Annotated in this window: 54 protein-coding genes and 3 pseudogenes (1 of these 57 running past the window's edge); 22 read left to right on the top strand and 35 right to left on the bottom strand. The window is 35.6% G+C overall.

Annotated elements, in window-relative coordinates; translation table 11 throughout:
• Positions 1 to 266: the 5' end (the start) of a diheme cytochrome c-553 gene (locus AC3RVF_RS10795; RefSeq protein ID WP_489692002.1), read on the bottom strand. Its footprint begins 319 nt before the window's first position; only the first 266 of its 585 coding nucleotides appear in the window; its start codon is at positions 264 to 266; its stop codon lies off the left edge, out of view.
• A 196-nt stretch (positions 267 to 462) separates the two neighbouring features.
• On the opposite strand from AC3RVF_RS10795, the gene AC3RVF_RS10790 reads away from it, so the two are divergent.
• Complete coding sequence (locus AC3RVF_RS10790; protein WP_489693364.1) at positions 463 to 1,623, top strand: GNAT family protein; 1,161 nt, start codon at positions 463 to 465, stop codon at positions 1,621 to 1,623.
• Positions 1,624 to 1,666: 43 nt separating this feature from the next.
• On the opposite strand, the gene AC3RVF_RS10785 is transcribed toward AC3RVF_RS10790, so the two are convergent.
• The 4 genes from AC3RVF_RS10785 to AC3RVF_RS10770 all read right to left on the bottom strand — a co-directional run bounded on the left by AC3RVF_RS10785 (position 1,667) and on the right by AC3RVF_RS10770 (position 4,533).
• Positions 1,667 to 1,966, bottom strand: a complete 300-nt coding sequence (locus AC3RVF_RS10785) for a type II toxin-antitoxin system RelE/ParE family toxin (RefSeq protein WP_489693363.1) — start codon at positions 1,964 to 1,966, stop codon at positions 1,667 to 1,669.
• A 147-nt stretch (positions 1,967 to 2,113) separates the two neighbouring features.
• A complete protein-coding gene (locus AC3RVF_RS10780; RefSeq protein WP_489693362.1) occupies positions 2,114 to 2,779 on the bottom strand; it encodes a hypothetical protein in 666 nt (221 codons plus the stop codon).
• 111 nt (positions 2,780 to 2,890) lie between these two features.
• Complete coding sequence (locus AC3RVF_RS10775; protein WP_489693361.1) at positions 2,891 to 3,334, bottom strand: toxin-antitoxin system YwqK family antitoxin; 444 nt, start codon at positions 3,332 to 3,334, stop codon at positions 2,891 to 2,893.
• Positions 3,335 to 3,660: 326 nt separating this feature from the next.
• Positions 3,661 to 4,533, bottom strand: coding sequence for an AraC family transcriptional regulator (locus tag AC3RVF_RS10770; RefSeq protein WP_489691998.1), 873 nt, complete (start codon positions 4,531 to 4,533; stop codon positions 3,661 to 3,663).
• 92 nt (positions 4,534 to 4,625) lie between these two features.
• On the opposite strand from AC3RVF_RS10770, the gene AC3RVF_RS10765 reads away from it, so the two are divergent.
• Positions 4,626 to 4,970 (top strand): DUF983 domain-containing protein, encoded by a 345-nt coding sequence (locus AC3RVF_RS10765; protein ID WP_489693360.1) that lies wholly within the window; start codon positions 4,626 to 4,628, stop codon positions 4,968 to 4,970.
• Between the two features lie 197 nt (positions 4,971 to 5,167).
• On the opposite strand, the gene AC3RVF_RS10760 is transcribed toward AC3RVF_RS10765, so the two are convergent.
• From AC3RVF_RS10760 to AC3RVF_RS10735, 6 genes and pseudogenes are all read right to left on the bottom strand, one after another.
• Positions 5,168 to 5,686, bottom strand: coding sequence for a restriction endonuclease subunit S (locus AC3RVF_RS10760; protein ID WP_489693502.1), 519 nt, complete (start codon positions 5,684 to 5,686; stop codon positions 5,168 to 5,170).
• Between the two features lie 126 nt (positions 5,687 to 5,812).
• Positions 5,813 to 6,283 (bottom strand): annotated as a pseudogene (locus AC3RVF_RS10755) (restriction endonuclease subunit S); the annotation flags it as partial.
• A gap of 41 nt (positions 6,284 to 6,324) precedes the next feature.
• On the bottom strand, positions 6,325 to 8,352 hold the full coding sequence (locus AC3RVF_RS10750; protein ID WP_489693359.1) for an HsdM family class I SAM-dependent methyltransferase: 2,028 nt from the start codon (positions 8,350 to 8,352) through the stop codon (positions 6,325 to 6,327).
• 690 nt (positions 8,353 to 9,042) lie between these two features.
• Positions 9,043 to 10,275, bottom strand: a complete 1,233-nt coding sequence (bamG, locus tag AC3RVF_RS10745; protein ID WP_489693358.1) for a BamG family beta-barrel-assembly machinery protein — start codon at positions 10,273 to 10,275, stop codon at positions 9,043 to 9,045.
• Entirely contained in the window at positions 10,265 to 11,077 is an 813-nt protein-coding gene (locus tag AC3RVF_RS10740; protein ID WP_489693357.1) for a hypothetical protein, read from the bottom strand. Before AC3RVF_RS10740 ends, bamG begins: the two co-directional genes overlap by 11 nt.
• A gap of 39 nt (positions 11,078 to 11,116) precedes the next feature.
• Positions 11,117 to 11,557: a DUF4270 family protein gene (locus AC3RVF_RS10735; RefSeq protein WP_489693356.1), complete on the bottom strand. Its 441-nt coding sequence runs from the start codon at positions 11,555 to 11,557 to the stop codon at positions 11,117 to 11,119.
• Positions 11,558 to 11,792: 235 nt separating this feature from the next.
• Between AC3RVF_RS10735 and AC3RVF_RS10730 the strand changes: the two genes are divergently transcribed.
• The 4 genes from AC3RVF_RS10730 to AC3RVF_RS10715 all read left to right on the top strand — a co-directional run bounded on the left by AC3RVF_RS10730 (position 11,793) and on the right by AC3RVF_RS10715 (position 15,026).
• Entirely contained in the window at positions 11,793 to 12,797 is a 1,005-nt protein-coding gene (locus AC3RVF_RS10730; protein WP_489691993.1) for a Kelch repeat-containing protein, read from the top strand.
• 113 nt (positions 12,798 to 12,910) lie between these two features.
• Positions 12,911 to 13,288 (top strand): DUF4907 domain-containing protein, encoded by a 378-nt coding sequence (locus tag AC3RVF_RS10725; RefSeq protein WP_489691992.1) that lies wholly within the window; start codon positions 12,911 to 12,913, stop codon positions 13,286 to 13,288.
• A gap of 241 nt (positions 13,289 to 13,529) precedes the next feature.
• On the top strand, positions 13,530 to 14,291 hold the full coding sequence (locus AC3RVF_RS10720) for a sensor histidine kinase (protein ID WP_489691991.1): 762 nt from the start codon (positions 13,530 to 13,532) through the stop codon (positions 14,289 to 14,291).
• Complete coding sequence (locus AC3RVF_RS10715; RefSeq protein WP_489693355.1) at positions 14,292 to 15,026, top strand: LytR/AlgR family response regulator transcription factor; 735 nt, start codon at positions 14,292 to 14,294, stop codon at positions 15,024 to 15,026.
• 442 nt (positions 15,027 to 15,468) lie between these two features.
• On the opposite strand, the gene AC3RVF_RS10710 is transcribed toward AC3RVF_RS10715, so the two are convergent.
• Positions 15,469 to 15,789, bottom strand: coding sequence for a hypothetical protein (locus AC3RVF_RS10710; RefSeq protein WP_489691989.1), 321 nt, complete (start codon positions 15,787 to 15,789; stop codon positions 15,469 to 15,471).
• A 169-nt stretch (positions 15,790 to 15,958) separates the two neighbouring features.
• Here AC3RVF_RS10710 and AC3RVF_RS10705 point away from each other — a divergent pair, with 169 nt between their 5' ends.
• Positions 15,959 to 16,429: a GtrA family protein gene (locus AC3RVF_RS10705; RefSeq protein WP_489691988.1), complete on the top strand. Its 471-nt coding sequence runs from the start codon at positions 15,959 to 15,961 to the stop codon at positions 16,427 to 16,429.
• A gap of 3 nt (positions 16,430 to 16,432) precedes the next feature.
• Here the strand turns inward: AC3RVF_RS10705 and AC3RVF_RS10700 are convergent, their stop codons facing one another.
• The 7 genes from AC3RVF_RS10700 to AC3RVF_RS10670 all read right to left on the bottom strand — a co-directional run bounded on the left by AC3RVF_RS10700 (position 16,433) and on the right by AC3RVF_RS10670 (position 22,298).
• Positions 16,433 to 17,230: a carboxypeptidase-like regulatory domain-containing protein gene (locus AC3RVF_RS10700; protein WP_489693354.1), complete on the bottom strand. Its 798-nt coding sequence runs from the start codon at positions 17,228 to 17,230 to the stop codon at positions 16,433 to 16,435.
• 228 nt (positions 17,231 to 17,458) lie between these two features.
• Positions 17,459 to 18,091, bottom strand: a complete 633-nt coding sequence (locus AC3RVF_RS10695; protein WP_489693353.1) for an arsenate-mycothiol transferase ArsC — start codon at positions 18,089 to 18,091, stop codon at positions 17,459 to 17,461.
• Positions 18,091 to 18,981: an arsenite methyltransferase gene (locus AC3RVF_RS10690; protein WP_489693352.1), complete on the bottom strand. Its 891-nt coding sequence runs from the start codon at positions 18,979 to 18,981 to the stop codon at positions 18,091 to 18,093. The genes AC3RVF_RS10695 and AC3RVF_RS10690 overlap by 1 nt, the downstream gene beginning before the upstream one ends.
• A 39-nt stretch (positions 18,982 to 19,020) precedes the next feature.
• Positions 19,021 to 19,350: an ArsR/SmtB family transcription factor gene (locus tag AC3RVF_RS10685; protein ID WP_489691984.1), complete on the bottom strand. Its 330-nt coding sequence runs from the start codon at positions 19,348 to 19,350 to the stop codon at positions 19,021 to 19,023.
• Positions 19,351 to 19,436: 86 nt separating this feature from the next.
• A complete protein-coding gene (locus tag AC3RVF_RS10680) occupies positions 19,437 to 19,997 on the bottom strand; it encodes a hypothetical protein (RefSeq protein WP_489693351.1) in 561 nt (186 codons plus the stop codon).
• On the bottom strand, positions 19,997 to 20,458 hold the full coding sequence (locus AC3RVF_RS10675; RefSeq protein ID WP_489693350.1) for a GNAT family N-acetyltransferase: 462 nt from the start codon (positions 20,456 to 20,458) through the stop codon (positions 19,997 to 19,999). The genes AC3RVF_RS10680 and AC3RVF_RS10675 overlap by 1 nt, the downstream gene beginning before the upstream one ends.
• A 97-nt stretch (positions 20,459 to 20,555) precedes the next feature.
• Positions 20,556 to 22,298, bottom strand: a complete 1,743-nt coding sequence (locus tag AC3RVF_RS10670) for a T9SS type A sorting domain-containing protein (RefSeq protein WP_489693349.1) — start codon at positions 22,296 to 22,298, stop codon at positions 20,556 to 20,558.
• A gap of 354 nt (positions 22,299 to 22,652) precedes the next feature.
• Here AC3RVF_RS10670 and AC3RVF_RS10665 point away from each other — a divergent pair, with 354 nt between their 5' ends.
• Positions 22,653 to 23,432 carry a LytR/AlgR family response regulator transcription factor gene (locus tag AC3RVF_RS10665; protein ID WP_489691980.1) on the top strand — a complete coding sequence of 260 codons (780 nt, stop codon included), beginning with the start codon at positions 22,653 to 22,655 and terminating at the stop codon, positions 23,430 to 23,432.
• Positions 23,433 to 23,435: 3 nt separating this feature from the next.
• On the top strand, positions 23,436 to 24,542 hold the full coding sequence (locus AC3RVF_RS10660) for a sensor histidine kinase (protein WP_489691979.1): 1,107 nt from the start codon (positions 23,436 to 23,438) through the stop codon (positions 24,540 to 24,542).
• Here AC3RVF_RS10660 and nhaA read toward each other — a convergent pair.
• On the bottom strand, positions 24,539 to 25,876 hold the full coding sequence (gene nhaA, locus AC3RVF_RS10655) for a Na+/H+ antiporter NhaA (protein ID WP_489691978.1): 1,338 nt from the start codon (positions 25,874 to 25,876) through the stop codon (positions 24,539 to 24,541). The genes AC3RVF_RS10660 and nhaA overlap by 4 nt on opposite strands.
• Positions 25,877 to 26,140: 264 nt before the next feature.
• Between nhaA and ffh the strand changes: the two genes are divergently transcribed.
• From ffh to AC3RVF_RS10640, 3 genes and pseudogenes are all read left to right on the top strand, one after another.
• Positions 26,141 to 27,469 (top strand): signal recognition particle protein, encoded by a 1,329-nt coding sequence (ffh, locus tag AC3RVF_RS10650; protein WP_489691977.1) that lies wholly within the window; start codon positions 26,141 to 26,143, stop codon positions 27,467 to 27,469.
• A gap of 59 nt (positions 27,470 to 27,528) precedes the next feature.
• Positions 27,529 to 27,891 (top strand): annotated as a pseudogene (locus AC3RVF_RS10645) (four helix bundle protein).
• A gap of 39 nt (positions 27,892 to 27,930) precedes the next feature.
• Entirely contained in the window at positions 27,931 to 28,812 is an 882-nt protein-coding gene (locus AC3RVF_RS10640) for a bifunctional 5,10-methylenetetrahydrofolate dehydrogenase/5,10-methenyltetrahydrofolate cyclohydrolase (protein ID WP_489691976.1), read from the top strand.
• A gap of 25 nt (positions 28,813 to 28,837) precedes the next feature.
• Here AC3RVF_RS10640 and AC3RVF_RS10635 read toward each other — a convergent pair whose 3' ends face one another.
• The 7 genes from AC3RVF_RS10635 to AC3RVF_RS10605 all read right to left on the bottom strand — a co-directional run bounded on the left by AC3RVF_RS10635 (position 28,838) and on the right by AC3RVF_RS10605 (position 33,845).
• Positions 28,838 to 29,284, bottom strand: coding sequence for a YkvA family protein (locus AC3RVF_RS10635; protein WP_489691975.1), 447 nt, complete (start codon positions 29,282 to 29,284; stop codon positions 28,838 to 28,840).
• Between the two features lie 59 nt (positions 29,285 to 29,343).
• Entirely contained in the window at positions 29,344 to 29,829 is a 486-nt protein-coding gene (locus AC3RVF_RS10630) for a DCC1-like thiol-disulfide oxidoreductase family protein (protein WP_489693348.1), read from the bottom strand.
• 14 nt (positions 29,830 to 29,843) lie between these two features.
• Positions 29,844 to 30,884, bottom strand: coding sequence for an AI-2E family transporter (locus AC3RVF_RS10625; RefSeq protein WP_489691973.1), 1,041 nt, complete (start codon positions 30,882 to 30,884; stop codon positions 29,844 to 29,846).
• Positions 30,881 to 31,309, bottom strand: coding sequence for a VOC family protein (locus AC3RVF_RS10620; RefSeq protein WP_489693347.1), 429 nt, complete (start codon positions 31,307 to 31,309; stop codon positions 30,881 to 30,883). Before AC3RVF_RS10620 ends, AC3RVF_RS10625 begins: the two co-directional genes overlap by 4 nt.
• Before the next feature lie 112 nt (positions 31,310 to 31,421).
• Positions 31,422 to 31,607, bottom strand: coding sequence for a hypothetical protein (locus AC3RVF_RS10615; protein ID WP_489691971.1), 186 nt, complete (start codon positions 31,605 to 31,607; stop codon positions 31,422 to 31,424).
• A gap of 90 nt (positions 31,608 to 31,697) precedes the next feature.
• A complete protein-coding gene (locus AC3RVF_RS10610; protein WP_489691970.1) occupies positions 31,698 to 32,264 on the bottom strand; it encodes a hypothetical protein in 567 nt (188 codons plus the stop codon).
• Positions 32,265 to 32,315: 51 nt separating this feature from the next.
• Positions 32,316 to 33,845 (bottom strand): helicase HerA-like domain-containing protein, encoded by a 1,530-nt coding sequence (locus tag AC3RVF_RS10605; RefSeq protein WP_489693346.1) that lies wholly within the window; start codon positions 33,843 to 33,845, stop codon positions 32,316 to 32,318.
• 143 nt (positions 33,846 to 33,988) lie between these two features.
• Here AC3RVF_RS10605 and AC3RVF_RS10600 point away from each other — a divergent pair, with 143 nt between their 5' ends.
• Positions 33,989 to 34,618 (top strand): 7-carboxy-7-deazaguanine synthase QueE, encoded by a 630-nt coding sequence (locus AC3RVF_RS10600; protein ID WP_489693345.1) that lies wholly within the window; start codon positions 33,989 to 33,991, stop codon positions 34,616 to 34,618.
• A 79-nt stretch (positions 34,619 to 34,697) separates the two neighbouring features.
• Here AC3RVF_RS10600 and AC3RVF_RS10595 read toward each other — a convergent pair whose 3' ends face one another.
• On the bottom strand, positions 34,698 to 35,237 hold the full coding sequence (locus tag AC3RVF_RS10595; RefSeq protein WP_489691967.1) for a DUF2911 domain-containing protein: 540 nt from the start codon (positions 35,235 to 35,237) through the stop codon (positions 34,698 to 34,700).
• 300 nt (positions 35,238 to 35,537) lie between these two features.
• Between AC3RVF_RS10595 and gyrB the strand changes: the two genes are divergently transcribed.
• The 3 genes from gyrB to mdh all read left to right on the top strand — a co-directional run bounded on the left by gyrB (position 35,538) and on the right by mdh (position 39,633).
• Positions 35,538 to 37,478, top strand: a complete 1,941-nt coding sequence (gyrB, locus tag AC3RVF_RS10590; protein WP_489691966.1) for a DNA topoisomerase (ATP-hydrolyzing) subunit B — start codon at positions 35,538 to 35,540, stop codon at positions 37,476 to 37,478.
• 81 nt (positions 37,479 to 37,559) lie between these two features.
• Positions 37,560 to 38,576 (top strand): DUF6588 family protein, encoded by a 1,017-nt coding sequence (locus tag AC3RVF_RS10585; protein WP_489691965.1) that lies wholly within the window; start codon positions 37,560 to 37,562, stop codon positions 38,574 to 38,576.
• A gap of 130 nt (positions 38,577 to 38,706) precedes the next feature.
• Positions 38,707 to 39,633 (top strand): malate dehydrogenase, encoded by a 927-nt coding sequence (gene mdh / locus AC3RVF_RS10580; RefSeq protein ID WP_489691964.1) that lies wholly within the window; start codon positions 38,707 to 38,709, stop codon positions 39,631 to 39,633.
• Positions 39,634 to 39,843: 210 nt separating this feature from the next.
• Here the strand turns inward: mdh and AC3RVF_RS10575 are convergent, their stop codons facing one another.
• Positions 39,844 to 42,396 carry an adenosylcobalamin-dependent ribonucleoside-diphosphate reductase gene (locus AC3RVF_RS10575; protein WP_489692239.1) on the bottom strand — a complete coding sequence of 851 codons (2,553 nt, stop codon included), beginning with the start codon at positions 42,394 to 42,396 and terminating at the stop codon, positions 39,844 to 39,846.
• 324 nt (positions 42,397 to 42,720) lie between these two features.
• Between AC3RVF_RS10575 and AC3RVF_RS10570 the strand changes: the two genes are divergently transcribed.
• The 5 genes from AC3RVF_RS10570 to secDF all read left to right on the top strand — a co-directional run bounded on the left by AC3RVF_RS10570 (position 42,721) and on the right by secDF (position 50,097).
• Positions 42,721 to 43,062 (top strand): hypothetical protein, encoded by a 342-nt coding sequence (locus AC3RVF_RS10570; protein WP_489691963.1) that lies wholly within the window; start codon positions 42,721 to 42,723, stop codon positions 43,060 to 43,062.
• Positions 43,063 to 43,146: 84 nt separating this feature from the next.
• Entirely contained in the window at positions 43,147 to 45,186 is a 2,040-nt protein-coding gene (locus AC3RVF_RS10565; protein WP_489693344.1) for a TonB-dependent receptor plug domain-containing protein, read from the top strand.
• Positions 45,187 to 45,208: 22 nt separating this feature from the next.
• The gene (locus AC3RVF_RS10560) at positions 45,209 to 46,063 is read left to right on the top strand and encodes a hypothetical protein (protein ID WP_489693343.1); all 855 of its coding nucleotides are present in this window, start codon (positions 45,209 to 45,211) and stop codon (positions 46,061 to 46,063) included.
• A gap of 167 nt (positions 46,064 to 46,230) precedes the next feature.
• The gene (locus tag AC3RVF_RS10555; RefSeq protein WP_489691960.1) at positions 46,231 to 46,845 is read left to right on the top strand and encodes a hypothetical protein; all 615 of its coding nucleotides are present in this window, start codon (positions 46,231 to 46,233) and stop codon (positions 46,843 to 46,845) included.
• Positions 46,846 to 47,046: 201 nt separating this feature from the next.
• On the top strand, positions 47,047 to 50,097 hold the full coding sequence (gene secDF, locus AC3RVF_RS10550) for a protein translocase subunit SecDF (RefSeq protein WP_489691959.1): 3,051 nt from the start codon (positions 47,047 to 47,049) through the stop codon (positions 50,095 to 50,097).
• Between the two features lie 81 nt (positions 50,098 to 50,178).
• On the opposite strand, the gene AC3RVF_RS10545 is transcribed toward secDF, so the two are convergent.
• From AC3RVF_RS10545 to folE, 6 genes are all read right to left on the bottom strand, one after another.
• Positions 50,179 to 50,841 (bottom strand): hypothetical protein, encoded by a 663-nt coding sequence (locus AC3RVF_RS10545; protein ID WP_489693342.1) that lies wholly within the window; start codon positions 50,839 to 50,841, stop codon positions 50,179 to 50,181.
• A gap of 476 nt (positions 50,842 to 51,317) precedes the next feature.
• Complete coding sequence (locus AC3RVF_RS10540; RefSeq protein WP_489691957.1) at positions 51,318 to 51,815, bottom strand: DUF192 domain-containing protein; 498 nt, start codon at positions 51,813 to 51,815, stop codon at positions 51,318 to 51,320.
• Positions 51,816 to 51,891: 76 nt separating this feature from the next.
• Positions 51,892 to 52,821 carry a prolipoprotein diacylglyceryl transferase gene (lgt, locus tag AC3RVF_RS10535; protein WP_489691956.1) on the bottom strand — a complete coding sequence of 310 codons (930 nt, stop codon included), beginning with the start codon at positions 52,819 to 52,821 and terminating at the stop codon, positions 51,892 to 51,894.
• Between the two features lie 120 nt (positions 52,822 to 52,941).
• Positions 52,942 to 53,175 (bottom strand): membrane protein insertion efficiency factor YidD, encoded by a 234-nt coding sequence (yidD, locus tag AC3RVF_RS10530; protein ID WP_489691955.1) that lies wholly within the window; start codon positions 53,173 to 53,175, stop codon positions 52,942 to 52,944.
• 23 nt (positions 53,176 to 53,198) lie between these two features.
• Positions 53,199 to 54,668: a cysteine--tRNA ligase gene (gene cysS / locus AC3RVF_RS10525; protein ID WP_489691954.1), complete on the bottom strand. Its 1,470-nt coding sequence runs from the start codon at positions 54,666 to 54,668 to the stop codon at positions 53,199 to 53,201.
• 67 nt (positions 54,669 to 54,735) lie between these two features.
• On the bottom strand, positions 54,736 to 55,413 hold the full coding sequence (folE, locus tag AC3RVF_RS10520; protein WP_489691953.1) for a GTP cyclohydrolase I FolE: 678 nt from the start codon (positions 55,411 to 55,413) through the stop codon (positions 54,736 to 54,738).
• 142 nt (positions 55,414 to 55,555) lie between these two features.
• Here folE and AC3RVF_RS10515 point away from each other — a divergent pair.
• Positions 55,556 to 57,671, top strand: a pseudogene (locus tag AC3RVF_RS10515) (hypothetical protein); the annotation flags it as partial.

Raw genomic sequence — 57,671 nt, 5'->3', positions numbered from 1 at the left:
TAGGTAGGCAACTTCTCATTAGCGGGATGGCCAGAAAGTAAACGGTCGAGATCGAGAATTGGTCCTGTACTAGTCATCTTTTTCGGGGAATGGCAATCATTACAACCAGCAGCATTTACGAGCATCTCTCCGCGTTTAATTGGAGATATTTCCGTTTCGGCCGTTTTGCCTTCGTACATTGCAGGTGTAGAGTTTTTCTTTTTTTCCGAATCGCAAGCCGTCAATGAAATACAAAGAGCAGCCAGCACTAAAAGTTGTTTTTTCATGATTTTGTTGATTTTAATTGTATTATTAAATGTAAGAAATAAAACGATTTGTTTGAAAAAACAATACTTCTTTTTAACTGAAAACTAGTAAGTTACGTTTTCTTAAAAAATAGGTTCAAACAAATTATATCCACAATAATTTGAATATTCATTTCCCTTTTAGAGTTGCTATCTTTATACCGAAGCAAATTGTAATATGCAAAACCGCAATTCAGAAAATTTATATTTTTTTCAATCCGTAAATGATATTCCAACAACACATTGGAATTTGCTTGTGGCAGATACTAATATTTATTTGTCCATTCCGTATTTATTGGCTTTGGAACAAACAATTGCTTCTAGTGTAAAACCAATTTACCTTTTAGCTTACAATGAAAAAGAACAACCTATTATTGCGGGATTGTTTCAAATATCTGTTTTCACCTATAAAAAGGAAGCGCAAAAACGCGTATTACTTAGGCTATTTCAAAATTGCCGAACCGAAGATGAAGGGGTGTGTATTAAAGGTTTAGTTTCTGGAAATATTTTCGCAACGGGAGAACACGGATTTGTGCACTCGCAGCAAACATCAAAAGAAACCGCACTGCAGATTCTGAATAAAGCTGCAAAACAAATCCGAAAAGATGTGCGTTGGAAGGATATGTTTGAAGTAATTCTGTTTAAGGAATTCTGGCCAACCACTCAAAACGGTTCTATTTTAGAAAATTATAAATATCGCGCCTTTCAGGCAGATGTAAATATGGCGTTCAAGCTTCAACCGTCTTGGAAAACTTTTGCCGACTACCTGCATAGTATGAAAGCAAAATATCGTACCAAAGCAAATAGTGCCTATAAAAAGTCAGAAACTCTTGCCATTCGTTCCCTTTCTTCGGATGAAATTGACAAAGAGCAGAACAATATTCAGCAAATGTTTAGTAACGTCCTCAATAGGTCTGAATACCGTTATGGCGAAAATTATCCTGCTTCCTTTTCAGCTTTAAAAGCAAATTTGGGCAATTTGTTTATTTGCAAAGGCGTGTTTTTGGATGATAATTTAATAGCATTTAGCACCGCCTTTGTAAATGGAGATACTTTGGAAGCCAATTATGTGGGCATTGATTATAATTATAATACCAAATATGCAGTTTACGAACGACTGTTGTACGATTATGTGGAAGAGGCCATTGCGTTAAAAGTTTCGCAATTGCATTTGGGCCGTACCAGCGAACTTATTAAAAGTGCTGTTGGCGCTGTGCCGGTTAATATGACTTTATATGCACGCCACACTTCCAAGCTTAAAAATGTACTTTTAAAACCGTTTTTGGAAAATATACAACCAAGTGCGTTTGAGTTGCGGAGACCTTTTGGTGAGCGTTGAAAGATTCTTCAGCAGATTTAAAATTAGTTAAACGTTATAGTTTTTATTCCGTTATTCTTTTCTTTAAATCCATACTTTCGTGTAATATTCTCGTAATTTCAACATAATTTTCGTTTAAAGTTCTGTAGAATATTATATGTCGATTTGGTTTTATTCCGAAAAGTTGCTTTGCTATTCCTTCATAGTTTTTTCCTAAATCTGGATTTTTCGCAATTTCTTGAAAATTAGAAATTAGCGAATCGTAATATTTGTCAGCTTGTTGTTCTGACCCAACTTCAATAGTATAATTCCAAATCTTCGATAAATCCTCAACAGCTTTGTTCGTTAATTTATACTCAGCCATTCGAGTGTTTTTTTGCCTTTAGAGATTCAAGGTGTTTTTGCTCATTTGATTAAAATTTTTCTCGAATTGTACACAATGGTCTTAACTGATAATTTGACGGAGGGTATCAAAAGTACCCTTGTACAAGCAATTGCTTATAGTATTTAATTAATAATAAACCGAAGTTTCAGAATCTGGAAAGGTAAATTTATTATTTCCAGGATAAAAATTATCTATGGTAGGTAAAGTTTTCCGTTTACTTATCATTTCTTTTTTCTGAATTTTTGAACCTTCATTCTCACAATCTCCAATTTCTTCTTGGTAAATAATCTTACCGTTTGAAAGATTATAATCAAAATTATAAAAATAGTCACAAGGTGCGCCAAAATTTACTGTAGCTCCGATTAACTGAAATGCGCCACTTTGATACCTAAACCTATGAGTATAATACCATCTTTGGCGACCTCCTCCTGAATGATTAATTACAAGACAGTTTCTATCAATCGAAATCCCTTCAAATGGATCACCCATCATTCCACCGTGTTTACTTGGTAATATTGCTCCAACAGATTTTTTCCACAATTCCCATTTGGAATGGTTCTTTTTGTAAATGTATATTTGTCTTTCTGTTCCTAGATCAGTTTCTTTTTGAGTATCGTAAACTATAACTTTTTCAAAGATTCCATCTTTGTCTAAATCTCCTACTTTTTCATCAAGAATTTTAAAATATTTTGGTGTTTCGATTATATCTGTTTTTTTATTCTCCTGACTTTCACAAAACATAAACGAAAATAGAAATAGAACTAAAATATATGTAGGTATAGGGTTTTTCATATTGTTGGGAATGTGTTTTTAAGCAAATACAAACTGAATAGAAAATCGGCGAAGATTTTTGTGAGTAGGCTAAAACTAAGCAATTAATTATATGCGTCTTAAGTTTAATTTTTAATAATTGTATACTTTTTTTACATTTCCATTTTCAAAATACTCAATTGATTCTCCTTTCAATTCACCGTTTTTATATTTCCATTCAATTTTCTTTTTTCCACTTTCGTAATATTCTGTCGAAATTCCTTCTGCTATTCCATTTTTATAGCTAAAGTCAGTCTTTTTTTCTCCAGTTGGATAATATGCGATTCCACTTATTAGAATATCATTTTTGAATTCCCAAATTGATTCTTTTTCTCCAGTTTCGTAAAATCTGGTGGCCGTACCTTCTTTTTTGCCATTTTTGAAAGTATATTCTTGAAGAAGCTTCCCACTTTTGAAATAGGATTTTCCCTCAATAAGTTGCCCGTTTTCATAATTCCATTCAGAGTAATTTCCGTCTTTGTGATATTCTTTTGGAATTCCATATTCCCTTTGGTTTAAGTTGAAATTTATTTCCACCGGATAACATAATTACTGCATTAGAAGCATACCACTTCTCATAGATTAATTCTCCAATTTTTTCATTGTCACAGGTAAGATAAAAAGCTAGAGAGTCTGTTGAGCTTGCTGTGTAATTAGCCATAAAATATATTTATTTATTAAATTATAAAAGTTCGGTCGTAGCCTAACCGTTAACGTGTTCGTATATGGCAGGTTGTTTTGGTTTAGCAACTAATTTAGCAAATAAAAACTGAATAGATTATCCGCGAGAATAAGTAGGCAAGAACCAAGTCATTAAATATACAATGTAATGTGCATCGTACTTTTAAATAATCAAAATTTCATCAAAAATACTTTTTACGAAAATCCAAAGGCGTCATACCTGTCTTTAATTTGAAAAATTTTGAAAAATACGCGTAATCCGAGAATTCCAGTGTATAAGCAATATTGGCTAAATTCTCGTGTGAATGAACAATCAATCTTTTTGCTTCTAAAATGATTCTTTCAGAAATTAATTGGCTTGTCGTTTTATTAATTGTTTGTTTTACTACTCTATTCAAATGCTTGGTTGAAATGCTTAATTTATCAGCATAAAATTTAGGGAATTTTTGACTATGAAAATGGGCGTTAATTAAATTCTCTAAAGTTTCAAGTATATTGAAATAGTTTGGCGACTTAAACTTTTCAATATTGACGTCAATTGTATACGCCCTTGTTAATTCTATATAAATGTTGTTTAGTGAATTTACTATTTTTAATTCTCTTAAAAGATTGGTTTGTAAATATTCAGCATAAGCTTCTTTAAACTTAAGATTTAATTCATAAAGTTTTTTAGGAGCTAAATCTAAAAAAGGAGGATTTTGATTCGAATAAAAAAATGGAAATGAATGGAGCTTATGTTCTAAAAACTTTAGTTCATAAAATTCTTGAGAGTGAAAAAAAATAAATCCTTGGGGTTGTGTCTCAAATTTCCAAAAATGTGTTTGTCCTGGTTTTAGAAAAAACACCTTGCCTGGTTTTATACTATAAGAATTAAAATCAATTTCGTGCGTACCTGTACCTTCGGTAAATAGCACACATAGATAGAAATTATGACTATGTGGTTTATTAATTAAATCCTTATTACGCTGTAAGTGATTCGAAATAGAATTTATATACACATCATTTAGAGGTGCGGATTCTTTAAATTGACTAATATTTAAAACAGGTATTTTCATATTATATGTCCTAAAAGTACAAAAAGTTGCGAACATTTTATAAGACTATTAATTATTTACAGTCTTAATTTTGCGCTATAAAACATATTGTGATGAGCAAAGTTATAGATGCATTGAATTGTAAGTGTCCGAATTGTCAAAAAGGAAAGATTTTTATGAATGGTGGGAGCATTTTAATGTTTAACATTCCGAAAATGAATGATAGATGTCCAGAGTGTGATTATAAATTTGAAAGAGAAACTGGTTTCTTTATTGGGGCTATGTTTGTGAGTTATGCGCTCGCTGCCGCTCAAATGATAACAAGTCTTGTGGTATTTTGGTATTTTATTGATTTGTCGCCTTTAAGAGTTTTCGCCATTATTGCTGTAATTGCATTTCTATTAAGTACCACCAATTTTAAATTGTCAAGGTCTATTTGGATATATTTATTTTATTAAGATGAGCTTTGAAGTTCGTTGTTTGTATTATGCCAACGGTTAGTATATGAAAAGTAGGCGATTTCGAAGCACGAAACTTTCGGTTAAGCGCAAAGTTTGATACGAGCCAAAACCTTGAATTTATTACTGCTTCGCCTATTTTTTATATACATTGTTACAAGCTGGTGTTCTTTTTTTCGTGATTTAACTTCCCGTTTTTAATGAATTAGAACACTCTTTGTTGCTTCTATTTTTCTATCGGCAAACAAAACAACCTCTTTTATAACTAATTTTTGAATGGCAGAAATAAAAGTTTCCATTACAAAATAATTTGGTTGTTTGTTTAATGATGGAAGCATCATTTCAAAATTTAAACTTTTAGAACTTCTTAATTTATATGAATAATCAAATTTGCCAAACAACAATTTTTCCATTGTAGAGGCAAGGAATAGCATAGTTCCTTTAGAATATTTGTTTTCACTGTGCCAGAATACTCCTGTATCATCTCCTGCTCCAAATTTATAATCTCTATAAAATGTATTACCAAAAATATCAATTGTAATAGCGTTTTTTGGAAAACTGGCTATAGGATTTGAAATGTATTTTACAATTCCAGTGTTTGTAACACCTGCCATAACAAAAGGAATGTAGCCAGAAATTTGCTCGACTTTTTTGAGTCTCCGACCTTGTGCTATTTCGTTAAATATACTTTTGAATTTAAAAGCACTAAATTCAATCTTACCATTTTCAAAATCTTGTAAAATATTATGTTCTTCGTCATTTAAATTATAATCACTTAACCCTGTTACTTTTAAATAGGCATTAATTGTAGATACACGTTCTATATCTAATTTCGTGATATGAGCCTTTTCAAGGTCAGCAATAAAACTCTCTATAAAGTCAAAATCAATTTTACCATTTTTTGTGGGAAGATTTATTATGGTATTTTTTAATTTAATTTTCGTTGCTTTATTATTATAAGAATATTTAAATCTAACTACTTTATCAATAGCAGCGATAATAAACTGTTGATTGATTTTATTTAATTTTTCACTTTGTAAAACACTTGTTGCTCCGTGTCCATCTTTAAGATAAAACGGCGTTTCTAAATAGACGATGTTTTGATTGTTTGAATGTATTAAAATAGTCGGTTTTCCATTGGGATTATTTAATACATTATTATTTAATTGATTATAAGAAATTATTCCATTACTTGTGGTTGCTTGGCCGTAAAAAGGATATAAGTTTTGTGTTTTATCTTTTAATTCTTCAAGTTTTAACGGGTCAATTTCTTTTTGTGCTTGCCATTGTAATACTGTTTCAATTTTAAATTCTCCCCACTTAACTTTTTGTAATTTTGCGTTAAGTAGGGCATCTACTTTCCCAAGCTTTCGTTTTCTGTGTTTTGTTTTAAAATATTAGATACTTCAAAAGCCAAGTAAGCACTTACAGTTTTTTTGAAGTCTTCTAATTTTGGCATTGAATCAATTATTTGATGTTGTTCGAAGTTCCAATCATTCCCTTTCTCTGAAACAACACCCATAGCCACTTCTTGTTTCAAATCCCAGAGGTCAGAAGAAACTGTTGCTGTTACTCCATTTTTATAAATTTCTACTATGTCTTTATAGCGTTGCACAGGATTATTTATTTCTAAAAGCCCACGCTTTGTGCGTTTGTAACCATCGTTTCTAAAATCAATGAACTTAACCTGTTTTTTATGGTCGTGTTTTTTACCTGTATGTTCTACAACATATATGGAGGTTTGAACACCAGCCATTGGTTGAAACAAATCGACAGGCATTTTTATACTTGCCAATAATTGGTTTTGTTTTAAAATAGCTTTGCAGCTTTGAACACCTCGACCACTACCAGCAGAATCCTGTATAATTATTGCCGCTTTTCCACCAATCTGCATATTGTCTAAACCAAATTTTATAAATGGCATACCATTTTCTTTGTAACTAAATGGTGGGTTAAGTAGTAATTTATCTGCATTGAATTTTTTATATAGGTCTAATGGTTCTTTAAAAGAAGAACCTTTGCGAATATTGGCTGAACCATCTCCACGCAAAATCATATTAGTAGAGGCAAGAGTAAACATTTGAGCATCAAGTTCAACACCGAGTAATTGGTTCTTTTTTATTTCTTTGATTTTTTCAATTGCTTTTTTGGTTCTTTTACCATATTTCTGTTCGGTATAATCTATCATTAACTCCATAGACGAAATTAGAAAACCTGCTGAACCCGTTGCTAAATCCATTACTTTAGAGTTTTCGTCAACTTCTAAAATTTGTGTCATCATTTTGGTAACATAAGGTGGAGTTAACACAATCCCAATTTCTTTTCCATCTCCAAGAGCATATTTTAAAAATTCGGAATACATTTCTCCCATAATATCTAAATGCCCACTCATTGAGTCGATAGATAAAAAGATGTTTTCGTAGATGTAAGTAAAAATTTGTTTGTTGACACTAGCCATATCAGGCAATAATTTACCGATAATTGTGTCTAAATCTATTTTTTTGTCACGGTCGGTATCTTTGTTAATTTCTCTAAAAGACGCCATCATTAGATTTTTTTTATCTTGAGGTATCTCTTTTAAAGTAAGGTAATTTTCTATTTGGTTAACGATAGTGTCTCCATCTCTTTGATTATCGAGATTAATACCTTTTAGATCGTCTGGCACCAATCCTTTTTTAATATCTGCAAGGTCTTGCATTGCCAAAAGCATACCTGAAACATATAATACACGCTGTGGAGCAGTAATAGCGTGGTTGTGCATTAGCTTGTTTAGTTTTTTCGCATACTCTTGTAGCTTTGCTTGAGAGTCGATTAAGATTTTATGTTTCTCGTCTTCTGTAAGTGTTGCTACTTTATAAAACTCTTCAAATGATTTTTTGGATTCCAAAAAATCTAAAGTTGAGTAACTTTCAACTAGTTTATAGGTTTCATTGGTTGCACCAAAAACATAATAGACTTTGATAGTTACGTTGCTTGCATTATTACCAGATATTCCGATTGTAATTGCTTCGGTATACTTTTTACTCATTATAGCACATTGAGCATAATGAATTGCACCGTTTACAGCAAAGTTTTTAACGGATTTTATATCGTTCTTGAGTTTAGTGCCATTGGTTGCCGATAACTTATTAATTCCTAATTTGTTTTCAATTAGTACTGGAATATCAAAAGTTTCTAAATGAAAATCGGGTTTCCAAGATTTGCCTTTTTCGGTTTCGCCTGCTTCTTCAAGTTCAAGTCGCTTTAAAAGTACGCCTTGTTGAATGGCATTTTTTAAATAATCAGACATTGCCGATTCTACAGTATATTTAGTTTGTTTAATTCTAGCAAACTCTGACTTTACCCAGTCATTTACATTATCTTCTAAACTCCAGTCTTTCATTAATTTTTATCTATTTATTTTGGATGTTAAGTTACAACTTTAGATTCTCTAATTTTGACGGTTTATTGTTGATTTGTTAGTTTTCCCACACTTGCTTGTAACATGTAAATATACGAATATACCTATGGCGTATATATTACATATCTATCTCTTCTCAATTTGTTAATCCAATTAAATATAAAATAAATCTACCACCAAATTTTACGGAAATCCGCAATCGATCAAAAAAAGTAGAAAACAAAAAAATGCTTCTTATTCCAAACGTGAAATAAAAAGCATTTGTGTAAACTTATTAGTACTAAAACGAAAAGTCCTCTACCCTTTTTTAGGCTTCGGCATTTGTTTCGGTGGTTGTGGTAAAATGATTGTGTAGCAAATAATAAAAATAGCTTACCTAGCTATTTTATTTAATCTGTAGTGAGTCCATCTGGATAAACACATAATTTAACCCCTTTTTTCTCAATTTAAAAATCCGCAACAGTCAATACTTCTTTAAAATTATTTTGCAGAAATTCCACGAAAAATACTATGAATACTATAAACGTTGCGCTAGCCCCGGTCCTACCTCCATCTGGCAGGTGTGGGACGCTCGCACATTTAATATGTTATTACTTTATTTAAAGTATAAAAAACCTTCTAAGCGATTTTTTAAAAATGCAAAGAAGGTTGAAATACAAACAAAAAATATATTTAATCGTAAAGTCTTTTTTGGAACCAAATATTTTCTAAACTGAGATTGATGGAAATTAAATGAAATTTTTCTTGAATAATGCTATTTGATAGAATGCCCTGTTGGCCATAGGTATACCCTATGTTTAGCATAGAGTTGGTATGTTTATTAAAAGGTAGGCCAAGCCCCAAAGTAATTTGGGAATTTTTTATACGGTTGTTGTTTATTTCTAAATTCCCATTGTCATAATTTACACCACCTCGGTACATAACGCGTTTCCAATATTCTGTGCCATTTTTGTTAGGGATATATTCCATGCCCAATCCCACAAAGTCGTTGTTTACAAAATTTCCACCGTTATCAGTTTGGTCTGTGGCGTTCCAAAAACTTTTCTTGTAATCTACATTTATTAAAAGATTTTCACTCATTCTTGTTTGCAGTCCCATCCCCACTTCTATGGGCAGTTTAAAATTATCCAGGGTTTTAGATAGTGTTTCTGAAGTGTCGCTATCTGCCTGAAATATTGTTAAATCCTGTTCTCCCTTTAAGCTTGTTGGAACATTTATCGTAGCTCCAATGGAAAAATTTTCATTTATATCATATTGCATCCCAGCGGTAAATTGGATACCCCTATAAAAATTTTCTTCACTAATATAGAGCGCATCTCCACCGATATAATTTGTTTCTTCTTCCGTAATTTTTCCAAATAGAAAGGAGGTAGTAAAACCTACACGAAATTTATTGTTAAGGGAATAACCAAAATTTGCTTTTAGGCTATTGAGACCTCCTGAGCCATAAATATCTGAGAAATAGGTGTCTGTAGATCCCTCAATTTCGTTCCTTACGCCTTTAACAAAATAGCCAACATTTGTATATGGCAAAAGGGTTAAACCCATTCCCAATTTTTCTGTAATGGGAAAAGCAAATGCTAGTCCTGAAAAGTTTGCATTGTTTCTCGGTTCGTTTATCCCATCTTCAACAAGTGTCTCGCGCTGAACTTTTATATCTATTTCATATAAAAAGCTATTAGGTGTAATACCACCAAAACTCGCTGGGTTTATAGTATTGATAGCTCCATCAAACGGCGCGGCAATGCCTGTTTTACCCATAGTATTTGATTTTCCTGTATTTAGATTATTAAGCAATCCCAATCCGTACAACGAATATGGCGAGCTTGATAAATCATTAGTTTGGCTAGATGCTTTTAAAGCTATTAAAAAACATATTAAAATAAGAAAGCTTTTATTCGTCATTATAGAGGGCATATGTTATTTCGAGTTTAACGCTACGTTTATTTGAACTTTCGTCACCATAAAAAATATATCTATCCATAGAAGAATTGAATTCGTTTGAGTAAATAGCCAAGTAGTAATTATCATTATTGTTGTCTGTGTCTAATTTAATATTGAGAAATGTTTTTATTGGAATGTTATAATATGCAATTCCGAATTCAGAATTTTGTTCGTCGTAAATACCATAAACCTTATCACCATTTACTGTATAAAGATCTTGAACAAAATCGAAGTTATTATCTACAATCATTACATTCAAGGAATCTCGTGGTGTTATTTGTTGAGATAATGTTGTGAGCGCAATTGCAAGGTTCGCACTAATAATAGTTCCTTCTCCCTCAATTTCATAAAGCGTTTTGAGATATGGAATATCTATATGGGTTAATACCCCTACCCCAGATTGAACAAAGGTTTGATTGTCGGCTTGGTCACTTGGCAACAAAATTTCATTATCGTTTAATGTTTCAAGTATGGTGCCCCCTCTGTCGCTATAAATATGATTAAAGCTATTTACTTCAGATCCAGGAATATCATAATACGCTTCCGTAGCTCCATCCTCATCACTAATCTTGTAATAGAGACGCACCCTACTCTGCTTTCCAAAACCAAGGATTGCAGTATTATTTTCATCAGCCTTTATGGCTAACCCTTTATAATTTAATAGAAATTCATCTAAAGTGTTTATCTCGTTGGTTTGAATAGCTGTGAATAGATTTTGCCCAAAGTCTTGTTGCAATCGTATTTGCAGCGTATCCTTTCCCAAAGGCCTGGGGTAGAAAGTTAAAGTTCCCAGCGCCGCCGCCTATGTAGTAATGGTGGTAGTATTATAATAACTATCATCCTTCGGTTTAATATTTGCCAAAACTCTTTTTACATTAAAAGTTTGCATTGGAATGGTATCATTATAATAATACCCATCGTAATTTAATATCAACGCAATTGAATCGAAAACAGCTTCTGAAGGAATGTCATACCCGGTTGGAACAAATTGTACAAAACTTTCACTTGCAGAATTTCCAAATATGGGATCATTATATGAACCAACAAGAAGTCTTGCGGGGCTGCCATCTGAAACTATAAGTGAATCGAATTTAAAAGTTCCTGCCTTAATTGTTAAAGTATCAATAAACAGTAAACGGGTATCACTGTTAATCAAGCTTCCACCAACCACCAATGATTCGTCTTCATTACTGCAGGATATAATAGCAAACAATAGAAAGCAAATACCCAGAACATATTTCATAGACTTTTTTTGGCAAACCTATTTTTTAAATCCCCCAACGAGAAATTAATTATACCAAGCCCTTAATTTGAATGTAGTAGAGGCGAAAAGTATCTATGAAACCGTATCTAAAGTGTTGGTAGATAGAATTTGTCTCTATGTAGAGAGATAAGCTCTATCCGTCCAATATTTTTTTTAGAATTGAAGAGAGATTCTACATTCGCCAATAAAATTGTTAGGAAAATATAAAATAACTATGGCAAAATTTAAGAACAAAAAAATAAATTATCAATACGCTTTAATACCACTACTGCTATTTATTATGTCCAGCTGTTCATCTGATGATGATACAACTCGAGGAAACTGGATAGTACGTTCTGTATTTGACGGCGCTCCACGAAGCAGCGCAACCTCGTTTGTTATTGATAATAAAGGGTATATGGGTACAGGCTATGATGGCGATGATTATCTTCAGGATTTCTGGGAGTATAATATGGATGGAGACTATTGGGCTCAAAAAGCCGATTTTCCCGGAATTGCCCGCAGTTCTGCCTCCAGTTTCAGCATTGGCTCAATAGGTTATTTAGGAATAGGTTACGACGGAGATACAGCGAGTGAATTATCCGACTTTTATGAATACAATCCTGCAACCAATACGTGGACGCAAAAAAATGATGTTGCAGGTGGCGCTAGAAGAGGAGCAGTTTCCTTTTCAATTGGCGATGCTGGTTTCCTTGGCACTGGTACTGACGGGGATAACGACAAAAAGGATTTTTGGAAATACACCCCCGCAACCGATGAATGGTCGGAAGTAATAGGCTATGGAGGTTCAAAACGTCGCGATGCCACGGTTATAGTAATCAACAATAAAGCTTACATAGGTACTGGTGTAAGTAATGGAATATACCTCGACGATTTTTGGGAATATGATCCCACAAATGAATCTTGGACTCGAAAAAACGATTTGGATGTAGATGATAACTATGCAATAATGAGGTCTAATGCGGTTTCATTTACAATAAATGGTTATGGATATCTTTCGTGTGGGTATAATTTAGGGGTTACTTCCACAACCTGGGAGTATAATCCTTCTTCAGATTTATGGGAATCAATTACCGGATTGGAAGCTAGTAATCGTCAAGATCCAATAAGTTTTTCAACAGGTACTAGAGGATTTGTTTCACTTGGCAGATCGGGAACCCTTTATTTAGATGATGTTTATGAATTATTCCCACAACAATATTATAACGAAGACGACTAATAAATTTTTATAACAAGTATTCCTTTGATTAATATCCCAAGGATTTCTCGATGTTTTACAGTAGATGGTTCACAAAGAGATTTTCTTGGGTTTTTTAACAATACTCACTTCAAATGAAAACAAGAAAATATATTATAGTTTCTTTAATGGCTATTGCAGTTGCACTAACCTATTTTGGCCTTAAGAACCCAGAAGCAGCTATAATAGATAAAGACAGTACTATTAGTATTAAAACCATTGTACTTAAAAATGGTTTTGGATACCAACTAATGAGAAATGACAAAATTCTTATAAAGCAGGAAAATATTCCTGCTGTAAAAGGAAAACAACTTTTTTGTTCTGAAAAGGATGCCAGGACAATTGCTGAAATAATTAAAAATAAAATTGAAAATAAAGAATCGCCAAGTATCTCTAATTTAGAGATAGCAGCGAGCAATATTTCTTTAAAATGTCCACAAAACATCAAAGATGATATCGTTCCTCAAACGTAACCGCACTTTACTACTACATATTATCACGTGGCTTTTATTTATTGCCATATTTATTTTACAAGAATATTATGGCAGAGGTAAAATTTCCGTCATATTTTTTATCAATATTTTCCTAAATATCCTGTTCTTTTACATAAACTACCTCATATTTATTCCTAAGCTCTTAATTAAAAAAAAAATCCTAATTTACTTAATTAGCATCACGGTTTTGTTAGTGATCTCTGGTATTATATTTAATATTTTGACATATTATTTTCCGCCAGATTTTATAGTCGATAAAGGATTTATCAACGATAACAGACCCAAACCAAGATTAATAGGATTTCCAATTATAATTAATCTTTCATTCTTAATTATTGGTACCGCAATTAGAATGTATGTTGAATGGAACCGAAATGAAAACAAAAAAGAGGAAATTGAGAAATTAAGTACAACAAGTCAATTACATTTTTTGAAGAATCAGATAAATCCACACTTTTTTTTTAATTCCCTAAATACCATTTATTCCTTAGCTACAAAAAAATCTCCCGATGCGCAAGAGGCCATAATTACGCTCTCGGACCTTATGAGATATATGCTATACAGAACTAATAAACACTTTGTTCCCCTACAGGAAGAACTCGATTATATTAATAATTATATGGTACTGCAGCGATTAAGAATAGCCGATAACAGTAATGTTTCCATAAATATTTTTGGCAGTGTTGCCAATCAAAAAATATGTCCATTAATTTTAATTTCATTTATTGAAAATGCGTTTAAATATGGTACTGACTATAAAGGGAACACTGAAATTAAAATAATCATTAATATTGAATTAAGCCAGTTGCACTTCTCCTGTGTAAATCTAGTGGGCTCTGGTAGAAAAGAAGATGTAAATTCAGGAATCGGACTTAAAAACACAATGGAAAGATTGAACTTGCTTTATCCAGAAAAGCACGAATTAACTACCAATGAAGAAAATGGTAAATTTATTGTTGACCTAACTTTAAAACTCAATTAAATGAAATGTTTAATAATCGATGATGAGCCTTTGGCAATTGAAGTCATTGAAAATTACATAACTAAGATTGGGGGTTTAACAATCGTAGACAAATGTACCAACCCCTTTCAGGCTATTGATGTTTTAAGTAAACATAAAATAGACTTAATTTTTCTTGATATTGAAATGCCAAACATATCTGGTATAGATCTCGTAAAGTCAGTTGAAAATCTTCCATTATTTATTTTTACCACTGCTTATCCCGAATACGCCTTAGAGGGTTTTGATCTTAATGCAGTAGATTATCTAGTTAAGCCCATCCCCTTTCATCGTTTTATAAAAGCGGTATCCCGTGCAAAAGAAAAATTTGAGACCGAAAACCAGTCCACACTAAAAAACTTAATTTCTGCAAAAAATAGTGACCCTAAAAGAGAAAATGAGAGGGATTTTATTTTTGTAAAAGCAGAGTATGAAAACCAAAAAATCAATTTAAATGATATAAAGTATATTCAGGGGCTTAAAGACTATTTAAAAATTCATCTTACAACTTCCACAAAACCATTAATACTTTTATCAAACTTCAACGATATTTTAAATAAGTTACCCGAAAATACATTTATCAGGGTTCATCGCTCCTACATCGTGAATATTTTTCATATAAATGCGCTGCAAAAAACTAAAATTATCATCGAGGACTACAAAATTCCTATAGGAGATACTTATAAAAAAGGAGTAATAGAAAGATTGGGGATTTAAACAAAGATGGATGTTGCATCTTCATTTTTGTAGCTGCGAAAATGGAAATTCCAAATTATGGCAATAGATTTGTGCAGGAAAATTGGCGCTTGGCGCAGCGTGCGGCTTGAAGCGGCGAAAGCAACCAACATCTTTTTTGTTCCAAATTAATTGAGCCGCGTGCGAATCAGCAAGGCTAGCGAGTTCGTATCTTTCGGAAGTATAATTTATTAATATTTATTGGAAATTTTCAATTATTACAGAGGAGTGCTATAAATTCGTATACGCTGTTGGCAATAGTTTTTATTCCGTTTTATTTTTTTGTTCAGTTAATTCGTCGTCAATCATTTTCTTTTCAGCAAGACGTTCACCTTTCCAAAAAAATCGTTTTCCAAATTCCCTTAAATGTTTATGCCATTCAGAATCGGTTGTCAATTAACCTTTTCCTTTATTTCCCATTTCTCTATTCTATTGGGTTTTCTACTTGACTTATTTCTCTCAAAACACTTGCTAGTCTATCGAAGTCAACAAATGTGGCAACTCTGTCTTTATCAGTTGTCAATTTTTTTAATTCCATTACATCGTCTTGTAAGTCACCTTGGTCAATTTCAGATGCAGAAAACCAATCTTCAGGTTTCTCAAACTTATTCCACTTTTCGGTTGGAATCAGTCTGTAAATTGTTGTTTTTAATTCCATTTCAGCATCAGAACTGTATTCCGTTTCGAGTTTCTCAATAACTCTTTCGAATAATGTTTTTAGTTCTGAAACTTTAATTGTCCTCATTTGTTTTAATTGTTGCCAACATGTGGATAAAGGCCATTATTGCGTTTATTCCCCTTATATGGTTATATTGTTCAATTCCAAATATAAGTTTTTTAAATACATATTCTATAGCCGCACCAAAAGCCTAAATCCAAAAAGTTTATCCTTAAATTTGCCCGCAATTCAGAATATGAAAAACAGTATCATTAAATTAATTGACGCCTTTTACTTTTTATTTCGGCGATTTCTTCCGTTAAAAACATATCGTTATGCGGTGTGTGGCGGCGGCAATTTGGTTTTTGATATTATTCTCTACTTTATAGTTTACAATTTCGTCTTTGTAAAACAGAATGTCGATGTGTATTTTGTAGTGCTAAGTCCGCATATTGCTTCCTTGTTTTTTGTTTTCCCAATAACTTTTGTCACAGGATTTTTACTTCAAAAATTCATCACTTTTGAAGCTTCAAATTTGCCGTGGAAAGTTCAGTTTTTTAGATATATTATTGTGGGAATGGGAGCTTTGGTGCTAAATTATATTTGCTTGAAAGTATTTGTAGATGGTCTAGGGTTTTACCCAACGCCGTCTAAAATATTAGCCACTTTTATTGTCGTGGCATACAGTTATTTACTTCAGAATAAGTTTAGTTTTAAAACTGTTTGATAATTACTGCTTGCTCAATTGCAACCGATATTCTTCGCTTTTTGCCTCTAGAAATTCAATAATTTCGATGCTGCTTTGCTTCATTACCGTTTGATAATCGGGATCGTCTTCGCAGAAAAATATAAAGGAATATACCTTTAACCTGTCTATTCGTAGTCCATCTGTAAAATAGCTTTCAGGAAATTTATCGAGAAGCGTTAGTGTAAGTGCCGCTGTTTTCTCGAATTCTAAATGCTTTTTCAACATTTTTGTTCTGCCCGAAAGCATATTTACAAGCGCATCAACGGGGCCAGAATTTGCGGCATATAATTGCCTTCGGATTTTAGTTAGTTGCGGTAAATCTGCGTTGGGCAAGCCAATGGAAGTGGCGGTAATTGGTTTCTGAATAGGAATTATATTAGCATCTGTTCCTAAATAGCCAGTAAGTGCCCGCCGTAAAGTTACCGTGCTTAATTCATTCATTTTCTCGCTGAGGTTGATAACAATTTTTTTGTTTTTTAGCTGTTCTTCGCCAATAATTAGTGTTGTGCTCTTAATTTGAATAGCAGAAATAGAAAGGGTGTCGTTTACAGCAACCGCAATCTGAAACTCTCCATTTGCAGCGGTTACAGTGCCTTTATTAGTAGAAAGGTTAAAAATATTTATGCCTTCAATCTCAATATCGTCTGCGGTATTTACTTTTCCTTCTAAGTTTGCCCTTTGCGAAAACATACTGTTTGAAGCGAAAATTAGCAATATAATAAGTATCCTTAAAATTGTAGCTTGCTTTCGGAATAGGTTTGTTGAGTCGTTTTGCACCATTTAAAACTATGATTAGTTGTAGCCTTTAAAAGGTAAAAATGCGGGAAGTTTATTTTATAAAATCTATTTTTTCTAATATTTAACTTAAAGTGAATAACAGCAGTCAATTTCCCAATTCGTATTCCGCTTGAGATTTTGATAATTCGAAATTATAAGAGGGGTTTTGCTTATATAAATGTAAAACTTCACCGCAGTTTTATAATAATATATTATGTGCAATTGTGAAGATTAATTTGAAGCCAGACTTTCAAAAACATATTTCATTTCAGTCGCAATCTGCTCGCTACGTTCCATATAAATTTGTTTTTGTAACGATGTGCCGTCAGAACTTTTGGGGTCTTCATAGGTTACAGGAATCCGTTTTTCTGAACCTGTAACAAATGGACAGCCTTGATCGGCTTCGGAGCATGTCATTATTGCCGCAAAACCACTTTGCGGATTCGACTCGTCGTCATATTTTTTTGAAAAGCAAGGAATAGCCGGTAAACTTTCTGAGTAACTAATTTTATATACGGGATTGCTAGCTTCATTTTCTTTGGAAATTTTAAAGCCAACGTTTTCCAAAGTAGAAACCACCATTGGGAAAAGGGCAGTGGCCTCCGTTCCGCTAGAAAAGCATTCAATATTTTGAAAATTAAAATAGGCCGCCGCAGTTTGCGCCCAAATTTGCGCAAAATGACTTCGCCGTGAATTGTGGGTACAGATAAAATTGAGAAGAATGGGTTCGCTTTGCGATGCTTTACTATTTATATAATCAATCAAAGGTTTTAGCAACCCTTTCCGTTCTTCCGAAAGGGTTGCCGCATCCAATTTTTCAATATAATATTTTAGATCTTCGTACAAACCTGGATTGCTTTTCATTAACAGCACCCGGAATTTGGAGCACAGCTAGAACCTTCTTCCTGTAATTCCACCATTTTTAGTTTCGGCTTGTCTGCTTTTGTTCCAGGCTTTTCAGCATAAACAGTGATGCTGAAAATACCCGTTTCTGCATTGTTGAAAGTTTTAACTTCTTCCGAAGAAAGATACTTTTCAAGAATGTCATTTGGGATTACGATAGGTTTCTCTTTTTGAATTTGAATATTTTGAAAACCTGCGTCTTTTATAAATTGTAAGTACTCCGTTTTTTGAACGGCACCTGCAACGCATCCTGCGTACATTTCTGCATCTTCTTTTAAAGCTTCGGGTAAGTTTCCTTCTAAAACAATATCGGAAATGCTAAAATGCCCGCCCGGTTTTAAAACTCTGCTAATTTCAGCAATTACTTTTTGCTTGTTCGGCACCAAATTTAAAACACAGTTGCTCACTATTACGTCTGCAACGTCATTGCTTACTGGCATTGCGTCTATATCTCCTTCGCGGAATTCTACGTTATTAAAACCTAATTTTTCTGCGTTTGCACGGGCTTTTTCTATCATTATTGGCGTAAAATCTACACCTATAACTTTTCCTTCGGCACCTGTTTCGTGTCTTGCTACAAAGCAATCGTTACCAGCGCCCGAACCCAAATCGATTACGGTATTGCCTTTTTCAATTTTCGCAAATTGCGTAGGAAGACCACAGCCCAATCCTAAGTCTGCATCTTCTACATAACCGCCCGTTTCAGAGTAGTCGTCCATCATAATATTGTACACTTTATTTGAAGGCGTTGTTGCACCACAACATGAAGCAGCGTTTTCAGCTTTGCCCTGTTCGGCAATTTTAGCGTAACGGTCTTTAACAATGTCTTTTAATTCTTGTTCGTTTTTCATTTTTTGAAATTTTTGGGTTGTATTTCAGTTTAAACTTTTTTAACAACAGGTTTCTTTCGAAATATCTTGGTCTAAAAACTGCATAATTACTTTCTTCATTTTGGTCCAATTTTCTGTATCTATACAATAACAAATGCTAGTGCCATCAATACTTCCCTTAATCAAGCCAAGGTTTTTAAGTTCCTTTAAGTGTTGACTAATTGTAGGTTGAGCCAAGCCAATTTCTAGAACCAAATCGCCACAAATACAAGTGTCTATTTTGTATAAATGCTGAAGAATTGCGACTCTCGCGGGATGCCCAAAGGCTTTAGCAAAAGTTGCAATCTGGTTCTGTTGGTCTGTAAATATTTCAGTTTTAGTGATTCCCATAATTGTTATATATGTTCATTGCAATATTACGATTAAAGAATGATTTTATTGCAGTAGTTGAAGTTTTTTTTTCAAGGATTAGTGAATTAAATCTTCAGCAAATTTTCAAATGTTTCAAAATGATGCGCTTCAGTTCTAAGTGAAATGGTTAAAACGTCATCCTTCAGAATAATAGAATAAACTTCGCCAGACTGAAAAAGATGTTCCAAAATAGGGTGTAGTTTGTTTAAAAGAGTCGCTTTATTTTCCGTGCCACGGATAACGTACTGTTTCAATCCGTAGAATGGTTTTGAATCATTAAATAGCTTCTTTATAAATTCAAAGTTTCCTTTTTTAGTAATAGCAAATTCTGAATTAAAAGAGCCCGCCATTGGAGTTGACCACTCAACAAGGGTAAGCAGGTTTTGTTTTTTGGAAGAAGGAATCAAGTTTCCTGTGGAAGTGTATGTGGCTTTTTTATATTTTAACTTCCAAGGCATTGGAGCCAATATTTTACCTTGAATAAAATAAGACCAAGCATTGTAATTGCCTTTTACACTACCATTTTTACTAGCTATGTAGTTTTCAAATTCTCTACAGAAATCTTGGTTTATTTTATAAAAAGGAGAGGTAAGTTCGGAAGAAGCAGCGTTAGATTTCAGCTTCATTAGATAATCTTTTTTAGTAATTTCTCAAAACAAATACTTTTTTCAACCCCTTTATATTGCCCGTAGTTTTTAGAAATTTGATAGTCACATTTTTTATAAAGCGCAATTGCTTCGGGTTGCTTAATGCCTGTTTCTAAAATACATTTAGTATTGCCTAATTCGGTAGCCCAAGTCTCTAGTTCTTTTAAAATTGCAACCGCAACTCCCTTTCCACGCTGCTCTAGTGGCACAAACATCCTTTTCACTTCCATGGTTCCAGCTGCAAACTGTTTAATGGCGCCGCAGCCAATAGGTGTGTTGTTTTCATCAAAAGCAACGATTACATGTTTTATGGAATCTAACTTATTGAATTGGTCGTAAAAAGCATGGTCGTCGCCATCACGAATGGCGAGCTCAACATCAAGGTGCTTCACCAAAGCAATAAAATCTTGATTTTTAGAATCTGTACGTAAAAGCTTCATTGGAGTTCTCTTTCGATGCAGTGAAGATAAAAAAACGCGTCTAATTTTCACTTAGAAAATCGAACGCGTTCATCTAAAATATAGAAATAGTAGATTTTTATTGAATGATTATTTTTTGAGATGTTGTATTGTTATTGTTTGTTATGTTGAGAACATATTCACCAGCACTTAGATTGCTCACATCTATTGTAATTGAATTTTCAGAATTATTGATTTGCTCTTTTACTTTACGAGCATTTAAATCGAAAATTTCCACTGTAGAATTAATTTGAGATATTGGAAAATTGATTACCAAAATATCTTTGGTTGGCACAGGATAAACTATGTAACCTTGTTTAACTGGAGAATTTGTGCCCAATTGTATTCCGTTGCCTTCAACTACCAAGTAAGTATTATTTTCCTCGATATCAGTAAAAGTTTCCACTGCTCCCGAAGGCCATTCAATTATTACTTCAGAAACAGTTGTAGCATCGCCCAATCCAAAATGGTTAGTAAAACTGTTTTGGCTACAATAACCGCTTGCGGCCTCAATTTGGCGGGTTTGCCAAACCTCATTCCCGTTTATAGAGGCTTTTATTTTAACCTTTGCGCCAACCGCAGAGCCATTTGATGGATTTCCAGCACAGCGAATTTTTATCCAATTATTTCCACTTCCTGTATTTTTAAATAACGAATTGTTCTGGTTTTCGTTAAGTGTATTAGCCAAAATAACATCCATCCAGCCATCATTGTTATAATCGCCAAAGGCACAACCGAAGGTGTTTCCTTGATGGTTTGCCAAGGCACCGTTTGTGATTTTGGTAAAATTGCCGTTTCCGTCATTTATAAAGAGTGAATTTGTAACCTGCCCTGGGAAATATGCGTTACAAACCAACAAATCTAAATCGCCGTCGTTATCAACATCGGCAAAAGCAGAGCCAAAAGAGCTTCCGGTTTCTAGCGCAATTGCAGAATTTGTTTGTTCTATAAAAATCCCGTTTTCATTTATAAAAAGCTGATTGTTTTGTCCGTCCCAATTCGCCACAAAAAGATCGAAATCTCCGTCGTTGTCAACATCTGCCCACGAGCTGCCAGCAGAATTCTTCCCGTTTTGTGTAATAGAAAGATTTGTAATTTGGGTGAAATTATCTGGGCCATCATTTTTGAAAAGTGAATTCTTGGCATTGTTTTCATTCGCAATAAACAAATCACTGTCGCCATCGCCATCGTAATCTATCCAGTTAATAGAGCGCGAAGCTAGAGTTTCACTAGTAATAGACAAGCCAGTTACCGCTTCAAATGAGCCATCACCTTGGTTCTCAAAATAAAGATTTCGGGTTGAAACTACGCTGTTTGTAACGTAAGCATCTAATAATTGGTCGTTGTTGAGATCGATCCAATTTGCCATTTCGGAATACGTTAACGGAATTCCAATGGCGTTATCGGATTCGTATGTAAAAGTGCCGTTGCCATTGTTTCGGTAGAAATAATTTTTTTTCCCTGTGCCATTTCTTCCGTAGGTTACAACTACAGCGTCTAAATCGCCGTCGTTGTCAACATCTGCAAAGCTCGCGCCATCTGAGCGGTCATTGTCCAGAACAATATCGTCGTCATTTACAGTAGTAAAAGTACCGTCGCCGTTATTAATATAAAGCATGTTGTTCTGGCCAGAGGAAGGGCCATTAGTAAAGAATATATCGTCCCATCCATCGCCATTTACATCAATAAAATTTGCACTTCGCGAGGCAGAGGGTGTTGTTGTAATGTCTTGAAAATTTTTTTCTTCAAATGATTGTGCCCTTGTTTTTGGGATGAAAAATAAAGAGGCGCCAAGGATAAAAAGCAGTAATGATCGTGTCATAATTAATGGTTTTTGAATTTGTTTTAAACGGTTACAAGCGTTTTGTAAATGTGAAATTAACACGAAATCTCACTGAAGTATGGGGTTATGTTGTGAACGGAAGAATATTGTTTTGAATCACCTTTTAATTGTTGTAAAAATTAATTCGATATTTAAGTTTTCAAATCGCAAAGCTGAAAACCAACAGTTAAATAAAATGATACAAACAGCTCAATCTTTGATGTGAATCTCCTAAATAAGGGTTTGAAAGATGGTAATTTTGAAATGGATAATTACAAATTCATTAAAATGATTGCTAGGTTTGCTACATTTACTTTTAAATATCTTTAAAATCTAAATTGATTACTCCTTACAATGAATATTAGTTGCCTAATAATTGATGATGAACCTTTAGCAAGAAAACGTTTGCTCACTTTGGTTGACGAAATAGAAGATTTGCAATTGCTCGGGCAATGTAAAACAGGAAAGGAAGCAATTTCGGCTATAGAAAGCTATAGGCCAGACCTTATATTTTTAGATATTCAGATGAAGGATATGAGCGGTTTTGATGTTTTGCAAGAGTTGCATATTTCTAAAAAGCCAATGGTGATTTTTGTTACTGCTTTTGACACTTACGCTGTAAAAGCTTTTGACACCTTGGCACTTGATTATTTGTTGAAACCCTATAAAAAAGAACGTTTTCGACAAGCCGTTGAAAGAGCAAGACAACAATTTAAATCTAAATCTGAAAACACTTTAGAAACTAATTTTCAGAAGTTATTGCAATATATTGAAGATGGAAAAACTAACCATAGAACTGACGATTTAAATAGTAAACTTCCTGTAAAGACTGGCAATACCGTTTCATTTTTAGAATATTCGGATATACAATACATTCTGGCCTCTGGGAGTTATGTTGAAATCTGTACACTCGATAAAAAACATGTGCTTCGCGATTCGCTTCAAAATCTTATGGATCATATGAAAAGCAAAAAAATGCTCAGAATTCACCGCTCCACTATAATAAATACCAATTTTTTAGAGAAAGTAATTCATTCAAATTTTGGTGAAATTGATGCACAAATGAAAGATGGTTCACTTTTCAGAGTAAGTAAAAGTTATCGAAAAGATTTCCAAAAAATTATTGGAGTTTAAACAATGCTGAAAAAATACATAGATATAAAGCTTCTTAAATACTTAGCTATTTTTTACACCATTGTGGTGATATTGGTGCAAATAAAAAAGAGTTATTGGAAAGTTAAGGGCACGAGCAGTTACGGCCCTTTAAGTTGGGGGGAGTTGTTTAGTTATGGCGTTTTTGTAGATTGGATAGTAGTGATTGTTTTTATGGCTTTTATAAGCTACATCACAAAATTAATGTTTGAAAAATGGGGCGCAAAAGGGTGGAAAAAAATTATTTGGGTACATCTTTTCTTCTCCTTTTTTATTGGCTATTTTATTTTTGCAGTAACTGCTCTCATTTCAATAATTGTAGGTGACATAGCTTTGTCTCAGGCTTCGCGATATCTTTCTTTCAATCAATTTATAGCAGTGGTGGAGCTTAATTTCTTGGTGTATTTTGCAATGATAGGTATAATAAATGTCTATTACTACATAAAAAAAGTGCAGAATATTGAGCTTCAAAAGGCTCAAATTGAAATTCAGTTAGCGACATCTAAACTAAATATACTCAAGGCGCAACTGCATCCACATTTTATTTTTAATACGCTAAATAGTATTTCGGCCTTAATTGAGATCGATAAGGAAAAGTCGCAAAATTTAATTGCAGATTTTGGTGATTTGTTTCGTGATATCTTAGATTTTAAAGACGAGAATTTAATAGCACTTCATAAAGAAATAGCGCTTCTCGATAAATATATTTCAATAATATCTGTTAGATTTTCAGACCATCTGTCTATTGAAAAGGATATTAAAAGCGATGTAGAAAATGAATTAGTACCACATATGCTTTTACAGCCAATAGTTGAGAATGCTATAAAACACGGGTATGGATATAATACCACGGAACTAAATATAAATCTGAAAATTTATAAATCGTCTAACTACCTAAATATCGAAATTTATAATGACGGAGAGCTATTAAACGCTTCCTTTAAAAAGTTACTTCAAGCAGGAACGGGTTTAAAAAACACACAAGACAGATTAAATTCGCTTTACGGAAACGATGTTTATTTTACAATTGAAAACGCCGAAGGTAAAGGCGTTTTCACTGTAATAAAAATTCCTTTGAAAAAAGTGATTTAATCTTCTACTTGTTTGCGATTAGGATTGTGATTAAATCCTCCCTTAACAGTATTAAAACGAAGAATACTAAAACCAATTATAGCAGAAAGAGTAGACCCAATAAGGATTCCAATTTTAGCAGAATCTATATACTCTGGACTGCTATTAAAGGCGAGGCTAGCAATAAATATAGCCATCGTAAAACCTATACCTGCCAAGAATGAAACACCCACGATCTGTTTGTTGGAAATGTCTGACGGCACATCTATAATTTTTAGTTTACGGGCGGTAAATATAATTGCCGAAATACCAATACTCTTTCCTAAAATAAGACAGATTATAATGTTTACAATTAAAGCATTTTCCAATCCGCCGTCACTAGTAAGGGCTACCCCAGCATTGGCCAAAGCAAAAACAGGGATTACCAAATACGCCACCCAATTGTGCAGCTTATGCTCTAAATGTTGCAAGGGTGAGCGGTATTTATTTCCCCAACCTTCCAAGTCGTCAATTAGGTGCAATTGTTCAGAAGAAAGTAGCGGTTTTTGAAGGACGGTACTTTGTTTAATGTTACCAACGATTATTTCTAAATGATCTGTAAACTCGTGTGTACTTATTTTTTGACGAACGGGAATTGCAAAAGCCATTAATACTCCGGCTAGAGTAGGGTGTAAGCCAGCTTTTAAAAATAAAAGCCACACAATAATACCAGCAATAATGGTTATAAATTCTGAATAAAGCCCTTTATAACTCATTAAGTAGATTACAGCTAAAAGTCCTAAAGCGGCTGCTAAAAGTACCAGATTTAAGCTACTACTATAAAATACTGCAATAACGAGCACGGCGCCTAAATCGTCAACAATTGCAAATGCTGTTAAGAATATTTTTAAACTTAAGGGCACTCTATTGCCAAGCACTTTTAAAATTGCCAAAGAAAAAGCAATGTCAGTGGCCATTGGTATTCCCCAGCCTTTTAAGGTGTCTGGATTTTCGTTTAAAACAATGTAAAGAATTACTGGCAAGGCAATTCCGCCTAGTGCTCCAAATAGCGGGAACATTACCTTTTTGGTTGTGTTTAGCTCGCCAATTAGAAACTCTCTTTTAATTTCAAGTCCAATTAAAAAGAAGAAAATAGCCATCAACCCATCATTCACCCAAAGTAGCAGCGATTTTTTGAGTTCAAAACTATCAGTAATCACGCCTATTTCATATTGCCAAAAAGATTGATAACTATCGGCGAAGGCAGAATTTGCCCACACTAAAGCAATAATTGTAGTTGCCAACAGCAATATTCCGGTAGAGCTTTGGAGGTTGACGAATTTTTGAAAAGGAGAGAGTACTTTTTGTTTTATCATATTATATTTTCGAAAGTGCAATATACCAAAATCGGCAGAATTTATTTAGAACATACAGCCGTGAATTCATTTCAGAAAAATTTTAAAATTCTTCAAATATTGTTGGTGAAAGCTTCTAAACCGAAGCATAAATGATGAATAATGAAAAAAACCCAATGCTCAACCAAGTCGAAGCACTGAATACTGCCTACTTTTTTTTATCTTTGCACCGCGAACTCCGAAGCATTTATAAAGGGGGTCAACTATTAAATAGAAAGTAAGAATATGTTCGATAATTTAAGCGATAAGCTAGACAAAGCGTTGCACGTACTGAAAGGTCACGGCAGCATTACCGAAGTAAACGTAGCCGAAACTTTAAAGGAAGTACGCCGCGCCCTTTTGGATGCCGATGTTAACTTTAAAACTGCTAAGGAATTTACCAATACAGTGAAAGAAAAGGCTTTGGGTCAAAACGTATTAACTACGTTGCAGCCAGGTCAGTTGATGGTGAAGTTGGTAAAAGATGAGCTTACTGAATTGATGGGTGGCGAAACTGCCGGAATCAATTTAAGCGGCACGCCAACGGTAATTTTAATGTCTGGTCTTCAGGGTAGTGGTAAAACTACTTTCTCTGGAAAACTTGCCAATTATCTAAAAACAAAAAAAACAAAAAAACCACTTTTGGTTGCCTGCGATATTTATCGTCCAGCGGCAATAAACCAATTGCACGTGGTTGGTGATCAAATAGGCGTTGAAGTTTATAGTGAACCAGAAAATAAAAATCCGGTTAAAATTGCACAAAACGCCATAGCATACGCTAAAGAAAACGGCTTTAATGTTGTAATTGTCGATACTGCTGGTCGTCTTGCCATAGATGAGGCAATGATGACTGAAATTGCTGACGTTCATAAAGCAATTGCTCCGCATGAAACACTTTTTGTAGTTGATGCAATGACAGGGCAAGATGCTGTAAACACTGCAAAAACCTTTAATGAAAGACTTAATTTTGACGGGGTTGTACTTACAAAACTAGATGGTGATACTCGCGGGGGTGCTGCAATATCTATTAAAAGTGTAGTAGACAAGCCGATTAAATTTATTGGTACAGGCGAAAAAATGGACGCCATAGACGTGTTTCACCCAGCCCGTATGGCCGATCGTATTTTGGGGATGGGAGATGTTGTGTCTTTGGTTGAAAGAGCACACGAACAATTTGACGAAGAGGAAGCCAGAAAACTTCAAAAGAAAATTGCGAAGAACCAATTTGGCTTTGACGATTTCCTTACCCAGATTCAGCAAGTTAAGAAAATGGGAAGCATGAAAGATTTGGTGGGAATGATTCCCGGCGCCGGAAAAGCGTTAAAAGATGTAGATATTGATGACGATGCTTTTAAAGGCATTGAAGCAATAATTCACTCTATGACCCCAGCCGAAAGAACCCAGCCTACTGTAATAAACGGAAGTCGAAAAAAACGAATTGCTTCAGGAAGCGGAACCAGCGTTCAACAGGTAAATCAGCTGTTAAAACAATTCGAACAAATGAGCAAAATGATGAAGATGATGCAAGGTGGTGGCGGAAGAAAGATGATGCAAGCAATGGGGAAGATGCGTTAAAATAAGTTGCAGTATTCAGTGGCAGTAGGTAGTTGTTTCTGTTTTAAGTTTAGTTAAATATGAGTTTCAAAACTTTATTGGCGTATCAAAAAGGATTTGCTCTTTCAATGGAAATTTTTGAAATCTCCAAAACCTTTCCCAAAGAGGAAACTTTTTCACTTACTGACCAAATTCGATGAAGTTCTCGTTCTGTCTGTGCCAATATTGCTGAAGCTTACCGAAAAAGAAAATATGAAAAGCATTTTATCAGTAAGTTGACTGATAGTGATGCAGAGAATTCTGAAACACAAGTATGGTTACAATTTGCTATGTTTTCGGGGTATATTTCAGTTGAAATAGAAACTGATCTCAATAAAAGAAGTGAAGAAATAGGCAGACTAATAAATTATATGATTGATAATCCTGGCAAATTTGGAGTTTGAGTTACTGAAAACTGCAACTGCCACTGAATACTTTTACAAATGACAATTTTAGACGGAAAAAAAGTAAGCAACGATATTAAAAACGAAATCGCAGCCGAAGTTGATAAAATGAAGGCTAATGGCGAAAAGGTGCCGCATTTAGCAGCTATTATAGTTGGCGATGACGGTGCTAGCCTTACATACGTGGGCAGTAAAGTGCGGGCTTGCGAACGCGTTGGATTTGAATCTACGCTTATAAAAATGCCACATACTACCAGTGAACTGGAATTGCTGAAAAAAATAAAGGAACTTAACGATGACGACAATATTGATGGGTTCATCGTGCAATTGCCACTGCCTCCTCAAATTGATACGCAAAAAGTATTACTTACCGTAGACCCTTCAAAAGATGTTGATGGTTTTCATCCGGAAAATTTCGGAAAAATGGCGTTGGATATGAGTACGTTTATTCCTGCAACTCCATTCGGTATTCTTGAATTGCTTCAACGATATGAAGTGGATACAAAAGGAAAGCATACAGTTGTTATTGGCCGTAGCCACATTGTTGGCCGACCGATGAGTATTTTAATGAGCCGTAGAGGTTGGCCGGGAAATAGTACCGTGACCCTTACACATAGTAACACAAAAAACATTGCACAAATTACTACCCAAGCAGACATTATTATCTCAGCATTGGGCGTTCCAAATTTCTTAAAAGCCGAAATGGTAAAGGACGATGTAGTAATTATAGATGTAGGAATTACTAGAGTTGAAGACGTAAATCATCCCAAAGGTTACGTTATTACTGGCGATGTAGATTTTGAAAACGTTAGTAAAAAAGCATCTTTCATCACACCAGTTCCAGGAGGAGTAGGGCCAATGACTATTGCCATGCTATTGAAAAATACATTACTAGCGCGGGAGCAACGAAAAGCTAATTAGAAAATTTAATTCGATTTGACTGATTTTAAGTAGATTCTGATTCTCCTTCTTTTAATCTCCAGTCTAAATATTTATGCAGGTCGGTTTCAATCCATCCCATACCAATGGAAAGAACTGCCAAGTCATCAATATAACCGATGCCAGGAATAAAATCTGGAATTAAATCTAATGGATTAAAAACGTACAATAAAGCAACTGCAATAGTTGCGATAGTAAACCATGGCACATGTGGATATTTGCCTTTTTTCACATCCTTAAGCATGGCAAACATAATTTTCCCTAATTCTGCGTATTTGCGCAGGGGCCCTGCATTGCTTAGTTTTTTTGAAATAGCTTCTTCATTGTCCATTACCAATTCAATTTCGTGATCTTGAATTTTGGTAACTTTTTCTTCTACATAACTTTCACTCACTTTGGAGTCCATCATAGCTATATTGGATAATTTCTTATCTTTCTTTTTTCCGAAAAACATAGTTTATTGTTTTTATTTTAAAAGTAATAAATTGAAAAATGAATACTTTTAAAATTATGTTATAAAAATTTCAGTAATACGTAAACTATTGAAAATATAAAAAGTAACAACAGAAACCAATACGGTTTTAATTCTTCCGGATTTTTTCCGAAGAAGAGCTTTGTAAGCATAAACATAAAACTTCGATGCTTTGCTATAAAATTGTAAGTGTGGTCGCTAACATTCGTAAACCAGTTGTATTCTCTGTACCACTTATGCCAGCGCGATGTGCTATCTTCAAAATAAGTAAAACTTTTATAGGCAGAATCGGGACCGCTATATATTGTGCCGTCTGTTTCAATGAGGCGTGATGCTTTTTTAAATTCTTTTAAAGGTATGTCATTAAAGTATTGAGCAACTTCCTGAAATGTTTTATATTCAATACGATCTTCGGTTTTAGAATGCCAGCGCGTAATCCAATATTTACAAAAACCACATTCGCCATCCCACACCATCATTGGTTTTGTGGTGGGAGGAAAGGCCGTTTTTTCAATTTTCGAAAACATATATATTGTTATTATTACAAACTTTCCAGCTTCGTAATACTATCTTCTTTTCCGTATTCTTTCCTATAAATACGAACGATAACTATAAATAGACTAATAAGTAGCGGGCCAAAAATTAAACCTATAAAACCGAATAACGGCACCCCAACAATTACCCCAATAAGTGTAATTAATGGGTGAACGTTATCTAATTTCTTCAAAACATACAGCCGTATTATATTGTCTGTGGAGCCCACAACCACAAAACCGTAGATAAGTATTCCCCACGCTTGAAAGCTGTGACCGGTGGACAGTGTTAGTACGAATACGGGAAGAATTCCTATTAAGGTTCCCACAAAAGGAATCATACTACCAATGGTAACAATTACGAACCAAAAGAAGGGATCTTCAATACTAAAAATTAAGAATCCAATTAGCGCCACGACACCTTGTGCTACTGCCACCAACGGAATTCCTAAAGCATTGGAACGCACCATCGTTTGAATTTCAGCGCCAATTTCTTTGAGGTTTTTCTGATCCATTGGGATATAATCCTTTAATGAGCCGCGTAATTCCTTACGGTTTGTAAGCATATAATAGAGCATAAAATACATTAGCCCAATTGCAATAAATGCGTTAAATGTTCCTCCTGCAAGACTTTGTAGATTCTCAGAAATCCACCCAGTAATTGCTGATGTGTCAATTTGAGAGCTTAAATCGTAGCCAAATTTATCTTCAATTGTCCCGAGTTGTTTCTTAAAGGCGCGAACAACTTCTTCAGAATTTTGAACTGCTTCACCTATCTTATTTGTAAGCATTAAAACAATACCTGCAACGGGAATAAGTATACCCACAAAAGAGCATAACATAAGTACTGTTGCGGCTAGGGATGGGTTCCAATTTTTTTTATTCACTAGTGTAGACATCCACTTTCGCATTAAAACATAAATGGTAATGGCTCCTAAAACACCCGTAAGATAAGGCAGCATTTCCCTAAAAATAAGGCTGCCCATCAGGATTACAAGCAGAATAACAAATACTTGTCGAATTATTTGAGGGGGTATTTCTTTAATCATTTTGCGAATAATTGTGTTAAATCTGCGAAGGCTTTAAATTCTAGCGCGTTTCCCGCCGGATCTTTAAAAAACATGGTAGCTTGTTCTCCCACCTGTCCTTTAAATCGGACGTAAGGCTCAATGATGAAGGTAACGTTTTTTTGTATTAGTTTTTCAGAAAATAGTTTGAAACTCTCCATATCTAGCACAACGCCAAAGTGTGGTATTGGCACATCTTTACCGTCTACCGGATTACTGCTTTTATCTTCTTCAGATATTTTTTCTTTTAAATGAATTACAAGCTGATGACCAAAAAAGTTATAATCTACCCAATGATCGCTGCTGCGACCTTCGGGAAGTTCAAGTGTGTTGCTGTAAAAAGCTCGGCAACGTTCCAGATTATCTACAGGAATTGCCAAATGGAAAGGTCTTAATTGGTTGCTCATTAATTATTTCTTAAAGCGTGAATGAGTTCGTCTTTAATTCTTGGATTTGCCATAACAATGGGTTTAAACATAGAAAACCCTTTGCAAAACAAAGGGTTTTTGTAATTAATATTTATGTTTCGTCTGTGTCTTTTCGGCGTTTTAGGAGTCCGATACCGGCAAAAAAGAAAACTATTCCAAGAATAATCAAAGCCCAAGGACTCATTCCGATGTCCATACTTCCGAACACACCAAGAATTCCCATTACCAAACTAATTCCGCCAGCAATGGTTAAAATAAAACCTAAAATCTTTATCATAATTAATCGAATTTGATGGTTAATTGGATTAAAATTAAAGTAAAAGGTTCAAGTACTAACGCACCTTAACAAAATCTTTGCAGGAAAAATTTATTCACTAGCAGCTTCCCAGCCAATCATAAAATATTTAATTGGCGCATCATCTGGTATTTGACTGGCTTCAATTTCAATATTCATATCGTAGCGAAGTTCTGCCGGAAGGTTTTTCTTATCGATGGTTAAATAAACATCAGTTTCCTTTAAGAAAATCACCACTGCGTTAATAGTAGTTTCTATGTTATCGATAGTGTAATTGGCCTTTACGTCTTTAAAAGTACTTGCAGTATTTAAGCCTTTTTCAGTTTTGTAACGTGAATCGAAAACCTGAATATTAGTGATTGTTGAGTTAGGATCGTTTTCATCATTAGGAGATAACAGTAAAAGTTTTACTCCGCCTTTTTCATAAATTTCTACTTCACCTTGTGTTTCCAGCGCATTGGGAGATGAATTTATTTTTACTATAGAATCTTCTGCAAAAATGGAGTCTATTTGTTTGATTTTTATTTCCTTGTTCAAGTTTCCGATAGCGCCATTGTTGATTGCAAAAGGATCAGTATTTTTTCCGCATTGAACAAAAGCAAGTGAAACTATTCCAATTATTAAAAGTGTCTTTTTCATTTATTGTTTTTAGTTATTTATATTTAAAATTAATTTTATTAATTGCTGAAATTACCGCATCATTTTCCCTAAAATGCCCAAAACACTGCGTATTACAGTGGGGCTAGATAGTGTTTTTATCCACGGGTTTGAAGTGCTCCTGCGACTTGAACTTCTACTAGAACTGCTAGTTCGCCTTACAGATTCTTTTTCTTTTTGTGCTTTTTCCTTTGCTTCTTCTTTGTTAGCTATCTCTATTTTTTCAGTCAGCATTTCGTAAGCACTTTCGCGGTCTGTTACTTCGTTGTACTTCGGAATTAATTTTGACACTTTCAATAAGTCTTTCAATTCACCATCGGTCAGCACATCCATTCTGCTCATAGGCGCACGAAGCATGGTGCGCGCTAGCGGTGTTGGGATTCCTTTTTCGTTAAGGGCACTAACTAACGCTTCTCCTATTCCTAAAGACGTTAAAACCTCGTCTGTTTTATAGTATTCAGAGATTGGGTAATTTTCCGCAGTCAGTTTAATTGCTTTTCTATCTTTTGCCGTAAAAGCTCTAAGCGCATGTTGGATTTTTAACCCCAACTGACTTAAAACAGCGTCTGGCACATCTGTTGGATTTTGAGTTACAAAATAAAGTCCAACCCCTTTTGATCGAATTAATTTTACAATACTTTCTATTTGATTGAGCAGTGCACTACTTGCTTGATTGAAAATTAAATGGGCTTCGTCTATAAATATAACAAGCTCTGGTCTTCCGCTATCGCCTTGTTCAGGAAACGTGGCGTAAATTTCTGCCAAGAGGCTAAGCATAAATGTTGAAAAAAGCTTCGGTCTATCTTGAATATCTGTTAGTCGAATTATATTGATATAACCTCTTCCGTTTTCATCAATTCGAAGTAAATCGTCTGTATCAAAAGATTTTTCACCAAAAAACAAATCGCCGCCCTGTTGTTCCAATTCTACAACTTTCCGAAGTATTGCGCCAGTGGAAGAAGATGAAACACGACCGTATTCTGCAGCAAATTCATCTTTGCCCTCATCGGTAGTGTATTGTAATATTTTTTTGAAGTCTTTTAAATCTAGCAGCGGCATTTTGTTGTCGTCGCAATATTTGAAGATAACCGAAACGATACCAGATTGTACATCGCTCAAGTCTAAAATTCTAGAAAGCAAAACAGGTCCAAACTCACTAACTGTAGCCCGAAGACGAACTCCCTCTTGGTCTGAAAGTGTAAGAATTTCGACAGGAAATTTCTTTGCTTCAAATGGAAAGCCAATTGCATTATGACGCTCTTGAATTTTAGGATGGTCAGCGCCAGGCTGTGCAATCCCGCTGAGGTCGCCTTTTATATCCATCATAAGTACTGGAATTCCTTTTTCAGAAAGATTTTCAGCAATAATTTGAAGCGTTTTTGTTTTTCCTGTACCCGTAGCGCCAGCAATTAGCCCATGGCGGTTTAGTGTTTTTAGAGGAATTTTTACGTATGCGTTGGTAACGGTTTCACCGTCCAGCATGGCCGCACCAAGATTTATAAAATCTCCCTTGGTGGTATATCCATTATTAATGTGTTCAAAAAAAGCCTCTTTGTTTACCATGGCACCTAATTTTGCTCAAAAGTAATAAATTATAGGGCACTAAGTTTTTTAAAGTATCAAATTCCAAGTAACTAAACATCTTTATTTGCAATTTGCTTCCCGATTAATTTAATTTAAGTTACAATTCGAGTACTTTTGCGCCCATGACAAATGAAGTGCTGGAATTGGTGAATAAAGGAGTGATGCTCCCTTTAATGGAAGAATTTTACACAATTCAAGGTGAAGGATTCCACAAAGGAACAGCCGCCTATTTTATTAGGGTAGGTGGATGCGACGTTGGTTGCCATTGGTGCGATGTAAAAGAAAGTTGGGATGCAGAATTGCATCCGCCAACGGCTATAGGCCAGATTGTTGAGAATGCCGCCAAACATTCAAAAACCATTGTTATTACAGGTGGCGAACCCTTAACTTGGGATATGGGCCCGCTAACAGAAATGTTAAAAGCGCAAGGCATGCAAATTCATATTGAAACTTCGGGAGCCTATAAACTAACTGGAACTTGGGATTGGATTTGTCTTTCACCCAAAAAAATGAAACTTCCCACTGACGAAGTTTATAAAGTTGCGAGCGAGCTAAAAGTGATTGTATTTAATAAAGATGATTTTCGCTTTGCAGAAGAGCAAGCGGCAAAAGTGAATAAAGATTGTATACTTTATTTGCAACCGGAATGGAGTAAGCGCGACAAAATGAGTCCGCTAATTGTAGATTACGTTATGCAAAATCCGAGATGGAAAGTTTCTTTACAGACGCATAAATACCTCAATATTCCCTAAAATATATTTCAAAATAAAAGCACCAAATTCCAGCTCTTTCGGAATTTGGTGCTTTTATTTTACGACTGTTGAAGTGTTACTACTTTTTGAATGGAATTTCTACATAATGGTCATCCCAACCTATCATTAATGTTGTCCCATCTTTTTCAGGTCGAAATATCATTGAAAGCGACTCGATAGGAGCTACAGCGTCTTTACATTCAACTTTAATGCGCGCAACATCCTTTTCTTTTTTGTAGCTATAAGCGCCCCAAACGTTGGTGTCGCTGTTTACAATAACAGTCCATTCATCTTCGCCAGGAATAGTATAAAGCGTATAAGTTCCGGGTTTCAAAACCGTTTTTCCGAATTTTAACGGGGTGTAAATTGTAAGTTCGGTAGCCTCGTTTGCACCGGTTCTCCACACTTCGCCGTAAGGCACCAAATCGCCAAAAATATCGCGTCCTTTTTTCTGAGGGCGGCTATAGATTACCCTAGCCAACGGTGGGCTATTTTTGTCTTGTATTGCCAAGGCTAAATCCATTGGAGAGGCATCCATCTGTGGAAAACTCTGTGCGTGTAAATTTTGAAAGGCAAGAGAAGAAATTATAAAGAATGTAAAAAGGAATATTTTTTTCATATAAGCTTATTTAAAGAGGTAATACAATTTTAGAATAGGACTACTTTTTAAGTTGAAAGTTTCATTTTCACTTAAAAAAATCACGAATAATATTTATAGCGAACATTTGTTTCGTCGAAAATAGTACACAACTATTACACCAAAATCCGAAACTATTCTAAAACGTCAAAAAAAGAACGTTTTTCCACAGTTATTTGTTAATAACTTATCACTTATAAAATACGTAAACCCCTAGTTTTATTGTGGGTTTGGTTATATTTGTTCGTTACGAAAAAAACTGAAAATCATTCAAATTATTATATGAGCGAAGAACAGAAAAAAGGCAGTTACGGCGCCGACCAGATACAAGCGTTGGAAGGGATGGAGCACGTGCGCATGCGCCCATCAATGTACATTGGAGATGTAGGCCCACGTGGTTTGCACCATTTGGTTTATGAAGTGGTGGATAACTCCATCGATGAAGCAATGGGTGGATTTTGCGATACCATTGAAATGTGGATTAATGAAGATAATTCTATTACCGTAAAAGATAACGGTCGTGGAATTCCAGTAGACCTTCACAAAAAAGAAGGCGTTTCTGCACTGCAGGTTGTAATGACCAAAATTGGTGCAGGTGGAAAGTTCGATAAAGATTCTTATAAAGTTTCGGGTGGTTTGCACGGGGTTGGAGTTTCTGTAGTGAATGCTCTTTCTGAACATTTAACGGCTACTGTACATCGCGATGGTGTAATCTGGCAGCAGGAATACGAGCGTGGTAAAGCAATGTATCCGGTAAAATCTGTTGGTGAAACTGATTACCGTGGAACTGTTGTTACTTTCAAACCAGATCCAGATATTTTTCAACAAACGTTGGAATATAGTTATGATACGCTAGCAAGTAGAATGCGTGAGTTGTCTTATTTGAATAAGGGAATCACCATTTACTTTACAGATAAAAGACATAAAAATGACGAAGGGGAATTTGAAACTGAAAAATTCCACAGTGATGAAGGTTTAAAAGAATTTATCCGCTTTTTGGATGTAAATCGTGAGCCAATTATTGCTGAGGTAATTTCAATGGAAGGCGAAAAGAACGATATTCCAGTTGAGGTTGCAATGGTTTATAATACTTCGTTTAGTGAAAATCTTCACTCTTACGTTAACAATATTAATACGCACGAAGGTGGTACGCACCTTGCCGGTTTCCGATCTGGATTAACCCGTACGTTGAAGAAATATGCCGATGCTTCGGGTATGCTCGATAAATTGAAATTCGAGATTGCTGGAGATGATTTCCGTGAAGGATTAACGGCTATCATTTCGGTAAAAGTACAGGAGCCACAATTTGAGGGCCAAACAAAAACGAAATTGGGTAACCGCGAGGTTACTGCGGCAGTAAGCCAAGCAGTTTCAGAAATGCTTGAAAACTATTTGGAAGAACATCCAAATGATGCAAAAACAATAGTTCAAAAAGTAATACTTGCAGCACAAGCGCGCCATGCGGCACGTAAAGCTCGCGAAATGGTACAGCGTAAAACCGTGATGAGCGGTGGAGGCTTACCAGGAAAACTTTCTGATTGTTCTGAGCAGGATCCAGTAAAATGTGAAGTATTCCTAGTAGAGGGAGATTCGGCGGGTGGAACTGCAAAGCAAGGTCGTGACCGTAATTTTCAGGCTATATTACCGCTTCGTGGTAAAATTCTTAATGTGGAAAAAGCAATGCACCACAAAGTTTTTGAAAACGAAGAGATTAGAAATATCTACACTGCACTCGGTGTTACCATCGGTACAGAAGAAGATAGTAAGGCGCTAAACTTAGAAAAACTACGCTATCACAAAGTAGTTATTATGTGTGATGCGGATGTGGATGGTAGCCACATTGCAACTTTAATTTTGACATTCTTTTTCCGCTATATGCGCGAATTGGTTGAGGCTGGGTGTGTTTACATTGCCACGCCACCGCTATATTTAGTGAAAAAAGGAGCCAAGAAAGAATACGCTTGGAGTGATAAAGCCCGCGACAAATTAAACGAAGAATTTGGAGGCAGCGCTTCTATCCAACGTTATAAAGGTTTGGGTGAAATGAACGCAGAGCAACTTTGGGATACTACAATGAACCCAGAATTCCGTACGTTGCGCCAAGTAACCATAGATAACGGTACTGAAGCAGATAGAATATTCTCAATGCTTATGGGCGATGAAGTTCCGCCAAGACGTGAGTTTATTGAGAAAAACGCAATTTATGCGAATATTGACGTGTAAGCATTTCGTTAAACTTTTTACAAAGACCCTCACCTTTCGGTGGGGGTTTTTTAATTTCAATGTGTTTTAAACAAAAGCGTTATGAAAAACCTAATCTTACTTTTTGGATTATTATCAAGTATTTCGATGATTTCGCAAGAAAATCTTGAAGATCTTTTGGCAGCGGGTGTAGAAGATGCGCAAAGATTTGCTGGAAATTATATTACTCCTGGCGCCGAGGCAATGCTTTACAATACCTCGAACGGTTGGATGCAGTCTGCCGAGGTTAAGAAGCCACTTAAATTTGAAATTTCAATAGTGGGTAATGCAACCTTTATTAAAGATGAAAACAAAACTTTCACTTTAAACACTGCCGATTACAACAATTTAAAATTCAGAGATGGTAGCACTGTGAAGCAAGTGGCAACTGCTTTTGGCGAAAACAATCCAGATATAGTTGTCTATGCCGAAGTTCAAAATGGAGTGTTTACCGAGGATGTTGAATTTTTGTTACCTCAAGGCTTGGCTTCGGTAAATGTAAATGTTTTACCAACCGCCTTTTTACAAGGTCGGATTGGTGTTTTTAAAGCAACGGAATTAAAAGTTCGCTACTTTCCAAAAATTGATCGCGAAGATGTGAAAGTTGGAGTTTTTGGCTTAGGAGTACAACACGAAATTACCGAATGGCTTCCAGCAAATAAAATTTTCCCGGTTGCAATTTCAGGATTGATAGCTTATAATAATTTGAATGCGAATTACGATTTTACCAATGATGATATAATTGAAGGTGAAAATCAACAATTCGATTTGAAACAGAATTCGTGGCTATTTCAACTTCAGGCATCCACAAAACTGCCAATATTCAATGTTTATGGAGGTATAGGTTATCTTTCAGGAACTTCAGATTTTGATGTTTTAGGAACGTATCGGGTAAAAGCTGGGATTCCATTATTCGAAACTACCAGCGAATTTACAGATCCCTTTAGTGTAAAAAATAAAGTTTCGGGAATACGAGGTACGCTTGGAGCAAGCTTAAAATTAGGGTTTTTCGGACTTAACGTAGATTATAATATTGCTGAGTATAACAATGCTACCTTGGGAATGCACTTCGGAATTTAATAGGCTTGTTTCTCGACTTTTATATTAGATAATTGTATTTTTGTGAAACATTTCAACCTTACTAAATTTGAACCGAAAAATAGGTTCGTCTCTAATTAGAAAATAGTAATAATCAATAAAAAATAAATAAATGAAAGTAACAGTTGTAGGAGCAGGTGCTGTGGGCGCAAGTTGTGCAGAGTACATTGCCATCAAGAATTTTGCAAGCGAAGTAGTTTTGTTAGATATTAAAGAAGGTTTTGCTGAAGGAAAAGCAATGGACTTAATGCAGACGGCTTCTTTAAATGGTTTCGACACCAAAATTACGGGTGTAACAAATGATTACTCTAAAACTGCGGATAGCGATATTTGCGTAATTACAAGTGGAATTCCACGTAAGCCAGGAATGACTCGCGAAGAATTAATCGGTATCAACGCAGGAATTGTGAAGGATGTTTCTTCAAGCCTTGTTAAGCATTCTCCTAAAACTATTATAATCGTAGTGAGTAACCCGATGGATACTATGGCGTATTTGGTTCATAAAACATCAGGTTTAGACAAAAGTAAAATCATAGGAATGGGTGGTGCTTTAGATAGCGCACGTTTCAAGTATCGTTTGGCAGAAGCTTTAGGCGCGCCAATTAGCGATGTGGACGGAATGGTAATTGGCGGTCACAGTGACACTGGAATGGTGCCATTAACACGTTTAGCAACTAGAAATAGTGTTCCTGTAAGTAAGTTCATTTCAGAAGAAAGAATGGATCAAGTAATGGAAGACACCAAAGTTGGTGGTGCTACATTAACCAAATTGTTAGGAACTTCAGCTTGGTACGCACCGGGTGCTGCAGTTTCAGGTTTGGTTCAGGCAATTGCTTGCGACCAGAAGAAAATGTTTCCTTGTTCTGTAATGCTTGATGGTGAATACGGATTGAAAGATATTTGTATTGGTGCTCCAGTTATTTTGGGTCGCAACGGTATCGAAAAAATTGTAGAATTAGAGTTGAGCGATGATGAAAAAGCACACATGAAAGAAAGTGCTGAAGGTGTTCGTAAAACGAATGATTTGCTTGAATTATAGTTTAAGTGAAACTTTATAAAATTTAAAAAGCCGGCTTGTGCCGGCTTTTTTATTTGAGAGAAAATTTACTACTATTTCTATTATTTAGACCTGTCAGGTTTTCAAAACCTGACAGGTCTTTTTTATTGAAAAACCCTAAAGGTTTTTAAAACCTTTGGGGTTTTAGTCTTAAGTCTTACAGCTCAGCGGTCTTAAGTCCTACGTCTTTTTTTACCCACATTTTGAGGACCCACAATCTTTGCAAGTCAAACAACCTTCTTGGTAAATAAGCGAAGTACTATTACAGTTTTCACATTTCTGTTTGCGTGCTTCGGTACCATCTGCAACATAACGTTTTAATGCACGAGCAACACCGTTTTTCCAAGTATTAATGCTTTCGGTATCTAATTGAAGACTGTTGATTAATTCTACAGCTTTTTCAATTGGCATTCCGTGACGGAGTGTGCTTGAAATTAGTTTTGCATAATTCCAGAATTCTGGATTGAATTTATGCGAAAGCCCTTCAATAGTGGTTTTATAACCTCTTTTGTTTTTGTATTGAAAATCGTAACGTGACGTTCCGTCTTCATTTCGGTTTTTTATAATAGCACCGTCATTTACCCAACGCGGAATTAAAATACCATCTTCGTCATCTGCAAAACCAGTAAAGATTTCATAAGGTTTTTCGTCAATTAAGCCGATAAAAGCAATCCATTTGTCTTTGCTATTTTGAAAACGAACTACATCTGCATCTAAACTTTCGGGACGTTTGGTTGGGAAAGCGGTAAGTTTTTCGTTTACTTCTTCTTTCTTTTCTTCGTTAGAAATTAAAACTCCAGAACGAGAACCATCACGGTAAACGGTAACACCTTTACAGCCTGCTTGCCAAGCTTCCAAATACAATTTGCCTACTAATTCTTCGGTAGCATCATTTGGTAAATTGATGGTCACAGAAATTGAGTGATCCACCCATTTTTGTACAGCACCTTGCATACGCACTTTGCTCAACCAATCCACATCGTTAGAAGTAGCTTTGTAATAAGGCGATTTCTTAACTATTTTATTTAATTCTTCTTGGCTGTAATTTTTACTAGTGTCTATGCCTTTAACTTCCATCCATTGCTTAAAACGGTGGTGAAAAACTACATATTCTTCCCAGCTATCCCCCAATTCATCTACAAAGTCAATACGCACGTTTTTGTCGTTCGGGTTAACTTTTCTTCTTCGTTTGTAAACAGGCATAAATACTGGCTCAATTCCAGAACTGGTTTGAGTCATTAAACTAGTTGTTCCGGTGGGTGCAATAGTTAACAATGCAATATTACGACGGCCGTATTCTAACATATCGTAATACAACTTTTCATCGGCATCTTTAAGGCGAAGAATAAACGGGTTGTTTTTTTCTCTTTCAGAATCGAATATTTTGAAAGCACCTCTTTCTTTCGCAGCGTAAACGGAAGCGCGATACGTTTCCAAAGCCATTTTTTTATGGATTTCAACTGAAAAATCGTTACCTTCTTGAGTTCCGTATTTAATGCCTAAAGCAGCTAGCATGTCGCCTTCTGCAGTGATGCCAATACCGGTTCTTCTGCCTTCTTCTGCTTTATGTTTAATATTTAACCAAAGATTTTTTTCAACGGCTTTCACCTCTTCAGTTTGTGGATCTGCGTCAATTTTTTCGATTATGGCATCTACTTTTTCAAGTTCCAAATCGATTATATCGTCCATTATTTTTTGGGCGATACCAATGTGTTTTTTGAATAATTCAAAGTTGAATTCAGCCTTATCTGTAAAAGGATTTTCAACGTATGAAAACAAGTTCATGGCTAACAAACGACAGGAGTCGTAAGGGCATAATGGAATTTCGCCACATGGATTGGTAGAAACAGTTTTGTAACCCAAATCTGCATAGCAATCTGGCACTGATTCATTAATAATTGTATCCCAGAAAAGAATCCCTGGTTCGGCAGATTTCCACGCGTTGTGAACTATTTTTTTCCAAAGTTTACCAGCTTCAATTTCTTTAGTATTCTTTGGGTTTTCACTAAAGATTGGGTATTTCTGGGTGTAATTTTTTCCGTCTTTTACGGCTTGCATAAAAGCATTGTCCATACGCACAGAAACATTGGCGCCAGTAACTTTGCCTTGCTCCATTTTTGCGTCAATAAAATCTTCAGAATCTGGGTGGTTGATGGAAACTGAAAGCATTAATGCTCCGCGACGCCCGTCTTGAGCAACCTCGCGAGTGGAGTTTGAATAACGCTCCATAAAAGGAACGATCCCAGTTGAAGTAAGTGCAGAGTTTTTTACTGGAGAACCTTTTGGGCGAATATGTGAAAGGTCGTGCCCCACACCGCCGCGACGCTTCATTAATTGTACTTGCTCTTGGTCTATTTTCATAATTCCGCCGTAGGAATCTGAATCGCCGTTGTTACCAATTACGAAGCAATTTGAAAGCGAAGCAATCTGGTATGGATTCCCAATTCCTGCCATCGGGCTACCTTGTGGTACTATGTATTTAAAATCTTTTATTGCGTCAAAAACCTCCTTTTCCGTTAATGGATTTGCATAGCGTTGTTCCACGCGCGCAATTTCTTTTGCGATGCGGTGGTGCATGTCATTCGGTGTTTTTTCGTAAATATTCCCGTCAGAATCTTTGAGGGCATACTTGTTTACCCAAACTCGGGCGGCAAGATCATCGCCTTTAAAATATTCAACTGAAGCATCAAAAGCTTCATCTTGTGTGTAGGTTGTCGGAGTGGAGACGGCGTTTTTTATTTGCATATTCTGAAATGGGTTTTGACGGTTATTATAATCATATTTTAAAGTAGGTAAATATAATGAATTAGTATTCCTCATTTCAATATTAAAATTTAAAGTTGTCAAGAAAGCATTGTTAATAGCCTGTAAAACAAGTAAATAAATATTTATTAACACTAAAAAGTTGACAAATTTTGAAAATAATTGTAGGTTGTTAAATTATTTAATCAGGCAAGTTTTTTCGTTTAAATAATACTTAAATATGTGATAAAAATCATTTTTGAGGCCCAATATGCGTAGTATCTTTGACTTGTGAAAAACGTAATTCTCATATCCGCTTGCATAATTATGCTTACAAAACCAATGTGGCCTGTAGTGGAATATGTGTTGAATTATGATTACATAGTTAACGTGCTTTGCGAAAATAAAGACAAGCCGGAAATGCAGTGTAATGGAAAGTGCCATTTATCTAAAGAATTGGCCAAGGAAGCCGGTGCTGAAGATGATAATCCTTTCAGCGGAAAAGCTTCAAAAACTGAAATTCCGCAGTTTATTATTTCAGAAAATATAATAGAATATGTGTTTACATCGGAAAGCGAATTTGCTTCCGTTGAAAATACGGGCTATCAGCCAAATTTAAATTCTTCTCTTTTCATTTCAAAAATTCTTCATCCTCCACAGTTGGGATAATTTATTAGCAACGGTACTTTTTTGAAATTTCTTTAGAATATTTCAGAAATGCCACTCTTTTTAAATTATCAAAACTATTAGAAAATGAAAGCATTTATAAGTGTGTTTCCTTTAAAGGGAATGCTTATGGGTAGCCTTTGGTGTGCACTGTTTTGCGGCACTTTTACGTCGCAATTGATTGCTCAAGAAATACCAACGGATAGCCTAAAATTAATCCAGCTTAACGAAGTGATTGTAATTTCGGCTGGTAAACAATTAGATCATCAAAAACAGCGTAAACCTTTATCTACATTAGATGAGTTTTTAGAATCCTCACGCAGCATAAAAATGGTGAAACGCGGTGCTTACGCTTGGGAGCCCACAATGAACGATATGGCTTCAGAACGGCTCGCGATAACCATTGACGGTATGCAGATTTTTGGAGCGTGTACCGATAAAATGGACCCGATAACTTCGTATGTAGACGTGTCAAACCTTTCGGAAGCAGAAATAGGTTCTGGGCAGCAGGGCGCAGCTTTTGGAAATACTATTGGCGGCGGAATTAATTTGAAATTGGACAAAAGCAATTTTAAATCCACAGCCTGGACTGGCTCTTTAGAAAGCGGTTTTGAAAGCAATAATACGACGCGTGTTTTTGGTGGCGAACTGAATTATTCCGATGAAAAATTCTATTTAAATACCGATGCAATCTATCGTAAAGCTGATAATTACAAAGCTGGAGGCGATGAAGAAGTAAATTTTTCCCAATTCGAAAAATATAACTTCTCCGTCAATTCTGGTTATAAATTGGCTGCCGACAAATCTATTTCTGCTACCTTAATATATGACGAAGCGAACGACGTGGGCTACCCCGCTTTAACGATGGATGTTTCTTTAGCGCGGGCGGTGATTGGTTCGGTGAGTTTTAATCAGGATACGTTGTTTGGAAATTTCAGCAATTGGGAATCCAAATTGTACTACAATACCATAAAACACACGATGGACGATACCAAGCGTCCCGACGTACCAATACACATGGATATGCCGGGTTGGAGTGAAACCGCTGGATTTTATACGCAGGCTAATTTCAACAAAGAAAAGAATCATTTCTTTTTTAAGTTGGATGGTTTTTATAACAAGAGTTATGCAGAAATGACGATGTATCCAGCCAATAGCAATGAGCCGTTGATGTTTATGTTAACCTGGCCAGATGTGCGTACCAAAGATGTTGGTTTTTATGCCGAAGATCATATTGCGTTTAAAAAAGCTTCGCTTAAACTTTCCACACGTTTGGCATATCATTCAAATGCTGTAGCAGATGAGTTTGGGTTGAATAGCTTAAAGATTTTCTATCCAGAAATGGAAAAGACAAATACCCGGTTTTTAAAAAGCTTTTCGGCACAGTACCATAGAATGCTGAATGATTTTCACTTAAACGGTGGTCTGTCGTATGGCGAGCGAGCACCTTCGGTTTCGGAGGGGTATGGTTTTTATTTGTTCAACAGTTTTGATAATCACGATTACATTGGCGATCCTGACTTAAATACTGAAAGCTCTGCCGATGCAAACCTTTCGATCACTTATAAAAAACCAATTTTTGAAATTACTGCTGCGGCAAACTACTTCCACGTTTTTAACTATATAATAGGAGTGGTGGATAATTCGCTTAGCACGATGACTATTGGTGCAGATGGTGTTAAGTTTTACACCAATCTAGATTATGCACAACTTTTTAATGCTTCGCTTTCGGGACGTTACAATATTTCGAATGCTTTTAAATTATCTGGTAGTGTTTCGTATCACAGAGGGGTTGATAATGATGGCGAAAACTTACCATTAATTAGTCCGCTTTCATACAGAAGTGCAATCGATTTTTACAAAAATCAATATTCTGCATCGCTTTCAGCTGACGGGGCAGGGGAGCAAACAAATTACAATCCAGCTTACGGCGAAACGAAAACTGCGGCTTATGCCACGTTATCGGCGAGCTTTGGGAAACGTTTCTTTATAAATGATAATGATCTTTTTGTGAAAGCAGGAATTGAAAACATTCTCGACACTAACTATTCGTCCTATACCGACTGGAACAACATTCCACGGAAGGGCAGAAACTTTTACGCAACTATTTCTTATTCAATAAATTAATTATTCAAAATAAAAATTAAAGATGAAAACACTAAAATATATATTCGCAATTTTAATTTTTTCAGTTTCATTCGTAAGTTGTTCTGATGATGAAAATGATACTCCTGAAGAAGTTAACCCCGTTGAAGGTTTAACCATGATTTATGAAATTCCTGCGACCGATCATACTGTGCAGATTTATTCAGCAAAACAAAATCTTGAAGTTGGTTACAATGAAATTTCCATTAGAATTAAAGACAAAGCCAGTGATAAATTTCTTACCAACGCTGCGCCTACTTGGATGCCGATGATGCATATGGAAACTGTGGAGCATAGTGCGCCACATAGCATGTTGAGCAATACCGAAGAAAGTACTGTTTATAAAGGGTATATTGTTTTTCAGATGGCTGGCAACGACACAGAATATTGGAACGTAACGCTGAATTATTCAATGAACGGACAAGAAATGGAGGAAGCGCTGAGAGTTTCAGTAACCGAGCCAGCAAATGGATTGAAAAAAACACAAGTTTTTGTGGGTAGTGATGATGTGCGCTACATTTTGGCATACGTGAACCCTCAAGAACCGAAGGTTGCAATAAACGATATTCAAGCTGTATTATACAAAATGGAAACGATGATGAATTTCCCAATGGTTGAAAATTATAAAATAACCGTCGATCCAAGAATGACTGGAATGGGTAACCACAGTTCGCCCAATAATGTTGATATGACTTACAATGCTGCAACTAAAACGTACGACGGTAAGTTGTCGTTAACAATGACTGGCTACTGGAAAGTAAATCTAAAACTGATGAATGAAAGTGATGAGGTTTTGAAAGGCGAAGACGTTACAGAAGCCATCCCCGAAAGCAGTCTTTATTTTGAATTAGAGTTTTAAGAGGACATAAGACGAAAGGACGTATGACAAAAGACAAAAAAGCCAAAAAATTTGAAGCAATTATTTTCAAAATGCTTCAAATTTAGTCCTAAGTCTTATGTCCTACTGTCCTACGTCATTTTCTCAATCCTGCATCATTTCTAAAGTTATTTTTTTATATTTGGCGCGTGAACTGGAGATGGTATATTCCTGTATTAATTATTGCCCTTGCTTCTTTTGGAGTAAGTCTGGAGCAATCTACGCTGCCTAATCAGGAAATTGTTGTTCAGTTTAATACTGAAAATGTAAGCGCTTCTGAAGCGAAACAAGCCATTGCCAACGTTACTTCTCAGTTAGAATCTATTGGGATTGCAAATTTTGTAGTTTCCGAAATAGCTAACGGCAAGCTAAAAATTACTTATTATAGCGTAACAGATGTTGCCACAATAAAAGGTTTGTTTAATACGCCTAACAAACTTCAACTCGCCGAAACTGGTTTTAATGAAAAGAATTTTCCTTCTAGCATTCCTTTCAGTGAAAACACGCATATTTATAAATTAGATGTAATCAAAATCCAACAGGATTACGGTTCTAGCATCGGTTTGCAAGGTTTGCCGGTAGTTGTAAAATCTGCCAAGGACCAATATTTAAAACCCTTTTTATCAGTTGGCGACACAGAAACCAAATTTGATATAAAACAAGGTATTGAAATAGTTGCGTTTAAAAACTACCGCAATATTTCACTTTTAATAGATGTTACTTCATATAAAATTCCAGAGGTACGGGCTGGCCCATTATCTTAAAGGAAATCTTCACGTTTTTAATGATGGAAGAAACTACTTCACTTTAGAAAAATAGCTTTGGTTTATCACATTTCCGAAGCAAACAAAATTTATTTTTTAATAACCACGATAATTGTTAGATAACAAGGCAAATGATATATTTGCGCTCCTATTTCGAGGCTTCGGAATTGGGATAAAAAAATCTGACCTAATAATTTAAACATGCAAAATAAAGGACTAGTTACCGTATTTGCCATCCTTTTTGGATTGGTATGTATTTACCAGCTTTCTTTTACGTTCATTGCGAACAAGGTAGAAGATAGCGCCAAGGAATTTGCGAATAGCAAATTTTCTGAAAATGAACCACACGAGCGGGACGCAGCGGAAAATCGCTACCTTGACTCTGTAGCAAATAATCCTGTATTTTTAGGAATTGACTACAATACCGCAAAGGATAAAGAGTTGAATAAAGGTCTTGACCTTAAAGGAGGTATTAATGTAATTCTTGAAGTATCTGTAAAAGATATTTTGAAAGGTCTTGCAAATAATACCAAAGACCCTGCATTCAACCAAGCTTTGGAGAATGCAAAAGATCTTCAGAAAGATAGCCAAGATACTTATTTAGAGTCTTTCTTTAAAGCGTTTGAAGCCCTTCCGGGTGAAAATGATCTTGCCTCGCCAGACATTTTCTTCAATAAGAACTTGGAAGATGTAATTAAAGTTGGAATGACCAACTCACAAGTAAAACCAGTTATTGAGAAGAAAATAGACGAATCTATTACTTCTGCTTTTGAAGTATTAAGAAAGCGTATCGATAAATTTGGTGTAACTCAACCTAACATTCAGCGTTTGGGTAAATCTGCAAGAATACTTGTAGAGCTTCCGGGTGCAAAAGATGTAGACAGGGTAAGAAAATTACTTCAAAGTACTGCCCAACTAGAATTCTGGGATGTATATAAATTTGATGAAGTAGCAAGTTTCCTTCAAGCTGCCGATACTAAAGCAGGTGAAATTGCAATGGCAAACACAGCTGTTACAACAACAGAGGCGACAGAAACTACGGAAACTACTGAAAAAGTAATCGATTCTTCAAAAACAGAAGATGATGACGTTAGTAAACTTTTAGGTGGTCAGGATGTAAGTGACACACTTGTGGACGATAACAAAGCGAACCCAATACTTTCAAAAATGGTTTCTTTGGGTAATCAAGGAGGTCCAGTAATTGCTACTTTTAAACTAAAAGATACTGCAGCTATTAACGGTTATTTGCGCAACTCTCAAATAAAATCGTTGTTGCCAAACGAACTGCGTTACGCAAAATTTGTATGGGGCTTGCCAGTAGCAGACGCACAATTAAATGGTGAAGAAGTAACTGCGCTATACGCCCTAAAGGGTAACAGAGGTAATGTTCCGCCACTTGGAGGAAGTGTAGTTGTAGATGCAAGACAAGAATTTGACAACTTAAGTCGAATCGTAGTTTCTATGCAAATGAATGGCCAAGGAGCTAAAGTTTGGGAGCAACTAACAGGTGCTGCTTACGAAAACCAAAGCCAGATTGCTATTGTTTTAGATAATATAGTATACTCTGCGCCGGGCGTAACTTCTGGACCTATTTCTGGTGGACGTAGCCAAATTTCAGGAGACTTCACTGTAAACCAAGGTCAGGATTTAGCAAACGTACTTCGTGCTGGTAAACTTCCAGCTTCTGCTGAAATTATTCAAGGAGAGGTTGTTGGTCCAACATTGGGTCAAGAGGCTATTAGTAGTGGTGTGCTTTCTTTTGGAGTAGCACTTATAATCGTTCTTTTATGGATGATTGGTTACTACGGAAAAGCGGGAGCTTTTGCTGATGTTGCCCTATTGGTGAACATTTTGTTCATCTTCGGAATTCTTGCTGGTCTAGGAGCTGTACTAACATTACCTGGTATTGCCGGTATTGTATTAACGGTTGGTATGTCTGTAGATGCAAACGTGCTAATCTTTGAAAGGATTAAGGAAGAGCTCGCCAAAGGCAAGGCGCAGAAGGATGCCGTCAAAGATGGTTTCAATAACGCGTTATCTTCTATTCTAGATGCAAACATTACAACAGGTCTTACTGGTTTAATTCTTTTGGTATTCGGTACTGGACCGATTCAAGGTTTTGCAACAACTTTATTAATAGGTATTGCAACTTCATTGTTTACAGCAATTTTCATAACAAGATTGTTTATTGACAGATATACTCAAAACGGTAAGTCATTACCTTGTTCAACGTCAATTACTAAGAACTTGTTCACTAACGTGCACGTTTCGTTCTTGAAAAAGCGTAAAACAGCGTATATATTTTCAGCAGTTATGATTGTAATAAGTCTTGGTTCATTGTTTACCAATGGTCTTAACCAAGGTGTTGATTTTGTTGGTGGACGTACTTATACTGTACGTTTTGCGAAAGATGTTAATTCAATTGAAATTCAAGATGATTTAATTGAAGCTTTCGGAAGTGCAGAAGCTAAAACCTACGGTGGTGATAACCAATTGAAGATTACCACAAAATATAAAGTAGATGAAACAGGAACGGACGTTGATGAAGAAATAGAGCATATGCTCTTCGAAACCGTGAAAAAGCATTTTCCAGCAGGTATAACTTACGATGATTTTGTAGGTGATGGCGAAGGAAAAACGATCGGTAGAATGGAGTATTACAAAGTAAGTCCTACTATTGCAGATGATATAAAAACAGATTCATTCTGGGCTGTATTTGGGTCGCTAATAGTTGTTTTCCTTTACATTTTATTACGATTCAGAAGATGGCAGTTTAGTTTGGGAGCAGTTGCGGCTGTATTCCACGATGTGCTTTTAGTATTAGGTGTATTCTCACTAACATACAGGTTTATGCCATTTAGTATGGAGATTGACCAAGCATTTATTGCGGCTATACTTACTGTAATTGGATACTCACTGAATGATACGGTAATTGTATTTGACCGTATTCGTGAATACTTCGGTGAACACCCAGGCTGGAAGATGAATAGAATTATCGATTTAGCTTTAAGTAGTACACTTAGTAGAACGTTGAACACCTCTTTCACCACACTTATCGTGTTGTTGAGTATGTTCTTCTTTGGTGCAGAATCTATCCGCGGGCTACTGTTTGCAATTATTGTAGGTATTGTAGTAGGTACTTATTCATCGTTGTTTATCGCAACGCCTATTATGTACGATACAGTGAAGCGCAAAAAAGTTGAAGATTTAATAGACAAAAAAGAAGAAGAGGAAGCTGCCTTAGAGGCATAGTACTCGAAACTCTTTTGAAGTAAATATAAAAGACCTTTCCAGTTTGGAAAGGTCTTTTTTTATGGAATAAAAATGATATTCTTATTTCCACATTTTTCCGATTGTATAGGTAATGTTTATATAAGGTATTTTTAAACTTTCAGTTTCGTCAAAATAGTTGGAAGTGCTTGAAGAATATAAACCTACTAACAACTCTACTTTTTGCTTTTTATAGCCAATTGCGATATTAGTCGCAAAAAACTCTAATGTTTCATTGCTAAATGAACTACCTAAAATATTACCTTGATTATCATAAAAAGTAGTCTTATTCATATATTCCGTACCACCGTTTAGCAAAGACGGTCCCACACGGGCAAAAAGCTCTGAATTTTTGAACACTTTAACGTGGTAATCTAAATATAAATGACCTCCCACAATTAACGTTTTATCTGTTTTTTGAAAACCATTTTCTTGGTCTATTTCATTTACATTTCTGATTAGCACATCGTACCTAAAAGAATTATTAAATCCAATACTTAGGTTTTTGGTTATGAAATAATCAAACCCATAGTGAAATGCTACGCCTGAATTTTGGACATCTATATCGGCAGGTATTCGTTGATCTATTTTACCAAAATCATAGGGTAAGGGCGTAATACGATATTCAGACCCAATCTTAAAAAAGAGTTTGCCCTTTCTTTCTTCTATTTGAGAATAAGAATAGGTTGTGGTTGTTAAAATAATAAGTAGGAATAATTTTTTCATATATTTTATTTAGGGCCATTGAACTTTTGAACAATGGCCATTTTAATTAATTAGCTTAAGGCTACTGTAGTGGAATTAATTGAATCCAACCTTTATAAAAGATTAAAACGACGAGGACTCAATACCTAGTAAAATGTTCCTCTTTTTAAAGCTCATCTATTTACATCATAGTTTTCTTATCTTTTAGAGTTATTAAGAAAAATTATATAAAATGGTTACCTATTAATTGGGGTATAAACAAGTGTATATATGCAGATCTTAAAGTTAAACCGCATCTACGCTACACGTTTGTGTAGTTTTATTGCCAATATAAATCAAAGTAAAATTTCCCAATTACGGCTTTCCGTAAACGAGTAAATTAAAAGGGGAGAAGACCAAATATAGTTTTAACTTTTAAATAACGAGAAAAAAATTAAAATAAAAACCCCGGCCAATGGACCAGGGTTTATTTATTAAATAACTGATATTTTTTAGGTTTATTTACTGTTGATAAATTCTATTCTATCGCCCTTTTTAAGCTTCCAGGAATCAGAAAGCCCCGCATTTACTTCTAGTACATATTGTGAAGCACCTTCGGAAGGAAGCGAAGTCTGATCGAATGGTTTAGCGTTTTTTTGGATGCTTACTATTTTCTTTTCAGAATCTAAATAGATAATATCCAGTGGAATTTTAGTGTTCTTCATATAAAAAGAACGGGGTTGCATAACTTTAAATACGAAAAGCATTCCCTGGTTTTCAGCCATTGAGTGGCGGTACATTAGCCCTGTTTCAGTTTGGTATTCATCATCGGCTATTTCAATATCCAGCGAAGCTATAATGGAATCGTTTTCAGCTTTTAAAAGTTGAAGTTCACCTTCTTTGGTAAACGTAATTTCTTGCGTTAAGCTTTGTGTTTCTGAATTACCAGCGTCTTTGCAATTATAAAATGTAAGTATAGATCCAACAATTGCTGCTGAAATAAGTATTTTTTTCATTTGAAGAAATTATTAAAAACCACGAATACACGAATAATAATTTAAAAAATATTCGTGTATTCGTGGTTACTTTATTTTATTCAACCATAGGTTTTTTTGAAGCATTCCACATAATGTAGATTCCCGCGAGTACGAAAGGAACACTTAACCATTGTCCGGTGGATAGCAGACCGAGTGCAGATTCAAACCCGCCTTGACTTTCTTTTACATATTCCACGATAAATCGAACCATAAAAAGAAGGATCAAAAACACGCCAAATATGTAGCCTATTTGCTTTCTGCGTTCCGTTTTCCAATACAAATACCAGCATACTAAAAACACAATTACATACCCAGCCGCTTCATAAAGCTGCGCTGGATGGCGAAAGGGAACACTATTAAGTAAATCTGCAAACTGTGGGTTATGTACAATTGCATCATAAGCCTTGCTCGGGTCTTGAATACCGGTTGCTTGCACAGCTTCTCGCTTTAAAATGCCCTCGTGTACAAAACGCACGCCCAGTGGAGAGTCGCCAGATGGCTTACCAATGATTTCAGAATTTAAAAAATTTCCAATTCGAACGAAAATCCCACCTGCTGCCACTGCAATTACAATGCGATCCATAATCCATAAAAATGGTTTTTTAATTACGTTTTTAGTGTAATAATACATTGCTATTAAAATACCGATTGCCGCTCCGTGACTTGCCAATCCTTGAAAACCTGTGAATTCAAACTCTGGTACTGTGCTTATGGGCAAGAAAACCGAAAGCGGATCTTGCACAAAAAGTTCAGATTGATAAAAGATAACGTGCCCCAAACGAGCGCCAATTAAGGTAGCAACAACCATGTAAATAAAAAGACTGTCAAGCTTTTCTTGCGGCATGCCCTCTCGATCAAAAATCTTTTTAGTGAGCACCCAGCCCAAACTAAACGCCACCACAAACATTAAGCTGTAGAAGCGAATCATGAAAAAGCCAAGATCAATCCCTTCAGAAGGGTTCCAGGTAAAACTTAAATAGTGCATAGTGGAGATTTTAAAACGCTGCGTAAAGATAACAAAAGCGAAAAAGTAATAAAGGGAAATTGTTTTATTGTGAAATGTTTAATCTTCTAAACAAATAGGTTGCCAATTATAGGTTCAAATTCACTCCTTTTTTGGTGGCACGGGATCGTAGCCTTGGCCACCCCAAGGGTTACAGCTCCCAATTCGTTTTAAAGCCAGCCAACCGCCTTTTAGCAAGCCGTGTGTTTTTAACGCATCAACTGCGTAATGCGAACAAGTAGGCGAATAACGACACGTATTTGGCGTGAAGGGAGAAATAAAATTTTGATATCCTCTAATTAAAAGTATGAATGGATATGTTAGAATTTTTTTCATAAACTATTCCCGACACCATATTTTTAGTTCAACGAAAAAGAAGTTCCATCTTTTCCATCATTTAACTGAATTCCTTTTGAAGCAAGTTCGTCGCGAATTTTATCGCTCATTGCAAAATCTTTATTGGCACGTGCCTGATTTCTTAATTGAATAAGAATTTCTACCGCAGCCGAAAGTTTTTCGCCATCCTTTGAATTTTCTGAAACAGTATCTTGAAGTCCTAAAACATCAAAAAGAAAACTGTCTGTAGTTTGTTTCAATATTTCTAAATCATTTATAGAAATAGTTTCTTTTCCGTCTTTTATGGCGTTAGCAAACTTCACTATTTCAAAAAGATGGGCGATTAAAATAGGACTATTAAAGTCGTCATTCATTGCGTCGTAACAAGCTTTTCGCCAGCTTTCAACGTCAATGCTACTTTTTGCTGAAGTGTTCAAGTCTGGAAGCATTCGGTAGGCGTCCATCAATCTATTAAATCCTTTTTCTGAAGCTTCCAAAGCATCACTACTGAAATCTAAAATGCTTCGGTAATGCGCTTGATACATAAAGAATTTGGTAACGGTAGGCGAGAAGGGTTTGCTCAAAACATCGTTTTCTCCCGTAAACATATCATTCGGTAAAATGTAGTTTCCGGTAGATTTCGACATTTTTTTGCCGTTAAGCGTAAGCATATTGGCATGCATCCAATAATTTACGGGTGAAGTATGGTTACAGGCTTCTGCTTGTGCAATCTCGCATTCGTGGTGTGGAAATTTCAGATCCATTCCGCCGCCGTGAATATCAAATTGATTACCTAAATATTTCGTACTCATTGCAGTACATTCCAAATGCCAGCCTGGAAAACCGTCGCTCCAAGGCGATGGCCAACGCATAATATGTTGAGGTTCGGCTTTTTTCCAAAGTGCAAAATCTTGTGGGTTTTTCTTGTCGGTTTGAGCGGCAAGTTCGCGAGTGTTGGCAACCATATCTTCAATTTGCCTTCCGCTTAACTTTCCGTAATTGTTGGTTTCGTTGAATTTTAAAACGTCAAAGTAGACAGAGCCGTTTTTTTCGTACGCAAAACCTTGCTCAATTATTTTTTCGACAATATGAATTTGTTCGTAGATGTGTCCGGTTGCTGTAGGTTCAATACTCGGTGGCAACGCCTTGAATTTAGCCATAACGGTATGAAAATCTACCGTATATTTTTGAACAACTTCCATTGGTTCCAATTGCTCAATTCTTGCTTTTTTTAGAATTGGGTCGTCGCCACTTTCGCCGTCGTTTTCCAAGTGTCCAGCATCGGTAATATTGCGAACATAACGCACTTTATAGCCTAAATGCTTCAAATAGCGAAAAATCAAATCGAAAGAAAGAAAGGTGCGGCAGTTTCCTAAATGTACATTGCTGTAAACGGTAGGGCCACAAACATACATTCCTATTGCACCTTCGTGAATTGGGGTGAATTTTTCTTTACTTTTTGAAAGCGAATTGTAAATATATAGGTCCTGCATGGGTTATGACGGAAGACGGAAGACAATTGCCTATCCTGTTTTAATTAATTTTTTATTTAGGCAATTCTTAAAACTCAGTTTCAAGTTTTATATAATCTAAAAATTCCCTACGCACATCAGAATTTTTGAAAGCACCTCCAAATTCGCTAGTTACCGTACTGCTATCAATATCGCGTATTCCGCGAGAATTTACGCAAAGGTGTTTCGCATCAATTACACAAGCTACATCATCTGTGTTTAAAACTTTTTGCAGTTCTTTTACAATTTGCATCGTTAAGCGTTCCTGAACTTGTGGCCTTTTAGCGTAATAATCTACAATTCTATTCATTTTTGAAAGCCCTACAACATTTCCGTTAGAAATGTATGCAATATGTGCTTTTCCAACAATAGGAAGTAAGTGATGCTCACAAGTTGAATAAAGTGTAATATTCTTTTCGACCAGCATTTCCTGGTACTTATATTTATTTTCAAAAGTAGAAGCCTTCGGTTTTCTGTCTGGGTGGAGTCCTCCGAAAATTTCTTGTACAAACATTTTTGCCACTCGGGTAGGAGTACCTTTTAAACTATCGTCTGTAAGATCGAGGCCTAAAGTTTGTAAAATATTTTGGACATCCTTTTTAATACTAGCAATTTTTTCGATGTCACTAAGCTCAAAAGCATCAGGTCTCATAGGGGTTTCGGTTGAACCTGCTATGTGATCGTCGCCCATTGCTTCAATCTCTTTAATTTGTTTTTCTAAATCCATTTATTAAAAAATATGTAATAAGCGTGCAAAGATACGCAATAGCATTGTGGTACTAAAAAGGGAATCTTCTTATTTTAAGAAATTGAGCAAGGCAGTTTCATAAAATTTTCTTAATTTTCGCCGCAATTACGTTACGACAACTATGAACTATAACTACGCCCCGAAAAATTTCTTTTTAACTCTCTTATTATCAGTAATTTCCTTTGCTGCTTTTGCACAAGGTGGAACCTGTGAGAGCATAGAGCCTTTCTGTGCTGGTGATCAGGCATTGATATTTGCAAATTGCAATGATGTTGACCCAGCTTGTACTCCAAGTGCAGAACCTGGTCCAGATTATGGTTGTTTAATAACACAACCTTATCCTGCTTGGTTCTATTTGCAAATTGATCAAGCTGGAAGACTAGACTTTGAGATAGTCCAAAATACGTCCTTTGATGTAAATGGTAATCCAAATGGGACCGGTCTTGATGTTGATTTTATTTGCTGGGGCCCATTCGCCGTAGGAGATGATTTGTGTGATTATACACAATTACAAAGTTTCAATGAAATAGCTTGTAGTTATTCTATTCAACCTATTGAAAATTTTTCGATATTAAATGGTCAGCCAGGTGAAATATATATATTAGTAATTACTAATTATGCGCAAGATGCAGGATTTATTAAATTAGAACAGACTAATGCCGGGGGACCCGGATCTGGATCTACCGATTGCACGATTTTAACTACACAAACTGGTTGTGAAGGTGAGCAGTTTGTTTTGGATGCAACTACCTTGGGGGCCACTAATTATTTGTGGGAATACGATGATGGAACTGGATTTGTAACAATTTTTAACGGTAATTTTCCTTCAATTACAGTTACAGATGCTGGAAATTATAAAGTTACTTTAACCTTTAATGTTGGAACACCTCAAATTCGAGAATATGAAATAATAACTTACCCTCAGCCTATAATTGCAAGTCCGCCGCTAGACTTAACAATTTGTGATGATGGTTCAACACCAGGTATTTTTGATTTAACTGAAAATGATGATGATGTACTGGGAAGTCAAGATCCAGGCTTTAATATTACCTATCATCATAGCGAATTAGAAGCTAGAGATGGAACCAATCCTATCATTCCTGCAAATGCATATCCACTAGTTGGTGCTTCTGAAATTATTTGGGTTAGGATTGAAGATCAAAGCGCATCGTGTTTTGCTGTTGATTCTTTCGAAATATTTTATTCCTCGGCCACTGCAACTGCACCACCAAGTCCGCACAGAGTATGCGATGTAGGAAGTAACGGAACTGAATCTATAAATCTTAACACCATTTTTGATGCTATTATTTTAGGAACTCAAGATCCAACAGAATTTACCGTAACCTACCACAATAATCCTGTTGATGCTATTGCTGGTATTAATGCATTGCCGCAGCCATATGTGTTAACTGGATCAGTTTTTATTTTTGCACGAGTAGAAAATAACACCACTCCCGGTTGTTTTGAGACGACACAATTTAATTTAATTTTAACCCCCCAACCCGTTGCCAACACTCCGGTTAATTTATACCAGTGTGATGATGGCACAACTGCGGGAGTTTTTAATTTAACAGATAACGACGCAAATATTTTGGGTGCTCAGGACCCTGCGCAGTTTACTATAAAATATTACCAAAGCTTCCAAGACAGTTTTGATGACACCAACGAGATTTTGGGCGGTGTGCACATTTTTGTACCACCTTCCCCCCAGACTATTTATGCGCGTATTGAAGACAATAGTGGTACTTGTTTTGCTTTAACAGACTTCAAGATTTATTTCAGCCGTGCGATAATCGGCCTTTTACCCGCCACCGCAAGCTATTGCGATGCTGATGGTGATGGCGGCGAGTTTGTGAATCTTTCTGGTGATTTTAACTCTTATGTTTTAGGCGGACAGCCATCTTCTACATACACTATTACCTATCACGCTACTCAGGCTGATGCAGATAACGATGTCAACCCATTACCGACCCCTTATTTTGTTAACGCTCCGGGCGAGACGGTGTTCATCCGTTTAGAGAATCGTAACGACCCTAGTTGTTTTGATAGCAGCGGTAGTATCGATTTAATTATAGACTACCCACCAACAGTTAACACGGCTCCCGGAAACCTTATCGAGTGCGATGTAAACAACGACGGCTTTGCTGCTTTTGACCTTACCCAGCAGGATTTGGTGATTACTATGGGCGATCCTACCTTAACGGTTACTTACCACGGAACGATGCTAGATGCAGAAA

The sequence above is a fragment of the Aequorivita sp. IT1183 genome, from assembly GCF_058068265.1.
Note: the sequence above shows the minus strand (reverse complement) of the source record. Positions and strands in the feature narration are given on the sequence as shown.

Coding starts and splice junctions, on each gene's coding strand:
- yidD (WP_489691955.1), bottom strand. CDS start 53,175: ATGAAAAAAATTCTAACATATCCATTCATACTTTTAATTAGAGGATAT.
- AC3RVF_RS10690 (WP_489693352.1), bottom strand. CDS start 18,981: ATGAAAAACGAACAAGAATTAAAAGACATTGTTAAAGACCGTTACGCT.
- AC3RVF_RS10780 (WP_489693362.1), bottom strand. CDS start 2,779: ATGAAAAACCCTATACCTACATATATTTTAGTTCTATTTCTATTTTCG.
- AC3RVF_RS10750 (WP_489693359.1), bottom strand. CDS start 8,352: ATGAAAGACTGGAGTTTAGAAGATAATGTAAATGACTGGGTAAAGTCA.
- ffh (WP_489691977.1), top strand. CDS start 26,141: ATGTTCGATAATTTAAGCGATAAGCTAGACAAAGCGTTGCACGTACTG.
- AC3RVF_RS10575 (WP_489692239.1), bottom strand. CDS start 42,396: ATGCAAATAAAAAACGCCGTCTCCACTCCGACAACCTACACACAAGAT.
- AC3RVF_RS10600 (WP_489693345.1), top strand. CDS start 33,989: ATGACAAATGAAGTGCTGGAATTGGTGAATAAAGGAGTGATGCTCCCT.
- AC3RVF_RS10770 (WP_489691998.1), bottom strand. CDS start 4,533: ATGAAAATACCTGTTTTAAATATTAGTCAATTTAAAGAATCCGCACCT.
- AC3RVF_RS10625 (WP_489691973.1), bottom strand. CDS start 30,884: ATGATTAAAGAAATACCCCCTCAAATAATTCGACAAGTATTTGTTATT.
- mdh (WP_489691964.1), top strand. CDS start 38,707: ATGAAAGTAACAGTTGTAGGAGCAGGTGCTGTGGGCGCAAGTTGTGCA.
- AC3RVF_RS10680 (WP_489693351.1), bottom strand. CDS start 19,997: ATGAAGCTGAAATCTAACGCTGCTTCTTCCGAACTTACCTCTCCTTTT.
- AC3RVF_RS10675 (WP_489693350.1), bottom strand. CDS start 20,458: ATGAAGCTTTTACGTACAGATTCTAAAAATCAAGATTTTATTGCTTTG.
- AC3RVF_RS10700 (WP_489693354.1), bottom strand. CDS start 17,230: ATGGTGCAAAACGACTCAACAAACCTATTCCGAAAGCAAGCTACAATT.
- AC3RVF_RS10605 (WP_489693346.1), bottom strand. CDS start 33,845: ATGGTAAACAAAGAGGCTTTTTTTGAACACATTAATAATGGATATACC.
- AC3RVF_RS10665 (WP_489691980.1), top strand. CDS start 22,653: ATGAATATTAGTTGCCTAATAATTGATGATGAACCTTTAGCAAGAAAA.
- AC3RVF_RS10620 (WP_489693347.1), bottom strand. CDS start 31,309: ATGAGCAACCAATTAAGACCTTTCCATTTGGCAATTCCTGTAGATAAT.
- AC3RVF_RS10730 (WP_489691993.1), top strand. CDS start 11,793: ATGGCAAAATTTAAGAACAAAAAAATAAATTATCAATACGCTTTAATA.
- AC3RVF_RS10670 (WP_489693349.1), bottom strand. CDS start 22,298: ATGACACGATCATTACTGCTTTTTATCCTTGGCGCCTCTTTATTTTTC.
- AC3RVF_RS10615 (WP_489691971.1), bottom strand. CDS start 31,607: ATGATAAAGATTTTAGGTTTTATTTTAACCATTGCTGGCGGAATTAGT.
- AC3RVF_RS10695 (WP_489693353.1), bottom strand. CDS start 18,091: ATGAAAAGCAATCCAGGTTTGTACGAAGATCTAAAATATTATATTGAA.
- AC3RVF_RS10630 (WP_489693348.1), bottom strand. CDS start 29,829: ATGTTTTCGAAAATTGAAAAAACGGCCTTTCCTCCCACCACAAAACCA.
- AC3RVF_RS10705 (WP_489691988.1), top strand. CDS start 15,959: ATGAAAAACAGTATCATTAAATTAATTGACGCCTTTTACTTTTTATTT.
- AC3RVF_RS10715 (WP_489693355.1), top strand. CDS start 14,292: ATGAAATGTTTAATAATCGATGATGAGCCTTTGGCAATTGAAGTCATT.
- AC3RVF_RS10610 (WP_489691970.1), bottom strand. CDS start 32,264: ATGAAAAAGACACTTTTAATAATTGGAATAGTTTCACTTGCTTTTGTT.
- AC3RVF_RS10660 (WP_489691979.1), top strand. CDS start 23,436: ATGCTGAAAAAATACATAGATATAAAGCTTCTTAAATACTTAGCTATT.
- AC3RVF_RS10710 (WP_489691989.1), bottom strand. CDS start 15,789: ATGAGGACAATTAAAGTTTCAGAACTAAAAACATTATTCGAAAGAGTT.
- cysS (WP_489691954.1), bottom strand. CDS start 54,668: ATGCAGGACCTATATATTTACAATTCGCTTTCAAAAAGTAAAGAAAAA.
- AC3RVF_RS10640 (WP_489691976.1), top strand. CDS start 27,931: ATGACAATTTTAGACGGAAAAAAAGTAAGCAACGATATTAAAAACGAA.
- AC3RVF_RS10540 (WP_489691957.1), bottom strand. CDS start 51,815: ATGAAAAAAATACTTATTTCAGCAGCAATTGTTGGATCTATACTTACA.
- gyrB (WP_489691966.1), top strand. CDS start 35,538: ATGAGCGAAGAACAGAAAAAAGGCAGTTACGGCGCCGACCAGATACAA.
- AC3RVF_RS10785 (WP_489693363.1), bottom strand. CDS start 1,966: ATGGCTGAGTATAAATTAACGAACAAAGCTGTTGAGGATTTATCGAAG.
- AC3RVF_RS10635 (WP_489691975.1), bottom strand. CDS start 29,284: ATGTTTTTCGGAAAAAAGAAAGATAAGAAATTATCCAATATAGCTATG.
- AC3RVF_RS10790 (WP_489693364.1), top strand. CDS start 463: ATGCAAAACCGCAATTCAGAAAATTTATATTTTTTTCAATCCGTAAAT.
- AC3RVF_RS10585 (WP_489691965.1), top strand. CDS start 37,560: ATGAAAAACCTAATCTTACTTTTTGGATTATTATCAAGTATTTCGATG.
- AC3RVF_RS10765 (WP_489693360.1), top strand. CDS start 4,626: ATGAGCAAAGTTATAGATGCATTGAATTGTAAGTGTCCGAATTGTCAA.
- secDF (WP_489691959.1), top strand. CDS start 47,047: ATGCAAAATAAAGGACTAGTTACCGTATTTGCCATCCTTTTTGGATTG.
- bamG (WP_489693358.1), bottom strand. CDS start 10,275: ATGACGAATAAAAGCTTTCTTATTTTAATATGTTTTTTAATAGCTTTA.
- AC3RVF_RS10545 (WP_489693342.1), bottom strand. CDS start 50,841: ATGAAAAAATTATTCCTACTTATTATTTTAACAACCACAACCTATTCT.
- AC3RVF_RS10565 (WP_489693344.1), top strand. CDS start 43,147: ATGAAAGCATTTATAAGTGTGTTTCCTTTAAAGGGAATGCTTATGGGT.
- AC3RVF_RS10595 (WP_489691967.1), bottom strand. CDS start 35,237: ATGAAAAAAATATTCCTTTTTACATTCTTTATAATTTCTTCTCTTGCC.
- AC3RVF_RS10735 (WP_489693356.1), bottom strand. CDS start 11,557: ATGAAATATGTTCTGGGTATTTGCTTTCTATTGTTTGCTATTATATCC.
- AC3RVF_RS10725 (WP_489691992.1), top strand. CDS start 12,911: ATGAAAACAAGAAAATATATTATAGTTTCTTTAATGGCTATTGCAGTT.
- lgt (WP_489691956.1), bottom strand. CDS start 52,821: ATGCACTATTTAAGTTTTACCTGGAACCCTTCTGAAGGGATTGATCTT.
- AC3RVF_RS10560 (WP_489693343.1), top strand. CDS start 45,209: ATGAAAACACTAAAATATATATTCGCAATTTTAATTTTTTCAGTTTCA.
- AC3RVF_RS10685 (WP_489691984.1), bottom strand. CDS start 19,350: ATGGGAATCACTAAAACTGAAATATTTACAGACCAACAGAACCAGATT.
- nhaA (WP_489691978.1), bottom strand. CDS start 25,876: ATGATAAAACAAAAAGTACTCTCTCCTTTTCAAAAATTCGTCAACCTC.
- folE (WP_489691953.1), bottom strand. CDS start 55,413: ATGGATTTAGAAAAACAAATTAAAGAGATTGAAGCAATGGGCGACGAT.
- AC3RVF_RS10570 (WP_489691963.1), top strand. CDS start 42,721: ATGCTTACAAAACCAATGTGGCCTGTAGTGGAATATGTGTTGAATTAT.